Here is a 56,702-nt window from a genome sequence, read left to right on the forward strand (position 1 = left end):
ATATAAAAAATCCATCTCTTTATTTTAGAGATGGATTTTTTAGCTATTTTATTAGTCCATTGAACTACAAATTTCAATAAAATGACCGTCTGGATCTGCTACATATGCTACTGTTTGACCCCATGGTTTTGTAATTGGTTCTTTGATGATGTTGACACCTTTGGTTCGTAAATCTTCTATTGTAGAATGCACATCATCTGTTACAAATCCGATTTCAAAGGTTTGAGAGGATGCTTCAGTACTTTTATAACTTAATCCAGTAAGCTCTTGAACATTGCCACGTTCAATCATAGCAAGTACGGCATCACCAGTATCTAATTCGACATACGTACCGTGATTTCCACGAATAGGAAGGCCTAAAGACTCAGTATAGAAAGTAAGAGATTTCTCTAGATTTGAAACATATAAAATTAAATACCTCATTTTCAACATTTCATTAACCTCCAGAATAGTTTAATCTCTTTTTCTTTCTACATAAATAAGGTATTTACCTTCTTACATTGGTTAGTGCTTATTCAAACTGATAGGTATAGAATGATTCCTTCGCAAAAAATGATTTTAATCGATCATCGGGTATATCCTCAAATTTTTCGATTTTAACGACATCTTTTAGCATCGCCTCTGTCTGAGAACGGTGTGCTTTCATCGTTCTTAGTTTCTGGGTTGCAACATCCATTACATCATTCACGATATCTGGTTTTCCTAAAACTTCAAATCGTTCTTTTGTAATCGCGATACACCATACTGTTGGACGATCTTCCTTATCCATTCGTCGAACTGCTTCAACAGCAGCCCTTGCAGTTGCATCGTGGTCTGGGTGGACACCATGTTCTGGATAAAAAGTAATTAATAAAGTTGGCTGAATTTCGTCGATGATTTCCTTTATTGGATTAATTACATCCTCAGGGTCTTCAAATTCAATTGTTTTATCATGGAATCCTAGCATTCTTAAATCTTGGATTCCCATTTCTCTACAAGCGTCGATTAATTCGTTTTTACGTATTGTAGGAAGTGATTCTCTTGTTGCGAAAAATGGATTTCCCATATTTCGTCCCATTTCTCCTAAAGTTAAACAAGCGTATGTAACCGGAATTCCTTTATTTGTAAACTTCGAAATTGTTCCAGCAGCCCCAAAAGCTTCATCATCCGGGTGAGGGAACACAAGTAATACTTTTTCTTGTTTTTGACTCATTTTTAGTGCTCCTCTCTTAAAATGGCGTATAGCTTAAATGTATTGCGATTGCAAGCTTGCCATCCTCATTATGACCTGCTAGTAGGAGGCGACCTTGGTCATCAACTTCAAAATCAGTTAATCCTTCTGCAACAACCCAGCCTTCTTCAAGCTTTAATCCGACACGGTATGGGTATTTGCCTGTGATTGTAGCACGGCTAATGATTACTTTCGTATTTCTGATAAAGGCATTTACTGTCATTACTTTTTCATTAAAGTGATTAGCATATGCACCATTTGTAGTTTCTAAATGTAAATAGACTGTTTGATTTATATAATTTTGAAGTGCATCGTGGGCAGCACTAATTTCTAATTTTTGCATTTTCTCGTACCTCCTTTAAAAAGTATTATAATCCAACTTTCCCTAAATTGGTAATTTGTTGGCTTGTGATTTTGAACATAAAAAGATCCCTATCTAATTGGGTGATAGGGATTGGGGGGATGTGTATAACATGATTACTAAAATTTAACTGTTTAAATATTCAGTTAATTTATATTTAATATACATGATGGGAAAATATTCGTCAACCACTTTTGTTAAAAAAATTTAAAATATTCAAAAAATAAGAAATTAAGGTAATTAATGGTATCTTTTTATTGATAATACGTGACTAAAACTCGACAAAAAAGACGAGTTTTTGTGTAAAATAGTCAAATTTTTACTTGTTTTACCTTTTTTTTCTTTTCTAAAAAGATATTAATTGTTAAACTAGAGTAGAATAATATTTTTAAAGGGAGGTTTTTAACGTGAAGGCAGAAGCGCGAAAACTATATAATCCACAAAGAGAAGAATTAAACAAGCCTTCTCGTAATCAATTTCCGCAGACTAAAAAAAGAAAAACAATACGAATCCATCGAATCATTTTGACAACATTATTTTTGTCTTTAATTGTCGCGTCTGGAATATATATGTATAGTGAAAACAAGATCGCTTCGGCAAAGCAACATGAACTATCAACATTACATGTCGAACAAAAAAAAGTAACTAAAACAAAAAAAGATTTAAACAGACAGATTAGACTATTAAATGATCCGGATTTCATAGCAAACTATGCTCGTGATCAATACATGTTCTCTAAAAAAGGAGAAACAATCATCATCGTGCCGAAATCGAAAGATGAGATCAGTTCAAACTAATAATTAATTAAACTTAAAGATTCTCATATAGGTGGGAATCTTTTTTCTATATTTATTATAGAACTAACGTTCGTTTTATGCAAATTTAAAGTCGAACGTACGAACTTAAATAGGAAGAAGGGAATAGAATTAATTCATATCTTTTACATTTTTGTCTTATAAACAGACTCTTTCTCTTATCACTTTGTTGTCTATTTAGTTCTAATTACCCATGATTTCTACAAAATTTTTACTATTCTGAAAAATACATCTTTGTTATAATTTAAATAAGCTTAAATAAGGAGGATTAACATGAAAAAGTTCATTTACGTTTTTGCTATTTTAATTGTACAAGTAATTTTGACGTTCCTTGTTAGTGTTCTCTCGGATTCATCGGCTAGTAATATTGCTATTATGGTAGGATTCGTTACGACGGTCTTCCTTTATTGGAAAACAGCTAAAAAAGTAAGTTATACTCCTCTGCAGCGATATCAATGGTTGCGTGCTGCTGGATTAGAATTTAATGACTTACATAAAGATTTTCAAAGAAAAATTGCTATAAAAGCATCGTTAATTTATAGTTTTTCAGGTTTAGTTGTTACTTTGTATACATCACATATTTTATTATAAGGAATAGTCAAAAAAAATGGACAAGCATACTAATTGCTGTCCATTTTTTTGTTTTTTATTCTGATTCATGTTGTAGGCGTTTAATACGTCTTCTATATGCAATTGATGAAACAAGAATACTTAATTCGTATATAACTAACAATGGTAAGCTTGTCATCATATCAGATACAAAATCAGGCGGTGAAATTGCTGTTCCGATAATAATAAGGATAAAATATGCAAATCGTCGAGATTTTCTTAAAAATGCTGGTGATACGATTCCGATACTTGTTAAAAATAGTATAATGACTGGTAAATCAAAGAAAAACGCAAAAGGAACAACTAAGTTAAATAAGAAGCTAAAGTAGCGCTCAGCTGTGAATGTAACTGTTACTAAGTCTTCTCCGATGTCCTGTAAAAATTTTAAAACGTTTGGAAAGATGAAGTAATAGCCAAATGCTAATCCACAAACGAACAATAAGAATAAAGCTGGTATGTAAAGCATTGTGCTTTTTCGTTCTTTTACATGCAAGGCCGGCTTTACAAACGCCCATATTTGGTAAGCTATGACAGGGATACTACACGCGATCGCGAACACTCCACCAATCATTAGATAAATCCAAAGGACATCACTTGGACCAAGCGCTAGAAGCTTTCCATGCAAATCTTGTACAAGGAAATTGAATATAGCTTTCGTGAAATATAATCCAATCCCTAAAAAAATAACGAATGCAACAATAACTTTTATTATTCGATTTCGAAGCTCATCTAAATGGTCAATGACACTCATTTCTTTTTCTTGCATAATTTCCCCCAAAGCAAACGTGAAAGTATTTTATTACACTTATATAGTATAAATTGGCTGGCGATGTTGATTACTGGATGTAGTTTGCCAATTCTAGGAATAAAGTGTAAGTGCAACTACGTCTTTAGTCTTCGCCTAATAGGCTCGCCAATCGACTAGTTTTCTATAATACCTAAGCTTCCTATATTTTGTCAGAAAAAAGAACAATCGTCAATGAATATAAAGACATTAATTATTCTTAAATTACCATCATTTGTTAATTTATTCATATGAAAACTAACCTTATCCGACTATAATAAAAGTATGAATATGTAAGATAAGGAAGGTATGAATTTTTGGATGGAAAAAGTCATGTAATTGTAGGATTATTTGCAACTGGTGTCACAATGTATGCAACAAAAAATGATTCTATGACCGTCCCACTTATAGTTGGTGCAATCAGTAGTTTGGCTCCTGATTTAGATCATCATAATGGTTCACTAACAAAGAAAGTTTCAATGCCGCTAAAGGTTTTGTTCAGCTTATTATTTTTAGCAGTTACATTATTTATTGTTGTGAAGACAGGGAAGTTAATTTATTCTGGATCATGGATTTATGCAGTGGGTATTCTCATATTATTTATTATTTGTGTTAGCTGGTTACGGAATTTAAAAACAATATTAATGTTAACAGGCATATTAATTGCAGTTATTGGTTGGTTTTTCTTTTATGGTTATTGGTCAATTTTTGCGCTTGGATTATTTATTGCTGTTTCTTCGAGATTAAAGCATCGTGGACCAACTCATTCTCTTTATTTTTTAGCCGTTTGGAGTGGGATTTGTTATTTGCTGCAAAAAGACTTAATGATAAATGGGTTATGGTTAGCTGGTACAGTGGGTTATTTTTCTCACCTATTAGCGGATCAGTTGTTTACAAAACAAAGTATTAAGTGGTTATAGACCTCTTTAATTGTCACATTTTTTTATTAAAAAAGATCCATACTAAGAAAGATGTGACGATGAAAGAAGGGTCAATATTGAAAAAAATAAATTCTCTAATATCCATGTGGATTTTGTTTTTTATGCTTGCTTTGTCAATCCCGGTTGATGCCAGTAGTAATACGTATAACCATCAACGTATTAAAGTGAATACTAATTCTTTTGTTTCTAGCAAACAACCATCAACGCATCTTGCAATTAGGAGATCGTATCGTTCTAATAGAAGTTATCGACCAACAGCACCTAGGTCGAGCTATCGATCGTATAGAAGTCCTGGAAGGAATTTTTTAGGGTATGCAGGTGCATTTGGGTTAGGCTCTCTTTTTGGTTCAATGCTAAACCCATTTGGTGGCTACTATGGTGGTCAGCAGTTTGGTTTTTCATTTTTTGGATTACTATTAGATTTTCTCGTAATAATAGTGATTATTTGGTTTATTAAGAAAATCTTTCGTAGAAACCGATATTAACTTTCCCCTTCCCGAGGTGACTTGTGAAAATCTATTTTGATGAACAAGATGTTGCCAATGCAATTTGTGTATATGTGGCAGATTTAGAAGGAATTCGCCCAGAAAGTGTGCAAATTGAGTTTCAATTTGATGAGGATGACGGGGTAAGCTGCCAAGTTTCGGCCAATTATCGGAACGTATTGTATTATGAGCAACAAATATCTGACGCAATTGGTTTTTACTTGGAAGAGATTCATCGTTTTTCATCCTATGCAATGGAAATCATTATTGGTTTTGATGAAGAAGATGGAATTACGAGTGAAATATCATTTGTCTATTCATAAAACCCGAGAGAGAACGGGACGTTCTTTCTCGGGTTTTTTCGATTGCTTAGGCATAATTGGTTACGTATTCGTAAACAATATCTTGTACTAATTCGTGTAATTCACGGTCATCATTTAATTGTTCGGTAACGATTTGTTCGTACAGTTTATCTAGCATATCAGCTGTAATCCACTGTTCGTGTTCTCCTCTATATTGCATTAACGCTCGTTTAATCATCTGTTTTACAAACTGTCCATCCACTTTTAGTCTTTCCTCCCTTAATCTAATTTTAGTATAGCTAAAATTTTGTATTGTTCCTAGCGAAAAAATTTTATTGAAATCGAACGTATATTCGTTTAATATATGTTTATAATAAAAATAAGAACATTAGTTCTGCTATTTTTTGGAAAATCGGAGTGATATGTATGAGCATTTGTTATGAAGAGTTACCACATCATCGGATATTATGCATCGATATGAAGAGCTTTTATGCAAGTTGTTCTGCGGTCATGCTCGAATTAGATCCATTAGAATGTTATTTAGCAGTTGTTGGAGATGTGGAGAGGGAAGGAAGTATCGTACTTGCAGCTTCCCCGCGATTAAAAAAGGAATTTGGGATTAAAACAGGATCAAGGGTTTTTGAAATACCAAAAGATCCGCGAATCAAAATTGTAAATCCTTCAATGTCAAAATATCTAGAAATCTCAACGAACATAGTAAAGTTATTAAATGAATTTGCACCTTTAGAGGATTTACATGTATACAGTGTTGATGAATGTTTTTTAAAGGTCGATGGAGTGAAGAGATTATGGGGGGATGCATGGGAGATTGCCGAAAAAATTCGTAATGAGATTATGGCAAGATTTCAATTACCTTGTTCGATTGGGATTGGACCGAACATGCTTTTGTCGAAGCTCTGCTTAGATTTAGAAGGAAAAAAAGATGGGATAGCGGAGTGGACTTATGAAGATGTAGAAAAGAAACTATGGCAGGTGAGTCCTCTTAGTGAAATGTGGGGTATCGGTAAAAGAACCGAACGAACTTTAAATACAATGGGTATTTTTACCGTAGGACAGTTAGCGAAATATCCTCTTCATTTGCTGGAGAAGAAATTCGGAGTGATGGGAAATCAACTATATCATCATGCGTGGGGAGTAGATTTGTCTGAGCTAGGTGCTCCAATAATGAACGGACAAATTAGTTTCGGTAAAAGCCAAATATTAATGAGAGATTATACGAAAGTCGAAGAAATTAAATTTGTTATTCGTGAAATGTGTGAAGAGGTTGCACGCCGAACTCGTAATGCTAGGAAGGCAGGACGTACGATTACATTAGGAATTGGATATAGTCGGGAAGAATTCGGTGGAGGATTTTCCCATGCGTTTACAATGGATGAACCTACTAATATTACTTCAGATTTGTATGAAATCTGTACAAAACTATTTGATCGATATTATGAAGGGAAGACAGTTCGGCAAATTCTCATTTCTCTTTCGAATATTGTAAGTGATGAAATCATGCAGTTAAATTTGTTTGATCAGAAAAAACCTCAAAAGCGCAATTTAGGATATGTGATGGACGCAGTCCGAAAAAAATACGGATCATCTTCACTCCTTTGGGCTGTTTCTTATGCGGAAGGAGGAACAGCACTTGCCAGAAGCAAGCTGGTAGGTGGACATAAAGGGTGAACCACTCCCACCACATAGCTAACGCTTGAAGTGGGGGCTTCTCGATTCCATGACGAAAGCAACCTTTCATCTCCACGAGCGTTACTTTCCACAGTTCCTGCGGTAGATGTCCAACGAATGGAGGTTCTTTCGTTACCTTAGTTATTTTACGAGTGGAAGGGTGACGGGCTTGGTTTTCGCACTATGTCTTATTTGTCCACTCAACCTTATATAACTACTTATCAAAGAACAATTCATAAGAAAATCATAGCATATAACCATATGTTTTTCTATCGAAAAAAGGCAATTCATCTCCCACCTACCGTTGGACTAAAGTCCTTCACACGCTTGAGGAAGGAGACTTCTTGCCTGATTAGGTTAAAAAATTTCCTTTTGTCCTTTTCCCCCTGCAAGTGAAAGCCACTAGTTCTACCTAAGATAAAAAGAGAAGAAAAGGAGAAGAATGCCGATGATTCGTGACCGTGGCACAATTAAATGGACGTCAATGATGTTACCAGAACATGTAAAAATGCTTCGTGATTGGAAAGTATCACAAAATTATGAACAACAAAAAGATGTAGATGAACAACTATTAGAGGAAATGAACCGTCATCTTCAACAGGCAATTCACGAAGATGAAAGTGTACAAATTACTTATTATAAAAACCACTATCACCATAATGTAAAAGGAAAAATAGGGAAAATTAATTTACACCAAAATAGGCTATCTATTTATGAAGAACAAGCTGGATATATGGAGCTGTTATTAAGTGATATTGTGGACGTGAAAATAGGATCTTGAAAATCAAAAAAAAGATGAACCATTAACGAAAACTCCCCCGTTTTTTAGTACATATACATCGAAAGGGGGAGTTGAAAATGGCACAAATTGCTACTCAACAACTAACATTGTATGTAAATTTACATGCAGGAAAAGATGCACAAGGAAAAATCATTATCAAGAGGAAGGCATATAAAAATGTCCGAGTTGATATTGATTTAGTGAAGCTAAGTGAAATCGGTAGTGCCTTAGCATCATTGCAAGATCTACCATTAGTAGAGCTAGAAGTATTAAGCAATGGACTACTTTTAAACAGTCTATAAAAAAGGAGGAAAGCGATATGATTCAAACATTAGAGCTTAAATTTTTAAATGAAAACGAAAAAGTTGTTACGCTAACAGTAGACAATCCAACAATTCCAGTTAATCCAACATTAATCAATCAAGTAATGGATAAAATTGTAGCAAACAATGTATTCACTTCTACAAGTGGAATTGTCGTAGCCAAACAAGGCGCACGCTTGGTTGGTAAGGAGATTATTGAAATCGAGTTATAAGTATTATTAGGAAAAGAGTTTTGTAGGTAGTTTAAGACCTTCTGAAATGCAGAAGGTCTTTTCAGAGGTGTGAAATATACATGAGTCAATACCGGAAGATTGTGAAAGCGAGCACCCCGTAGTGGAAATCAACATCACTACTCCTTTACGAAAATTTGGAAATTAATTGACAAAGTACAAAAACTTGAGTTTCAGACTGATTGCAAGCGCTTGTCAACAGTCTGAGACCTTCTGAAATGCAGAAGGTCTTTTTTTGCGTTATAATAATAAAGAATGAAAACATAAAATAGAAGATAGTTAAATTGTAATAAGAATGCTTTAGTAGAATTGGGGAATAGTTAGCATTCAGATTATAAGAGAATAGTAGAAAAGGAGAGAACGACATGGCACTAATTGCAATTGATATGGATGGTACACTGGTAAATGGTAAGAATGGAATACCAATGGAAAACATTGAAAGCATCCGGGCGGCACAAAAGGAAGGAATCCATGTTGTCATTTCTACAGGTAGAATGTATGAAAGTGCGAAGGAAGTATTAGATGAAGCTGGACTAACTTGTCCAATTGTTTGTTTAAATGGCTCACAAATATATGACTATAAGGCGAAAATTTTACACAACGATTCAATGGATAAAGAAATTTTTGCGAAAGCCTTAAGCATATGTGAAGCGGAAAATAAAACATTTATTATTAGTACTAGTGAAGGATCATTTACAAAGTGTCGAGATACACTATATGATGAATTTTTCACTGATAAGCAAACTGGTAAGACACACAAAGTGACAGCTACTTTAAGAAAGGTTCGAACTTATTCTTCTATTGAGGATTTTAATAATCTTGATGTATATAAAATATTATTTCTTTCCAATAAAGAAGAGGTTATTAGTCGCATTCGTCTAGAACTAATGCAAGAAGAGGGTCTACTGATTACTTCGTCAGGCTCAAATAACGTTGAAATTAATGCAGCAAATGTAAGTAAAGGAGCGGCATTATTAAAGCTTGCACCAATCCTTGGAGTAGATTTAAATGAGAGCATGGCAATTGGAGATAGTTTTAATGATGTCTCTATGTTTAATCGAGTAGGCTTTCCAGTAGCTATGGGAAATGCGAAAGAAGAGCTAAAAGGACACTGTGCATTTGTTACAAAAACAAATGAAGAAGCAGGCGTAGCCCATGCGATTTATCATTTTTTAGATCAAAAACAAAAATTAAAGCAAAGTTAATTCAATTTATAGACTGGCAAAAGAGAGGAATCAAAAGTCAAAGTACTTTTGAGACTCTCTTTTTTTATGGAGAATGTTGCTGATTTTCTAACATTTGAGTTCCTTTTTGTATTCTTACCATATCTAATAGACACTTCTTACTCCTTGATTTAATTAATAGACATAAAGTATGTATAGGCTAACATAATCTAAATATAAACTATAAAAGATGTGGAGTGTTAAAATGGATGCAGCCCTAGGTATATTTCCAATCATTATTATGCTTTTTAACATTGCAATTCCTGTAGGTCTTATAGTAGTAATCTACTACTTTTATAAATTATTTAAAATCCGAAATGAGGAATTAAAGAAGCAAAATGAACTATTAAATCGGATTGTAAATGTACTAGAGAGGTCATAGACTCTCTCAATACTATAATGATTTAACAGAACTTAGTCCGATGGTGACTAAGTTTTTTTATATTAAATTTGAAAAAAAATAAAAAACTAGTGGACATGCTGTAACGAAAAGAAAAAACTTTCATATTAATAAACTATATCAACAAATATAGACAAGCCTTTAATATGTTACTCCTAAAAGGATTTATGTCTAAATAATAAGAAAAGGTGATAGTATGAGATACCCAAGACCGCCAAGACATCATTTTCCACCAATACCTCCTGGCGAGAGTTTTGCATTTGTTACTAATAGTGGTGGAACAGTTTCTGTTATAAAAGAAGGTACAATTGTAACTTTTCCATCATTTCAGTATTTAGGTGAAGGAGTTACAATTGATCGAGCAAATGATCGATTAACAGTTGAAGTACCAGGTAATTACTTTATTACTTACACAGTGAATTTAAATGCACTATTAGACGTATCTACAAGAATATTAGTAAATGGTAGACCTATAAATGCATCAGCAATCGTAAATGAAGTGAATAGATCCATTTACGGTAGCCAAATGATCTTACCATTAGACGCGGGAGATACAATTTCACTTCAATTGTTTGACTTTGTTGGAGATGTTAAGTTGTTACAAGGCGCTGGAGCTACAATTAATCTATTCAGAGTTCATTAGTACAAGTTTTAATCGTTACTCCTCAGGAAGACTCCCTATTTGCGTTACAAGAATGCACTGCTTTTTAAAAAGTAGTGCATTTTTTAATAGGCATAAATCATAAAGTAATAAAGGTGAATCTAGTAATAACCACGAAAGTACATATCGTAAAGTATAAAATTAACAAGGGAGAATGATCTATGAGTAAAAAAGAGTTTCTATTAGATCAATTAGAAGTCTGTAGAAATGTTGAAAGTTGGATTCAACCTTTAAGTGTAGCATTGGAGAATTTAAGTTTAGAGGATATAAATTGGAGACAAAATGATTTTACTCATACGATCGGTGAAATCGTATACCATCTGTATTTCTATAATGAACGATGGTTGAGAAGATTTAATGGAGAAATACCAACTGAAGTGATTGAAAGTAATGCTTCAACTTTTCGGGAGATGGAAAATTTAACAAAAAAAGATTGGCAGTCGCTTGTTAAACGGTTAGATGAGAATTTAGCGAATTGGCAGCAAGCTATAAAAGAAGCAGATGAACCCAGACTTTATGAACAAATTCCAAATTTTCCAGTAGATGCACTCTGGTGGAGAGCGTTATCTAATCTATGTACTCATAATGCTTATCATATTGGGCAAATCCTCTACATACGAAAAGCACTAGGTTCATGGGTATCAAAAGCAGAGTAGGAAGCTAATACGGATAATAAACATCATTAAATAATTTATATTGTCGTATAAGAAATAGTAGGCTATTTTGGAAGAAGTGGTAATGGATGGAAATAGAATTGAAAAAAGATAAATAAAGGAAAATGGGGAACTAAAGATGATCACACAAAATGTTAGGGGTTACATTTTGAATAAGTACAAGATAAGCGAAGTGGATTTTTTAGGAAAAGGGCAAGAAGCAGAAGTTTACTCTTATGATCAAACGAGAGTCTTAAAATTATATAAACCAACCGCATATTCAAAGTTAGAAATATTAAAGCAATTTTATGAATCAATGAATTTAAGTGATGCAAATTTTGAATTACCAAAAATTCACGAGATAATAAAAGAGAAGGATGTTGTTTTAACAATTGAAAAACGAATTGAAGGCAAAAATATTCAAAAGGATTTATCAAATTATGATGAGCAAGTATTAGATTCTTTCTTTGAAAACTATCTATCTACAATAGTAAGTATTCAAAAGATTGAATTGGAAGAGCAATTTAAAGGCATTAAATTATTAAGTGATTATGATGAAATTTATACAAAGGACTGGAACGATTTTTTAAAACAATCGTTACTAAGAAAAAATACAGAAGTAGATCGATATTTGAAAAGAGATGTATTAGATTACGAAGTGAAATTAAAACGATTAATGGATGCATTTTCAGTTGGATATGAAGGGGAATATGCATTAGTACATGGTGATTATTATCCATCAAATCTATTAGTAAATTCAGATGGACGAATTAATGGTGTAATTGATTTCGGATTAATGACGTTATATGGGGACCCATTATTTGATGTTGCACTAAGCTGGATTTTATTTGATTTATATGATGAATTGGGTGAAATAAAGCTAGAAAAATATTTAAATAAAGTAGTTAATCAATTAGGAGAAGAAGTTAGAAGTACAATCCATTTGTACGTTCTATTTTATAGTATCTATTCGGCAAATTTCTTTTCAGAAACTTGCAGTGATGGACACTATCAATGGAGTGTTCGTAATTTAAATAACGAAAAGTTTTGGGCTGCACTAGAAAATTAATGAAAAATATGAAACTACTAACAAAAAAAATGCTCACTATTAAATAGTAAGCATTTATTTGTTTATTTATTTACTTCTGATTTAACTAAACCAGCTACAAGTATATAACGCTGTGGTGCATGTCCAATAAAATTAAACGGATAACAAGTGCTTACCGTTAAAGTTGGTCTTGGTTTTGGGATAATAACAGTGCGATCATCTTTATCAACGATGCGAATCTTATGAACTTTGTAAGTAAATGTACCAGCCGAAGTTTTAACAATTAACGGATCGCCCACTTTTACTTTGCCAAGCTCACGGAATACAGTATCTCGATGTCCAGCAAGAACACTATTATCTCTTTCACCTGGCATCACAGATTTAGCATAATGACCAATTCCTTTTGCAAGCTCATCCTCATCTGTCCCGTGGAAGATTGGTAGAGTTGCAGAAATTCGAGGAATCGTTAATGACCCCATTTCATCGCCAAATTTAGGATAAGTCTTGTAAAGCGGTTCGTCTCTTTTAATTTGCTTCAATTTAGTTGCTGTTTCTGTTTTGATTTCTTTTTTGAAATCATCCTTAGACTGTTTATACAGCACATAGGTTTTAATTAAAGAATAAGCATTTGTTGTAGCAAAAAATAATCCGACAATAAAAAGGAGTGCTGAAAAAATAAGTATGACTTTTCGTTTACGATTCATAGCTTATCGTTTAACAATTACCTTTTTACGTAAAACAACAGCAGTTAACATCATTAACATACCAACCATTGTCCATTCAGTTGTATGAGTTGCAGTAGTTGGAAGTTTACCGCCATTTTCCGTTCTTACTGTAACAGTTGGTTTTGGGTTTTTAATTGCTTTTTGAGTATCTTTAACGATATCTACAATTTGGTCATCACCAATAAGTTCCTCTGGTGAAAGTACAGCGTCTAATAATAGATTACCAGCGTTGTCATAAATCTCTAAATATACTTTTATATTTTCCATAGAATCCATAGAATCATCCATAGTAAGTAATTTAGCAAAAGTTAAAGGAGTTTTAACGCCATTTTGTTCAATTGCAACTTTAATATCAATTTTTAAAGTAGATTGAAGCTCTTTAACGATATTCATTAATTCAACTTTTAATTCAGCTGGTAATTCTTTTGGAGTAGCCTCAGTATCCATTGAGAAAAATTCAGGATAATTTTCTTCTAAAGCAGATGCACGTTCTCCTAATGCTTCTAATTTTGCTTCAACAGCAGGATCATCACTCACAACTTTTTCTAGGTATGCAGATAGATTATTAATTTCTGTTTGAGTAATTCCAAACTCTGAAAGAGCACTAGAAAGATCGTCCATAGAAGGGAATTGATCTTCTACACTACCTGACCCTGACTCATCTTCATCTAAATAAATTAAGTTTTCGATATCTGAAGTAAAATAATACGTATCTAGTAAGGATGCATTTTTGTCCATATCATCATATTGGACTGCTAGATCGATAATTTCATCTTCAGTGTAACCGTACTCATCTAGAAGATTGTCTAAAGTTTTTTGTGTAAGTCTTTCACCTAAAGTATCTTTTAACTCATCAACTGAATCGAAATCAGAGATTGACTCACCGTAGTAAGAATTTAAATAATCCTCTAATTGCTTTTGAGTTAGGTCGATACTAACTAAATAAGTTTTTAATTCATTTGCATTTGGCGCTGCATAAGCAGTTACGCCTGGTACTACTAATGCTGCAGATAAAACGACTGAAGCTAATACCTTTTTCATATTATTTCCCCCTTAATAGTGCATTCCCTAAATGTAAATGTGATTAGATCAGTTTTATGAATGATTCAAATATAATAAAGGTATGAGGGCATAAGAAAGCCGATTATTTAGAATTGCTCAATAATCGGCGCCAGAAAAATAAAATTATTCCGCTTCTTTAGGAGCTCGAACGACAGATTCGAATTTTCCTTTATGGGTACCGTCACAATAGGGTAATTTACTTGACATGCCGCATCGACATAATGAGAAAGCTGCTTTTTGCGGATATGTATTCCCTTCAGCATCAACTAACTCAACAGTACCAGTTACACGTAAAGGACCATTATCTAAAACCTTGATTTGAACATCAGACATATTAATTTCCTCCTACACATCTTAGAATTATTATATATTACATTTAAGTTAAAATAAATGGGTGATTTTAATAAAGTATTAATTTTTAACATGAAATTAACATGGATTTAGTATAAAATGAAAAGGTTGTTTTTTTTATCCTAAAAAATGATAAAGGTAAACTAAGAAAAATTTAAGTTTAGGAGTGACAATTCATGATTCGAATAGCAAAAAAAGAAGATGCCAAACAAATTGTCCCTCTAATTGTACAAGCGATTGAAGATATTGTATTTATGTTAACAGGGACATCATCATACGAACAAGCAACACCAATTTTAGAATATTATGTTCAATCTGAACAAAATAGACTAAGTTACCATAATTGTTTAGTGAAAGAAATTGAAGGAAAAGTTGTAGGAGTGATTATAGCCTACCATTCCATGGAACTATCAGTACTTGATCGTGAAATGCTTCAAATAATAAGTCGTAATTTAAATATACAAGATGTTAAAGTTGATAAGGAAGCAGATGATGAAGATTTTTATATTGATACATTGTCAGTGCATCCAGATTATCAAGGCAAAGGAATTGGAACTGAATTATTAGAAGGATTACTTTCTTTTGCCAAAAACAAAGGGATTGCAAGAGTTTCATTAAATGTAGATCAAGACAAACCTTCTGCTCGCCGACTATATGAAAAAGTGGGATTTAAATATGAGAAAGTTAGATTTATTATGAATCATTCATACGATTATTTAGTGTTCCCAATAAATGAAAAAATATTCGAAATAAAAGTCGTTTAAGATGCATCCTTTCGATTGTTTAAGTTAAAATTAAGTTTGAACAATAGGAGGGATACATATGAATTTTTTTACATTTGCAAATCCAACAGAATTAATATTTGGTAAAGATAGTGTACAAAAGTTAAAAGAGAAGGCTGCTAGCTTTGGAAAGAATGTTTTAGTTGTATACGGTGGTGGAAGTATTAAGAGAAATGGCCTATACGATCAAATAGTAGGTATTCTTAAAGAAGCTGATAAAACGGTTTATGAACTAAGCGGAGTTGAACCAAATCCGAAATTATCAACAGTTCATAAAGGGATACAAATTTGCAAAGAAGAAAATATTGACTTTGTTTTAGCTGTTGGTGGTGGTTCTGTAATCGACTGTACAAAAGCTATTGCAGTTGGTGCAAAATTTGATGGTGAGATTTGGGATGTTATTACACGTAAAGCATTCCCAACAGATGCATTAAAATTTGGAACAGTATTAACGCTTGCAGCAACTGGTTCAGAAATGAACGCTGGGTCAGTTATTACAAATTGGGAAACAAATGAAAAATTAGGTTGGGGAAGTAAATTTAGTTACCCAACGTTTTCAATACTAGATCCTCAAAATACATTTACAGTTCCTCGTGATCAAACAGTTTATGGATCAGTGGATATAATGTCACATGTTATTGAGTCATATTTCCACCATGGAACGAATACAAAAATTCAAGATCGTTTCTGTGAGGGTATTTTAAAAACAGTTATTGAAACTGCTCCGATCGCCGTAGAGAAATTGGATAATTATGAAGCTCGTGAAACATTATTATATAGTGGAACGATGGCATTAAATGGAATCTTAAGTATGGGTGTCCAAGGTGATTGGGCTACACATAATATCGAGCATGCTGTTTCTGCAGTAACAGATATTCCACACGGCGGAGGATTAGCAATTATTTTCCCTCATTGGATGGAATATGTAATGAACGAAAATGTTGATCGTTTCTGCCAATTTGCAGATAGAGTATTTGATATCAGGCAAGAGTCAATGTCAAAAGAAGAATGGGCATTAGCTGGTATTAAAGCTTTACGCACATTCTGGAACCAAATAGGTGCGCCAAGTCGTTTAAGTGAGTACGGTATAACAAAAGAGCAACTACCTGAAATGGCTGCTAAAACGGTTAAATATGGTCCGTTTGGTAACTTCAAAAAATTAGATCAAGAAGATGCATTGAAAATTTTAGAGGCAGCTCTTTAAGAAAAACTGGACAGAGAAATAACTCTGTCCAGTTTTTATATTGAATGATGGTTAACGCCAATATTATTTAAAAAAGTTGAAACAATTGAATAGTAATCATCTTTATTTTCATTTAAACTCATAGCGTGTTCACCATTTTCAGCAATGAACAGTTCTCTCTTATTTTGATTTTTCGCTTCAAATAATTTAAGTGTATGTGTAAATGGAATATAAGGGTCTGGTTTACTATGAACAAATAACACGGGATTTTTAATATTATGTGTAGCCAGTAAAGGGGAAATATCCTTAATGAAAAATCCATTCCGAAGCTTTAACCAAATGCTAGAAACGGGAAGGATTGCCCATTTAGGAAGTTTATAATCCATTTTCAAACGATATGTAAGCTGTTCCTCAAATGTAGAGAACGCGCAGTCTGAAATATAGAAAGCTGCAGAATCCTCAATAAAACCAGCATATTGTAACATTGTGCAAGCTCCCATCGACTCTCCATGAATGCCAAGGACAATCTCACCTTTTAAATCCTTTAAATATTGAACAACAGTTTGTAAGTCGTATTTCTCATAATAACCATAGCTAGTTGTATGTCCACCTGACTCCCCATGTCGCCTATGATCATAAGTAAGTACATTAAAACCAAGCTTTAAAAATAGCTCAGCATATTTAATAGAGTTATTCTTATTAACCGTTACACCATGTGTAATAATGACCCAATTATTTGTATCAAAGGCCTCAAACAAGTATCCCTTCAATTCATACCCATAACGAGATTGAATAGAAAAGGGCTGTTTTTGAACAGATCGATACAATCCTTCATCAAATCGGAAATTTTCCAACTCGCGCTGATAAATAAACTCAAGTGAATTTGTTTTCATAAACAAAACTTGCTGCGTAAAATAGTAACCAACTCCAATAAAATAAATGAGAAAAAGAACAGCCACAACAAGCGAAATCATCATAATAGAACCATCACTCTCTATCCAAAAAGAATATCAAGAATTGTAGTTAACTCACCGCGGGTTTTACCTTCTAAAATTGAAGGATTATAAACCTCAACAAAGCCACAATTTAAGCAAGAAACAAATAAAAAATGATTATAATCAATATCTAGTAACTTACTTAAACCTGAACCAGACATTGATACTTCTTTCGTTTTAGCGTGTGTATGCTTACATTTCGAACAAACAAATTTATCCTTTATCAATTCTTCTGCTCTAGCCATAAATAAAACCCTCCTTTTTAGTAAAGTGTATCATAGGAAAAAGAAAATTTAATAAAGGGATTTTGACAATAAAATTAAGAAATACAAGTTTGAAAATTGAACATTGTCGCTTAATGTTCATAAATACTCCTATTATGATATAAGAAGATTCATGAGTAATGGAGTTTAATTAGCTATAAGGTGTCTATGGGTAAGTAAAAAGGGAATAAGGTGGAGTATGCTTACTCATAAGGTGTGTTCATGAGGAAGTAAAAGTGGAAGAAGATGGAGTTTGGTTCCTCATCAATGAATATATTTTGGTGGACAACTAGACAAGAGATTATGATTTATGATAAATTATACAAGAAAAATTCCTTTAAAAACTACATATTTTAAATCGATGAAAAGGAAAGTAGTTTTTGCTATATTCGATAGCGAGCTAGGGACGGTGGAAGCCTAGTGATGAAGCATGAATGAAGAACACCTTTGAGTTCTAACCGAACAGGATCTCTTAAGTAGGCTTAGACGTTACCAGCACGTTATTAACTGGGATAAGCAGTGTTAGCTTTAAAGTTGGTCATATTATGACAATTTGGGTGGTACCGCGGAAGTTAGTCTTTCGTCCCTTTTATAGGGATAGAAGGCTTTTTTTATTGGAAAATTAACATAAGGAGGCTAATTATGATAAAGACTGTAGTAAAAGATTTATACAGAAATCAAGAAAATTTTAAAGAAAAAACCGTTCAAATTTCAGGATGGATTCGTACTCTTCGTGATTCTAAAACAATTGGTTTTATGGAGTTAAACGACGGTACATTCTTTAAGAGTGTACAAATAGTATTTGAGGATAATCTTGATAATTTCAAAGAAATTACGAAGTTACCGATTAGCTCTACTGTTTTAATAGAAGGTGAATTTATTCCAACTCCGGAAATGAAACAACCTTTTGAAATTAAAGCGACAAAAATTGTGATTGAAGGATTATCAGATACAGATTATCCATTACAAAAAAAGAGACATTCTCTTGAATATTTAAGAACAATTGCACATTTACGTCCAAGAACGAATGCATACTCAGCGGTTTTCAGAGTAAGATCACTTGCATCATATGCAATTCATAAATTCTTCCAAGAAAAAGGATATGTATATGTACATACACCGATTATTACTGGAAGTGACACAGAAGGCGCAGGAGAGATGTTCCGTGTGACAACAATGGATCTGAACCAACTTCCAAAAGCTGAAGGCGGAAAAGTGGATGAAGGCGCAGATTTCTTCGGTAAAGAAACTAACTTAACTGTAAGTGGCCAATTAAATGGTGAAGCTTATGCCCTTGCTTTCCGTAATGTGTATACATTTGGTCCGACATTTAGAGCGGAAAATTCAAATACTGCACGACATGCCGCAGAATTCTGGATGATTGAGCCGGAAGTTGCTTTTGCCGAACTACCAGATATCATGGATCTTGGTGAAGACATGGTTAAGTTTGTAATTAATTACGTATTTGAACAGGCACCTGAAGAAATGGAATTCTTTAATAGCTTTATTGATAAAACTCTTATTGAAAGATTAAAAAATGCATTAGAATCTGATTTTGGTAGAGTTACTTACACTGAAGCTGTTGAATTGTTACAGAACTCTGGTAAAAAGTTTGACTACCCAGTTGAATGGGGAACAGATTTGCAAACTGAACATGAACGTTACTTAAGTGAGGAAATTTACAAGCGTCCTGTATATGTAACTGACTATCCGAAAGAAATTAAAGCATTTTATATGAGAGCGAATGAGGATGGCAAGACAGTTGCTGCGACAGACTTATTAGTTCCTGGTATTGGCGAATTAATCGGAGGAAGTCAACGTGAGGAAAGAGAAGACGTCCTTGTAGAGCGAATCAAAGAACTTGGTATGAATGAAGAAGATTACTGGTGGTATTTGGAGCTTAGAAAATACGGCGGTACAAAACATTCTGGTTATGGAATTGGATTTGAACGACTTGTTATGTATTTAACAGGAATGAAAAACATCCGTGATGTAATACCATTCCCACGTACACCAGGAAATGCAGATTTTTAAATAGAAAAATGAACAATAGGATGCTGCGGCATCCTATTGTTTTTATGAAGAGCCAAAAGAAACTGAGTTTTAGCATTTGAAAAAAGAGAAATAGTAGTTTTATAATATAATAAGCAAAGATGAAATACTTCTCTTCCTACTTTAAATTAATGATAAAATAATGGAAATGGAAGGTGATATAAAATGAAAAAAAGAAAACCACAGCAGCCTGTAAAACCGGCGTACGAACAGAAAGAAAAAATATCATTAGGATCATTAATGAATGAAGAAATTCTTCAAAAATTAAAAAATACAAAAAAACAATTACAAGAAAATGAAACAAAGCTAAAAGAGGAAGAAGAAGCACGTATTCGTGAAGAAAAGAGATTACGTGAGAAAAATAAATCATTCGAAGAGTTACTTAACGAGAGTAATTTCTCTTGGAAGGACTTTAAATAAGACGCTAAATGAGCGTCTTATTTTTTTTTGCACGTGTAAAAAATTAATTTAATCATTTTTTTATACTAAATTTCACATTGTGAAATTATTTGATTGTTCAAAATTTTATAATTTTTTATAGTGAAATTAAGTTAAACAAAAGGTAGTAGGTGGTGTAAATAATTTAAGATAGTGAAATTGAACTTTTTGAAAGCGCTTAAAAAAATTTCCGAATTCGATTTAAAAAACAAATGTTAAAAAAATTACATATCGGAGTGGAGGAATTATTAAATGGGTATTCGTACAGGAGCGCAATATATTGATGGACTAAGATCTAGAAAGCCAGAGGTATGGCTAGGTGGAGAAAAGGTAGAGGATATCGTAAACCATCCAGTTTTCAAACAACCGATTCTAGAGATTGCAAAATTATATGATATGCAGTTCGATCCAGCTTATCAAGACAAAATCACACATATTAGTGAAGAAACTGGTGAGCGAATTTCTAATGCATTTTTAGTGCCTAAGTCATCTGAAGATATTAAAAAACGTGGAGATTTGTTCGAAGCATATGCAAAGTCAACATTTGGTTTAATGGGAAGAACACCAGATTTCTTGAACATTGTTTTAACTTCAATGGCAAGTAATTCATGGTTTTTAGATAAATATAATCCAGAGTGGTCAAAAAATGTCCAAAATTATTTCAAATTTGTTCGTGATAACGACATCTTCTTAACGCATGCAATTATTAACCCACAAAATGATCGCAGCAAGCCATCTTATGAACAAAAAGACTTATTTACTCATTTAGGTGCTGTTGAAGAAACGGTTGATGGATTAGTCGTTAGAGGGGCTAAAATGCTTGCAACATTAGCACCGATTACAGATGAAGTCATTATATATTCATTCCCTGGATTCCATGAAGGTGATGAGCGATATGCTTTAGCATTTGCACTTCCGATTGACACGCCAGGATTAAAAATTTTATGTAGAGAGCAAATGCAAGATGGTAAGAGATCATTTTTTGATCATCCATTAGCATCTAGATTCGAAGAAATGGATGCTGTTCTTGTATTTGAGGATGTGTTAATTCCTTGGAATCGTGTATTTATTCATAATAATGTTGAAGCTGCAAATAATCTATATCCAAAAACAGGTATTGCACAACAGCCTGCTCACCAGTCTGGCGTAAGAGGCTATGTAAAATTAGCTTTTGCAGTAGAGGTAGCATGCAGGTTAGCTGATTCAATTGGAGTAGATGTTTATTTAAATGTCCAAAATGACTTAGGTGAACTACTACAATCAGTTGAAACAATTCGTGCTTTACTTCGAGTTTCCGAAATAGAGTATGAAACATTACCTTCAGGCGAAGTAAGACCGGCATGGGAACCACTTGAAACGATTCGTGGCTTGCTTCCAACTATGTACCCAAGAGCAATTGAAGTGATTCAAACAATTGGTGCAGGCGGCTTATTAATGTCGCCAACAGAAGCAGACTTTGAACATCCTGAACTAAGAGACGCTATGGATAAATACTATGTTGGACGTGAAGGCGTATCCTCATTAGACCGAGTTCAATTATTCAAACTTGCATGGGATTTATGTGGAGAAGCTTTTGGACAAAGAGCACTTCAATATGAAAGATATTATACTGGTGATCCAATTCGAAAAAGAGCAATTTACTATAACCAAATGAAACGTAAGAAAACGTTTAGTATGGTGGACGATGCATTAAATGGAGCAAAAAACTTAAAAGGAGTATCGACTAATCTAGCGAATTCTAAAGTTAACTGATTAATTTTAGAAAGCAGGGATTTTATGAAATTTTTTAGCATCAAAGAGGAGGGGATCTAATGATCTCTTCAGTTCAAAAGATTTCTAGAATATTAGATTGCTTTACAGAAGAAGAACCAGTCCTAGGAAATTTAGAAATAGCTGAAAAGTTAAATATGAATGCAAGCTCGGTCCATCATTTAGTTCGAACTCTTTGTGCTGAAGGGATTTTAATTCAGGATAATAAGAAAAAGTATCGACTTGGTTGGAAGTTGCTTGAATGGAGTAATCACGTTATGTATCAACAAGACATATATAGTGAAGCCATTCCGTTATTAGAAAATCTACTAAAAAATTATGATAGTACCGTTCATATCGGAATGTTTGATAAAGGGGACGTAAGATTTGTCTTAAAAGTTTCCTCTAAACATTCGATACCTGTCCCAACATTTATAGGTGCTAAACGGCCTGCATATTGTACGAGTACCGGTAAGATTCTACTATCATATAATCCAGCATACTTAAAAACAACGATTGAAAAAGGCTTTAAAGCTTATACAACAAATACAATTACGACTATTGATGCATTAAAAAAAGAAATGACTGCGATTAAAGAGAATGGCTATAGCATAAGCAACAATGAAAATGATTTAGGATTATTCGGAATTGCAGCTCCAATTCAAACATATACAGGTCAAACTTTTGCAGCATTAAATATGGTTGGACCAGTTTCGTATATGATGAGCCAAGACATAGGTCGAATGATTCAAGATGTTGTGAAAACTGCTAAAACAGTCTCAAATCAGCTTGGTTATATTAATGCATAATGATAGCGCTTACTTAAAGTTCAAATAAAAATGAATTAATTGGAGGATTAGAGATGAATCTTAAAAGTCGAGTTTTTAATATTTTCAAATTGATTGAGGATAATAAAGAGCTATTAAAACCACCAGTTAATAATAAAGTTATTTGGGAAGATTCAGAGTATGCTGCAATGATTATTGGAGGACCAAATAAACGTAGAGACTTTCATATCGATCCTGCAGATGAATTTTTCTATCAAATTAAAGGTAATTGCTATGTTGAGTGTATTACACCGGATGGCAAGCGTGAAGTTGTAACAGTTGGAGAAGGTGAAATTTTTATGCTTCCTTCTTTTGTTCCACATTCACCTCATAGAGTAAAAGATTCATATGGGATTGTGCTTGAACGAAAAAGAGCAGAAGGTGAATTAGAAAGTTTTGTTTGGTTCTGTGATGAGTGTAATGAAGAGATGCATAAAACGACTGTTCAATTAACGGATATTGGTACGCAAGTAAAAGAAGCGATTGAGCAATTTAATGCTAGCCTTGAATTAAGAACATGTAAAAACTGTGGTCATGTCATGAAAGAGGAAGCGGATGAATGGGTATGCGTATAGACTTTCATACACACATCATTCCTGAGGATTTACCGAATTTTTTTGAAAAATACGGTCATGAAAGATGGCCAATTTTACAACCGACATGTTCATGTGGTGCCAATATTATGGTTGCTGGAAAAGTATTTAGAGAAGTAACTGATCAAGTTTGGAGTCCTGAAAAGAGAATTGAGGACATGAATAATGAAGATGTAACAATGCAAGTGCTGTCGCCAATTCCAGTTACCTTTTCGTATTGGGCACCAGCTCCAGCAGCATTGGAAATGGCTCAAATTCAAAATGATTTCATTGCAGATACAGTTAAAAAGAATCCTTCAAAGTTTATTGGATTAGGGACAGTACCAATGCAGAACGCTGAAATAGCTATTAGGGAAATGGATCGCTGTATTCATACACTTGGATTAAGTGGACTGGAAATTGGTACAAATGTAAATGGAACAAATTTAGACAGTGACGAGTTTAGTCCATTTTTTGAAATGGCTGAAAAATGGAATGTCCCATTGTTTATTCATCCGTGGGAAACATTAGCGAAGGATCGTACACCCGATCATAACTTTATGTACACGGTTGGAATGCCGAGTGAAACAGCTTTAGCTGCTGCTAGCTTAACATTTGGTGGAGTGATTGAAAAGTATCCAAAATTAAAGATTTGTTTTGCACATGGTGGAGGTTCATTCCCATTTATTCTACCTAGATTAGATCAAGGATGGAAGGTATGGCCTCATTTGCGCAAAACTGCCTATCCGCCAAGTCATTATGTAAGTAATTTCTATTTTGATTCTCTTCACTATGATCCTATTAATATTCAATTTTTAATTAACCGATTTGGCTACGACAAAATTGTGATGGGCTCGGATTATCCTTTCTTATTGAGAGAAACGCCACCTGGAAGAGTGATTAATCAAATGGATATTAATAAAGAAATGAAAGAAGCTATTTTAGGAAAAAATGCCCTGAAATTTTTAAATATTAAGGAGGCAGATTTAGTTCATGGAAAACAAAGTATTGACTCCAGAAGATAGATTAATAAGTTTAGGTTATACACTTAAACCAATAAGACCGGCTTCAGGTAATTATGTAAAGTCTGTTCGTACAGGTAATTTACTATTTACATCTGGGCAAGGTGTAGATGAATACCATGGCAAAGTTGGACGAGAGTTGACGCTAGAGGAAGGATATGCTGCTTCTAGAGAGTCAATGCTAAATTTAATTAGTGTATTAAAGTACGAATTAGGTGAACTTTCGAAAGTAAAACGAATTGTCAAAATCTTAGGCTTTGTAAATAGTACAGAAGATTTCTATGATCATCCGAAAGTGATGAACGGAGCTTCTGACCTTTTAGTAGAAGTGTTTGGTGAAAGAGGAAAACATGCTAGATCAGCTGTTGGGATGGCACAGCTTCCACATAATACAGCGATCGAAATTGAAATGGTTGTAGAAATAGAGGATTGAAAAATTTGGTGACACTCGTGTCACCTTTTATTCTATTAGAATGGTAGGTGCCTATTATGCAAGTTACAGAGAAGAAAAATAAAACATTACCGATTGATTGTAAGCATTTTATTGATGGACAATATATTCCTTCTTTTAATCAAAAAACATTTTTAAATATTAATCCTGCGACTGAAGAAGTATTAGGTTCTGTTTCTGAAGGTGGCGAGTTAGAAATTGAACTAGCAGTAAAAGCAGCAAAACGAGCGTTAAAAGGTGAGTGGAAACAATTTACTAGCAATCAAAGAGCGGCAGTATTAAGAAAAATCGGCGATGGAATATTAGCTCGAAAAGAAGAATTAGCGGCGTTAGAGGCAATGGATACTGGAAAGCCATATGATCTTGCTTTAGAAGTTGATATTACTAGATCGGCTCACAATTTTTATTTTTTTGCTGATTATATTACAACGTTAAGCTCTGAGTCTCATATGCAAGATCAAACTGCCTTACATTATACATATCGTAGACCTGTAGGTGTAGTCGGAATGATTAACCCATGGAATCTCCCTTTATTACTATTAACATGGAAGCTTGCACCTTGTTTAGCGGCTGGCAATACAGCAGTTATGAAGCCAGCAGAATGGACACCAATGACAGCTACAGTTTTAGCTGAAATTTGTAAAGATGCAGGCGTACCAGACGGAGTTGTGAATGTTGTTCACGGATTTGGAGCAAATGCGGCAGGTTCAGCTTTAACAGAGCACAGAGATGTTGATGCCATCACATTTACTGGTGAAACAAAAACAGGTTCAGCAATTATGAAGGCGGCAGCTCCAACGTTAAAAAAATTATCGTTTGAGCTTGGTGGAAAAAATCCAAACATTATCTTTGCTGATTCTGATTTAGACGAAGTGATTGAAACAACTTTAAAATCATCTTTTATGAATCAGGGAGAAGTTTGTTTATGTGGATCTAGAATTTATGTTCAGAGATCAATCTTTGATGAATTTATTGATAAATTTGTCGCAAAAACAAAGGAATTAAAAATTGGCGATCCGTTTGAAGAAGGCACAAAAGTTGGTGCGGTCATTAGTAAAGAACATTACGAAAAAGTATTATCTTATATCGAGATTGCAAAAGAAGAAGGCGGAACTATTTTAACGGGTGGCAGTAGACCAGCATCAATTGAAAAAGGATGCTTTATCTCACCGACAATCATTACAGGATTAAACCGTGATTCTAGATGTGTAAGAGAAGAAATATTTGGTCCAGTCGTAACAGTTATGCCTTTTGATTCGGAAGAAGAAGTGATTGAATGGGCAAATGACACTCATTATGGTTTAGGAGCTACAATTTGGACAAATGATTTACGCAGAGCCCACCGAGTTGCACATCAAATTGAGGCTGGAATCATTTGGGTAAACACTTGGTATTTAAGAGATTTACGTACACCATTTGGAGGTATGAAGCAAAGCGGTTTAGGTCGTGAAGGTGGAATTCATAGCTTTGAGTTTTATAGTGAATTATCGAATATCACGATTAAATTATAAGAATACAAAAGGGGGGTCAAAGATAGTGAAGATTACTAGTGTAGACGAGTTAACGATTCTACTGCAAGATGCAGAAGAGAGTGGAGTTAGTATAAAAGCTTTAACTGAGATTTTTCCTGGATTAACTGAAAGGGAAGCCTATCAAATTCAATTAACAAATATCGAAGAAAAATTGAAAAAAGGGCAAAAAATTATCGGTAAAAAAATTGGATTAACTTCGATTGCTATGCAGGAGTTATTAGGGGTAGATGAACCAGATTACGGTCACTTACTAACAGATATGAATATTCCTAATTTCGGTGAAGTACAAGTTGCAAATATGATTTTACCAAAAGTAGAAGCTGAAATTGCATTTGTCTTAAAAAAGGATTTAATCGGTCCAAATATTACATTTGAGGATGTAGTGAATGCAACAGATTATATTGTGCCTGCAATAGAGGTAGTTGATAGTAGAATCGAAAATTGGAAAATTCGATTAGAGGATACAGTTGCCGATAACGCATCATCATGCTTATTTGTTCTTGGCAATGAGCGTTTCGATGTAAAGGAAGTTGACTTACCGAATGTTACGATGGAATTATATCGTAACGAAGAATTGATGAATTCAGGTAAGGGAGAGGCAGTGTTAGGAAACCCAATCCATTGTGTAGCATGGTTAGCCAATAAATTAAGTGAATTTGGAATCGCTCTAAATGCAGGAGAAATTATTTTATCAGGAGCTTTATCAGCTGCAATTAATGTAAATGCTGGGGACTTATTTACTGCGAAGTTTCCATTATTAGGTGACGTCTCGATTTCATTTAAATAAATGAGGTGGTAATTATGAATAAGTTAAAAGTCGGAATCATTGGTTCGGGGAATATTGGAACAGATTTAATGATGAAATTACAGAATAATCCATTTCTAGAATTAACAACGATGATCGGAATTGATCCAGAATCTGACGGGTTAAATCGTGCAAAAGAATTAGGAATTGAAGTAATCGATAATGGAATTCAAGGATTCATTGAACGAAAAGAACTGGCTGATTTATTGTTTGATGCAACTTCCGCAAAAGCTCATTTTCATCATGCAAAAGTACTTGGTGAATTAAAGAAGCGCGTGATTGATTTAACGCCAGCCGCAATTGGACCATTTGTCGTACCACCTGTAAATTTAGGTTCACATATAGTCGAAAGTAATGTCAATTTAATAACATGTGGTGGCCAAGCAACGATTCCAATCGTTCATGCGGTAGGCCAAATTGCAGAGGTTGAGTACTCAGAAATCGTTGCTACAATTAGCTCAAGAAGTGCCGGACCTGGTACACGAGCAAATATCGATGAGTTTACTGTAACAACGGCTCGAGGACTTGAAGAAATTGGTGGAGCTAAAAAAGGAAAAGCGATCATTATTTTAAATCCGGCAGAACCACCAATTATGATGAGAGATACAGTTTATTGCAAAGTTACGAATGAAGATTTTAACCATGAAAGCATGATTCATTCCGTTAAGCAAATGGTGAAAAAGGTTCAAGCTTATGTACCAGGATACCGTTTAAGAATGGATCCAATTATAGATGGTTCAACTGTAACTGTTTATTTAGAAGTTCAAGGATCAGGGGACTACTTACCTAGCTATGCAGGAAACTTAGATATTATGACTGCATCAGCAGTAAAAGTAGCAGAAGAGATTGCACAATATGAAGTGGTAAAAACGGTTTAAAAAAGTGCCTAAAGAAAGTGAGGGAGTGCAATGTTTGGAAAAGAAGTCATTATAACTGAAGTAGCACTTCGAGATGGAAGTCATGCAATTGCTCATTCGTATAAAGTAGATCAAGTCGTTCGAATTACGAAGGCTCTTGATGATGCAAAAATGCCTTTTATTGAAGTATCACATGGAGATGGTTTAGGTGGTTCTTCATTACAATATGGTTTATCAACAACGAATGAATTTGAATTGATCGAAGCAGCGGTCAATTCATGTAATCATTCAAAGATTGCTGTCTTACTATTACCTGGTATTGGAACAGTAAAAGAATTAAAAACGGCAGCAAAAATTGGAGCAAAAATGGCTCGTATAGCTACCCATGTTACTGAAGCTGATGTTTCGAAACAACATATTTCTATGTCAAAAGAGCTTGGATTAGAAACTGTTGGATTTTTAATGATGTCCCATATGGCGCCAGTTGAAAAATTAGTTGAACAAGCCAAATTGATGGAAAGTTATGGTGCGGATGTCGTCTATATGGTTGACTCTGCAGGAGCGTTTCTTCCACATGAAGTAAAAGGACGTATTGCTGCTTTACGAGGGTCTCTTGATATTGAAGTTGGATTCCATGCACATAATAATCTTTCTTTAGCGATGGCAAATACACTAGTAGCGATTGAAGAAGGAGCTACTAGAATTGATGGAAGTGTACGCTGCTTAGGTGCAGGTGCGGGAAATACACAAACTGAAGTGTTAATTGGTGTATTAGAGCGATTAGGAATCAAGACAGGAATTGATTTCTATAAGATGATGGACTTAGCAGAGGAGATTGTTGCACCAATTCTCCAAACACCACAAGAGATTACTAAAGGTAGTCTAATTTTAGGTTATGCAGGAGTGTATTCTAGTTTTCTATTACATGCCAATCGAGCAGCTAAAAAATGGAATGTTGATGCAAGAGATATCTTAATTGAATTAGGAAAACAAAAAGTAGTCGGTGGGCAAGAGGATATGATTCAAGAAGTTGCTTGTATGTTAGCAAATAAAAAATTGTCTGTTTTTTGAGAGGAGACGAAGAAAAATGATTACTGAAATCGCGAATAAAATATATATGCACCAAAAAAACGGTCTAGAAATGGATAAAATTACGATTGAACATCCAGAATTAAACGTGAATAATGCTTACGAAATTCAAAAATTAAGTATTGATCATGCGATTAAAAATGGTGATCCATTAATTGGTTGGAAAATGGGATTAACAAGTATTGCTAAACAAAAATCTGTTAATGTTGATGAGCCGATTTATGGACGCTTAACAAAATCGATGGAATTAGAAGAAAATAAATTAAAGATGGAAGGTTCAATTCATCCTAGGGTTGAACCAGAAATCGCATTTATGATTAACAAGCCATTATTTGGACAAGATGTAACAGCAAAAGATGTATGGGAAGCAACTGAGTATATTGTACCTGCATTAGAAGTAATCGACAGTCGATATAAAAATTTCTCATTTACACTGACAGATGTAGTAGCAGATAATGCATCTTCATCAAAATTTATCATCGGTAAACAACACTATTCACCTACATATACTTCTTGGGATGAAATTAATGTTGAATTATATAAAAATGGGGTTAAAGTGCAAAGTGGAGTAAGTTCTGATGTACTAGATCATCCTGTAGAATCAGTCGTAAAGTTAGTGCAGATGCTAAGTAAAAACGGCGAACAAATTGAACCAGGGATGATTATCTTAACGGGTGGTATTACAGAAGCGATCCACGTTGAAGAGGGCGATGTTGTAGAAGCGCGTTTTGATGGAATCGAGACAATGAAACTACAAGTAACGAGGTAATAAACTATGCCAATCATTCAAATTCAATTGATTGAAGGTAGAAGTACAGAATTAAAAAAACAATTAATGAGAGAAATAAATGAAGTTGTTTGTCGTACATTGGACGTTCAGCCAGCACAAGTAAGAATTTTAATAAACGAATTCGAAAAAGAAAATTGGTCCGTTGGTGGAGTTGCAAAGGATGAATAAAAAAAGTCCCTTTTTTAAGGGGCTTTTTGCTTGTTGGGAATCGTTTCCCTGGAGCGATTTTTACTAACTTCATTATATGGGGGGATATTATCATTGTTTGTAACTTAAACACATGAAATCACTAAACTAAAAAATAAATTATTTCAAATAAAAAAAAATATAAAATTAAATAAGATTCATAGAAAACAAATAGCGAGTGGGAAAAATATATATATTCTATTAAAAAAGGTGCCTAAATGGGAATGGAGGTTTACTCCATTCCCATTTTGTCTTTTTTGGCTAATTCGTCATTTTAACTTATTCTTATCACATGTAATTCAATTTAATTTATTACTTTAACCATTCTTTTAAAGTTCAAAGCCAACGCCGAAAAGAGGCATTGTTCAAGAATTTTTTGAATGCCTCTCTTATAAGTTTTATATAGATTATGCTTTGTTTTCATCGTCCCAAATGTTCCTTCACACCACACACGTCTTTGTCTTTGAATCCGTTTATATTCATCTGTCTTTGCTCTTTCTAGATTTGCTTCACTTAATTCATGTGCAATTGGACGTGAAATATTTAAATCGATAAACTCTAATTTATTTTGATTATCTTCTTTTCGACCCATCATAAGAATTCCCCCAATAAAAAAACCTGTATAGACTAATTTCTACACAGGTTTACAAATTCCTATTTAATTTGTCAACAGCCCCAAATAGACACCCTTTTTTTCAAAATCAACATTTAGATTATACAAAGCATTGATTTTTATATAATGAGAGAATAATAAACTAAATTTAAATATATGAATTACTTTGCAGAGTAGCTTTTAGGTAACTTAAAATGATACTGATTCATCACATCACGTAGTCGGTCAGGATAATCCGTTATGATTCCATCGACACCATCATCAATAAGCTTTTGCATAGTTGGCTGGTCGTCAACTGTCCATGGAATGACCTTCATACCGTACTGGTGAGCTTCTTGAACCATACTTTTAGTAATATAAGGAGTGTAGTTCGAATCAGTAATTTTGCCATCCTGTGGGAATCCATGGACTGGAGAAATTGCATCTACACCTAATGAATGAGCCGCAGCAACGAGATTTCCATCAAAATCATCTATATCGATTCCACCTAACCAAGGTGATTTACCAGGTTTGCCAGGTTGTAGAAAGTCTGGTCCGTTCGTTAGCGCAACGAGAGGCAATCGAGGTTCAACTTCTTTCATAAGCTTGAGCGAACCCCAGTCAAAGCTTTGAATTGATACTTGGTTCAACATCCCAGCTTCACGTACTTGTTTGGCAACGATTTGAACAAATTCTTCTCGAGGAGCTGTTTGTTCTGGTGCACCAGCTTCAACTTTCGTTTCGATATTCATCCACACTTTTTTAGCTTTGTATTTCTTTACAAGATCAAATACCTCGGTTAACAGTGGCATACGAGCACCAGGACTTAGTTGCTGGCCAGGGAATTGGGGTAGACCTTTTGAACCACAATCGAGCGTTCTTACTTGAGCTAGCGTTAAATCTTTTATGTATTTACCTACGTATGGGTACTCTGAATCGCCAACGAATGCTGGCTTTGTATCAGAACATTTTGTACTAGAAATCTTACGATCGTGCGTAATAACAGCTTGATGATCCTCAGTTATTTGTACGTCAAGCTCAAGGGTGCTTACGCCGAGTTCAAGTGCATGTGAGAATGAAGCTATAGTTGATTCAACTGTAAGCCCCAGTCCTCCACGGTGTGCTTGAAGGTCAAATCCTTTTGGTCCAAATGACTTAAACGCACTCTGGTTCACAGAAGTTGTTTGTGCTGAAACTTGGTTAACTCCCGAATATACCAAAATTGATGTCATTGCTGCTAAAATTAACTTTTTCCTATTCAATTTTAATCATCTCCTCATATAAATCTATTACTCTATAAGAATAGATGACGAATTTAAAGTTGAAATGATTAAAATAATAAATAAAAGTAAATAAATGTTGAAAAATGTAAAAATGATTAGTTTTTTAGAGAAAAAAATAAGCCAAATCCATCTAGGATTTGGCATTATTTTTATTGAGCTTTTTTCGCTCTATTTTCTTTTACTTCAAAAGTTAACTTTTCTTTACCCATTAAGATAATCGCGATAAAACCTAAAGTAATTGGAATAAGTGTCCATTTAAAAGTAGTCGCAACAGAATGGGCCATTGCTTCTGAGATTTTATGAAGTACTTCTGGTGGAATTTTAGCTCTTGCATCAGCAGATAATAATGCACGTGAGTCAACTTTTCCGCCAAATGCACCTAAATTACCAAGTAAATCACTTAATTTATTTTTAAATACGTGGTTTTGAATTGTTCCAAAAATAGTAACACCAATTGTCATACCTAATGTTCTAAAGAAAGTATTTGTTGATGTAGCGATGCCTCGTTTTTGAGGTTCGATTTTGTGTTGAGTTGCCATACTTAATAATGAGAATGAACAACCCATTCCAAGACCAGCGATAATCATGTAAAACGTTACTGTTGATCGAGCTGTATTAGTATCTAATGTACTTAATAAATACATTCCAATAAAGAATAAAACAACTGAAACTAACATGATGCTTCTATAACTAAATTTACGTACCGATTGTCCTGCTACCTGGCTACCTACAACTGAACCAAGCATCATTGGAATAAGAATGATACCAGAATTTGTAGCTGTACCACCATAAACTGATTGAACAAAAAGTGGAATTAATACAGTCGTAATAATAAAAGCAGAACCGTAGAAAAATGCAACACCTTGAGTTGCCGCAAATAGCTGCTTTTTAAATAAGCTAAATGAAATAATTGGCTCTTCAACTTTTCTTTCAATTAGAATAAATGCGATAAACAATACTGCAAAGATTGCAAATAAGGAAATAATTGGACCAGAATTCCAATCGTATTCATTACCACCAAGTTCAAGTGCAAACATTAAACTGACAACTGAACCAACAAGTGTAATTGCACCAAACCAGTCGATTTTAAGTTTTCTAAGGTGAAGATTTTCTTTATAAAACTGAGAGATTAAATATAAAGAAATAATACCTAAAGGTAAGTTGATATAGAAAATCCAGCGCCAATCAATTTGATCAGTAATATACGCTCCTAAAAGTGGTCCAAATACACTAGAAAGACCAAAAACTGCACCAAATAAACCAGTCATTTTTCCTCGTTTTTCAGGAGGGAAAATATCAAAAATAATTGTAAAGGCTATTGGCATTAATGAACCTCCGCCAATTCCTTGGATCGCACGATAAACACTTAATTGAACAATGCTATTTGCTGTTCCACATAATGCAGAACCAATTAAGAAAATTAAAAGTCCTAATAAATAAAATCGTTTACGTCCATACATATCCGATAACTTTCCAAAAATCGGCATACTTGCCATAGTAGCAACCAAATATGCAGAGGTTACCCAAATAAATTGGTCTAAACCACCTAGTTCTCCAACAATTGTCGGCATCGAAGCTGAAACAATTGTGTTATCCATAGCCGCCATGAGCATTCCTAATAATAGACCTGCTACGACAAAGCCAACCTTGCTGTCTTTTGAAACCATCAAGTTTCCCCCTTATTTAATTTTTGTGTCTCTTTTGGAATCAAATCATTAATATCATTCCAAAATTTAAATAATAATGTTAACTCTTTGTCATCATACTGGTTAAAAATATTAGAAAGAGAGTCAGATAATGGTTTAAAAAGCTCTGCTAATTCATCATCACGTTCATACACAGGTTGAATTATTACTCGTCTACGGTCATTCGGATCTTGAATACGTTCAACAAAGTTGACTTTTTCAAGTCGGTCAATAACTCCTGTAATAGCACCAGTAGTTAGGTGTGTTAATTGAGATAACTTTCCTGCTGAAATTGGACCAGTGTGAGAAAGTAACTCTCGACATCGTAAATCAGTCGCATTTAAATGAAGGTTCGAGGCAAGCCCTTCATTAAAAAGAACGATTGAAGTGCTAAATTTTCTAAATTCCATTATTAGAGACGGAATAAATTCACTTCGAATGATTGGGTTTTCTGACATTTCATTCTCTCCTTAAAATAGGAAGTACTATAAAAAGTTAACGTAACTAAATATCTTAGTAACTAAAATAATTATAATTCAAAGAAACCAATAAAAGTAGAAATTGTGAGTATTTTAACCAAAATTTAATTTAGTATTAAATGATGATTTTTAAGCATTTATTAAATAATTTTTAGGTTAAAGGGATTAGTTTGAATAAATAGAAATAGTTTCATTCTAGGGATTGGGAGGTAGGTAAAAAGTCATGATGGTAGAATCTGTTTTTATACACTTATTTCACTTAATTAATTTTTTCAATAATTAAGTGACTTTTAACGAATGATATAAAAGGAAGGTTAATGAAAAAAATGTAGGTGTTCATTATGAAAAAGAATATTGAAATTGTACCTTATCGTACTTCCTGGGAAGAAGATTTTCAGTCAGAAAAAATGGCAATTGATCTATTATTACCGGAGAAAGCAGCAATTTATCATATAGGGAGTACTTCAATTCCGAATATGTTTGCGATGCCAATCATTGACTTAATGATCGTAGTTAAATGCTTAAAAAAGTTTGATGAGTATAGTGATGTTCTAAAAACATTAGGTTACGAACAATTGGGGGATCAATCTAATCAAGACAGAAGATTTTTTATCAAATGTGATGATATTTGTAGCTTCCATATTCAAGTATACGAAAAAGGAAATGCTGCGGTTGAACGAAATATTGCATTTAGGGAATATATGATCGCGCATACGGATCAAGCAATGGAATATATAAAATTAAAAAAGGGACTTGCTAAAAACAAAACAGAATATAAAAGGGGACGAAAAGAATTTTTAGATGAAATCGATCGAAAAGCAAGTAAATGGAAGAAATAACACTCCTTCCTTGGAAGGAAGGAGTGGCTTAACGATGTTCCTCGTATTTCGTAAGAAGTGAAATTTCTTTTATTTTGGCGATTTGTTGTGAATTTAATGGTTTTGCTATGTATGCGTTAAGATTATCTAGTAATTGTTCTTTATTTCGAGCTCCAACAGCTAACGATGAAACTGCTTTATGAGAAAGAACATATTGTAAAGCTAAGCTATGTAAGGATTGTTCCTCATCTAGAAGTTGGAGAAGCCTTTGGATTGTTTCATTACATTCTTGTTCTGTATAGGACATATAGCCCTTGTTAGATAGTTTCTTTTCCCATTTACTTGTTAATAGACCTTTTGCTACGGAACCGCGTGCAATGACAGAAATATGATGTTTTTCGAAAAGCGGAAAAAATTCTTCAGGTCTACGCTCTAGTACATTATATTGCATCATAACACCTTGTATAGATGAATGATTTACAAATCGATTAATAACATTTGGACGAATTGAAGAGATTCCATAATGGCGTATTAAGCCTTCTTTTACTAGTTCATCAAAAGTAAAAATAGTTTCTTCATATTGATCTTCAATTGTTCCACCGTGAAGCTGATAATAATCGATATAATCTGTATTTAATCTACGTAAACTGTCCTTAACAGCATCTTTAATATATGCTCTAGATGGATCCCAATACCATTTATTATCATTTGAATTATTCCAACGGTTTCCGACTTTCGTTGCAATAACCACTTGATCTCTACGACCTTTTAAAGCTTTTCCAACGATTTCTTCATTTTTACCAAAATCATATAAATCAGCAGTATCGAAGTAATTGATTCCAGCATCGATTGCGGCATGAATTGTTGAAATCGCTTCATTTTCTTCTGTCCCAAGAGACATACAACCTAAACCAATTTCGGATATTTCTAATAAAGTAGAACCAAGCTTACGTTTTTTCATATAAATCCCTCCAAATATAATTGTAGGGAAAAGAGCATTATTTTACAACATATAGAAGCTTGCCATTGGAGTTTTGAATCCATTCTTGAACGGTTTTATATTGCATACTAATAACTTCGAGGGTTTTTAAAATTTCTGTTTTGGAGCCCACAAGGACAACAGAATTTTCCGTCATACACATTTTCATCAGACTACCTCATTTCAGAAAGTATTTTAATGAAATAAATGATAAAATGTATGTGACAACCATATAAATTAGAACAAGGTGATGAAAAAAATGAAAAAATTTGAAGAAAAAACACTAGCGGAAGAAAAAGTATTCACAGGAAGAGTTATCTCTCTTTATTATCAAAAGGTAGAATTACCGAATGGAAATACAAGTACGCGTGAAATCGTAAAGCATCCCGGCGCAGTGGCTGTTATTCCAATTACAAATGAAGGAAAAATTATTTTTGTTGAGCAGTACAGAAAAGCGCTAGAAAGAAGTCTTCTAGAAATTCCAGCAGGAAAACTAGAAAAAGGCGAAGAGCCACTTGTAACGGCTAAACGAGAGCTAGAAGAAGAGACTGGATATGAAGCAGCAAATTGGGAGCATATACAATCTTTTTATACTTCACCGGGGTTTGCAGACGAGTACATACATATATATGTAGCAAAAGGTTTAAAGAAACTAGAAAATAGTGCTGCTTTAGACGAAGATGAATTTGTTGAAATTTTTGAGCTAACATTAGACGAGTGTCTAGAGGAACTAAAAAAAGGTTCAATCCATGATGCAAAAACATGTTTTGCAGTCCAATATTTACAATTATTACAAAAAAATTAAAATAAAATTAAAAATAATTCTCAAAATATGGAAATAAACATGGTAAAATAAAGTGACATTTTTTGAGAGGATGAGTAGATGAGAATTTCATCAATTAAAAAAACAGCTAAAAGTCGTCTATCTGGTAATTGGGGTAAAGCGATTTTAACACTTGTGGTTTTTTGGGTAGTACAAGGACTTATTCATATGCTACTTAATGGACCAGTCAATTACCATTACAGTGGGAATTTATTTTTGGATCCAATGGATGATAAAGTGATAATTCCCGCAGGATTGCAAACAGTCATTGATATTATCACTTGGGTCGTAAATACATTACTAGGTTATGGATTAATTGTTTACTTTTTAAACCTTATTCGTGATGAGGAAAAAAATTTATCGGACTTATTTTTCTATTTTAAAAGTGGACATCAATTTATAAGAGGAATAATCGTTGGATTTTTAGTAGCTTTATTTACAATCCTATGGCTTATTTTACTAATAGTACCTGGTATAATTAAATCAATCGCTTATTCACAAGTTGGATATATTTTAAAAGATCATCCAGATATGGGTGCATTGGATGCAATTACATTAAGTAGAAGAATGATGGATGGATATAAATGGAAATTATTTTTATTATGGCTTTCATTCATCGGTTGGCTTCTATTAATCATCATTACTTTTGGGCTAGCTTTATTTTATGTAGCACCATATTTTTCTGCAACTCAAGCTCAATTTTACGAAGAAGTAAAAGAAGCTTACGAAGGAAAAAAAGAAACAATTTAAAAACCTTAAGACTAAAGACGTTAATTTTTTTAACGTCTTTTTTTAACGTTTTTAATGCTTATCTCAAAAAAAAAGCATTTTTATTAAGTAAAAATTTAAGAATTAAGGATAAAATAGAAAACAGGAAAAAAGAATACAATAAGACAACTAATCAAATACGATGAAGGTGAGAATATTGTTTGTTAATGGTGAGCTTGGCACATATCACGTTCGAGTAAAAGGGGATGGCAAAGTCACAGTTCTTTTAGAATGTGGAATGATGCATACTCTTCATCAATGGAAGTATTTACAAGAAGAGTTGAGTAAATATGCCAGAGTTATAACATACGATCGCTTAGGTTATGGAAAAAGTGGAATATGGACAACAGAACGATCAACAGAACAACAAGCTTTTGAATGCTATGATATTTTATTAGCATTAAATATTAAAAGTCCATTAATTGCTGTAGGACATTCTCTAGGAGCATATATTGTATTCCAATTGTCTCGCCTTTTTCCAAATGCTATCCAATCTATGATTTTACTCGATCCAACACATCCGACTCTAGAGGAAAATGAACAGAAAGTATATGATAAGTTACTATATCAATTTGCGTTAATGATGAAAAATGCAAACCAATTTAATCTTACTAAGGCAATACCAAATAAGCTAATTAATAAAATAATGAAAACTACCCCAGATAATCAGTTCGAAATGATTAGGGCAATTAAGAGCTATAAGCATTGGAAGACTGTTGTTAGTGAGTGGAAAAACCTACATTATAGTAACTTACGTATAAAGGACGCATTGAAAATTAAAATGAATATTCCTTTAATAGTATTAACAGCTTCCAATCAAAGTGGTTTACAGCTTAATCTGAAGAAAAAAAAGGAATTACTACATAAAGTTGAAAAATATCATAATGAATATTGTGAAACAACGAATCAAGGTAGCCGTCAAACATTAGAAGGCCATACACATTCAACTATTTATGGAAATAATGAAGAAAATGCAAAATCGATCGGTCATATCATAAAAAAACAAATTGAATTATTAAATTAAAACAAAGCTGTTTTAGTCGTTGCCTGACTTTAACAGCTTTTTTCTATTTGTTGAAATAATTCGAACTAAAATGATCATTCCTTTCCATAATATAGGAACAAGAACCACTTTTTCTTTATTATTAATTTTTCAACTTTTATAAATTAATAGAATAAATTACTTGTCCATTCATAAAATGAAGAGAGAATATAGTCCAGGAGATGATATCATGACAAGAAGCTCAGTCAAATCAACGATGAAAAAACATGTTAAAGATTATTTGTCACTCTATATTTTTGTTAGTGTGATCTTACTTTTTGGTGTAGTATTTGGAGCAGTCATCGTAAATAGTATGAATGTGAGTCAAAAGCAGGATATTCTATCCTTTATTACACATTTTTTTGGACAAGTTAATAATGGTGATTATATTAGCGGAAATGAAGTGTTCCTTTCTAGCTATTCTTCTCATTTGAAGTTTTTAGCATTGATTTGGGTTTTAGGGATCTCAATCATCGGATTACCAATCATTCTTATTCTATTATTTATGAAAGGATTGGTAGTTGGATTTACAGTTGGATTTTTAGTCAATCAATTAGGTTGGCATGGTATTTTATTAGCATTTTCTTCTGTTTTTCCACAAAATGTTATCGTTTTACCATTATATATACTATTAACAGTTTTAGCAGTTCAACTATCCATTCGAATGATTAGAAAACAATTTATTAAAAATGATAATGAACCAATTATGAAACAGTTAGTCTCGTATTCTATTGTCTTTGGAGTTGTTGCTGTTTGCTTAAGTATTGCAAGTATTATTGAGGCATATGGTTCAACTTATTTTTTAAAAGCCATTTCAGAAATAATTGTTTCAAAAAATTAACAAATAATTTTTGACACTTTCTCTTTCTTTGTTATAATTATTATCAAGTGGCGAGGGAGTGAAAAGAATGGAAGAACGAGTTGAACGAATAAAGAAACAACTACATTTAGCAGGATACAAATTAACACCACAACGGGAATCCACTGTTCGTGTTTTATTAGAAAACGAAGAAGATCACCTAAGTGCAGAAGATGTTTACCTCCTAGTGAAAGAAAAATCGCCAGAAATTGGACTTGCTACTGTTTATCGTACGTTAGAATTACTAACTGAGTTAACAATTGTTGATAAAATAAATTTTGGTGATGGCGTTTCAAGATACGACTTAAGACATGAAGGTGCACAACATTTTCACCATCATTTAATTTGCACGGTTTGTGGAGCAGTAGATGAAATTCATGAAAATCTATTAAGTGAAGTTGAAAAGACAGTTGAAGAACGTTGGAAATTTAAAATTAAAGATCATCGATTATCATTTCATGGTGTATGTCATCGCCATGATCAAAACGAAGAGTAATAAAATGATTTTAATTTAATTAAAATCATTTTATTTTTGATTCTTAAAAGATGGAGCAGTTCAATAAAAAGAGTCTGCTCTTTTTCATGTTCTAAATAATACACTGAATGATTAATGTTGATTTTTAGAAGTATGATTTGTCCTATTTTTGCATAGTATGTAGTAATGATGTCTTTACTTCTAGCAAAAGGTGGTGGTCATATGAAAAAAAGAGCAGGTATTGTTTTTAATGTAATAAAAGTTACTATTTTATTTATTACATGTACAATTTTATTTTATTTTGCTATTCAATGGATTCATTCTGAATATGAAAATATGCATCGATATGACCGACCAGAAGGCTCTATGTTAAAGGTGGACATTCATAAAAAGGATGGTGCTTTTAACCAATTGGTACGGTTTTATCAAAACGGGGAGTAATGAAATGTGACAACGACTGATAAAACACCTTTTAAAAAAGAATTTGATTTTGCAACGGAGGATTTTATCCATTTTATCCAAGTTGAAAAAGGTTTATCTAAAAATACAATTCTATCATATAGTAAGGATTTAGAAAGCTACGGAAAATATTTAGACGTTGTTGAAAATATAAATGGTCTCACAAATATAACTAGGTTACATATTATTAGTTATTTAAAATATTTAAAAGAAAGAAATTTAACAGCTCGAACAATGGCTCGTCAATTAGCAACAATTCGCTCATTTCATCAATTTTTAATTCGTGAGGTTGATGGTATGAAAGACGATCCTTCACTTTTAATAGAAATTCCAAAAGCGCCAAAAGTACTTCCAAAGGTTTTATCACTTCAGGAAGTAGAGGCTTTGTTAGAAGTTCCTGACCACTCTACATTTGGTTTAAGAGATAAGGCAATGTTAGAATTGTTATATGCTACTGGCATGCGAGTGTCAGAGTTATTATCATTAAATCTATCTGACATTAATTTAACTATGGGATTTGTGCGATGCTTAGGTAAAGGAAGTAAAGAACGAATTATTCCTTTAGGTAAGCTTGCGATTGAATCAATTGAAAATTATTTAAAATTGTCAAGAAATGAATTAAAGGGTAAAAAAAATAATGATGCATTTTTCTTAAATCATCATGGAAATAGAATGTCTAGACAAGGATTTTGGAAAAACTTAAAAAAACAAGCTGAAAAAGCAAATATTCAACATGAATTAACACCGCATACTTTACGTCATTCATTTGCAACACATTTATTAGAAAATGGCGCTGATTTAAGATCAGTTCAAGAAATGCTAGGACATGCAGATATATCGACAACACAAATTTATACACATGTAACGAAAAATAGGCTTAAGGATGTTTATAAAGAGTTTCATCCAAGAGCTTGATGGTTCAGTCTGAAACTCAAATTTTAAAAATTTTGTTTACACATTAAGAGCTTAAATTAAGCTCTTTTTTCTTGTAAAATGATTGTTATAATGTGAAAAGCATAATATATTAAATTAATCATGTATGAACTGAAACTTAGGTGACTTGAAAGGATGAAATAAATGATTACGATTAAGACTGAACGTGAAATTAACTTAATGGATGAAGCAGGTTCTTTATTAGCTGCTACGCATAAGGAAATTGCAAAAATGATTAAACCTGGGATTACGACTTGGGAAATCGATCATTTTGTAGAAAAGTTTTTAGCTGAAAATGGTGCGAAACCTGAGCAAAAAGGTTACCGAGGATATAAATATGCAACTTGTGCTTCAATTAATGATGAGATTTGCCACGGATTCCCTCGTAAAAAACCATTAAAAGATGGAGATATTGTAACGATTGATATGGTTGTAAATTTAAATGGTGCGCTTGCTGATTCGGCTTGGACATACGGTGTAGGAAATATAGCTAAAGAAAACAAAGACTTATTAAAAGTTACTCAAGAATGCCTATATAAAGGTATAGAGCAAGCTGTAGTAGGAAACCGTATTGGTGATATTGGTTTTGCGATTCAATCTTATGCTGAGTCATTAGGTTATTCTGTTGTACGTGATTTTACTGGACATGGCATAGGACCAACTCTTCATGAAGAGCCATATGTTCCTCATTTTGGTATGGCTGGTAAAGGTTTAAGACTGCGTGAGGGGATGGTCATTACGATTGAACCGATGATTAATTTAGGATCATGGCAATCAACAATGGATTCAAATGGCTGGACAGCTAGAACAAGAGATGGAAAAAATTCAGCACAATATGAACATACTTTAGCGATTACAAGTAATGGACCAAAAATTTTGACAAAGCAATCAATGTAAAGGTAATTATTTACATTGAAAATGAAAGTATAAAAAATTATAATTGAGCTATTAAAAGATAAACTTATTAATTAAAAATGAATTAAAATCTATTGACATAATGGACTAGCTAGAATACTATTATAGTATTAATAAACAATCGAATACTCCAAAGGGGAGTAGCGTCAGGAGAGATCCTGAAACAAAGTCGTCATTACATGAGAAGAAATTCTCATCGGCTTTGTTGGCATACTTTTGTATGCTCAGCAAGACCTTTGCCGTAGTACTACAACTATAGGCAAAGGTCTTTTTATTTTGTAGTCACGGGTACAGGTTGTTTAATTAATCTTAGATCTAAAAGGGGGAAGAGTCATGGATTTATTAGGTGGATTAAGTATTGGAGTACTATTGAATGTAATTTTTATCGACCTGTTATTAAGTGGTGACAATGCTATTTTAATCGCATTAGCAGCTAAAAACTTACCAGCAGAACAAAAGAAAAAAGCCGTATTATTTGGTACATTAGGTGCAATTGGACTACGTATAGTATTTGCAGCAGTAATCGTGTATTTATTAAAAATTCCGTTTATTTATGCGATCGGTGGTTTAATGTTATTATGGATTGCTTTTAAATTATTAGTCGATGACTCTGGACACGGCGAAGTTAAAAGTGGTGCAACATTATGGGGAGCAGTTCGAACGATCATCATTGCTGATGCGTTAATGAGTCTTGATAATGTTTTAGCTTTAGCTGGTGTATCTCACGGTAGCTTAGTTGCAATCGTAATTGGTATTTTAATTTCAATTCCAATTATTGTTGGTGGAAGCTCATTATTAATGAAAATTATGAACAAATACCCAATTATTACAACGATTGGTTCAGGTATCTTAGCTTGGACTGCAGCCGGTATGATTACTCATGAAAAAATGATTAACAATGCTTTTGAAAATCATACAATTGCTTTAGCGTTCAAAATTGTCATGACTGCAATCGTAATTGCAGCTGGTACAATAGTTGCTAAAAGAAAAGCACAAAAACATCAAGTTGCAAGTTCAGAAAATCAAACAGCATAATATGCTAAAAGGCCCAGCTTATAAAGCTTGGGCTTTTTATTTTTTCAATACAGTATGTAAGAGGGAGTTTTAGCATATCATTTTTATTAGCGGCTAAAAAAAGAAAATAATTATGAAATATTTATGTCAAAATAACAGTATTCTGGGGAAATATAGTATCAATAGACACAAATTGGAAAATATAATTCTTGAAAAGAATTAGGACAATAAGTATACTTTAGTTGTCAGACATCTGACGCTATCATTTATGTTTCAGTTTGTTTCGATGAGTTAGGAGGAAAACAAATGAATAGAAAATTTAATAGAGTGTTCCTCGTTGTTATGGATTCTGTAGGGATCGGAGAAGCTCCTGATGCAGAAAAATTTAATGATGTTGGTTCAGATACACTAGGCCATATTGCTGAAGAAATGAATGGTTTACATATGCCGAACATGGCAAAACTAGGTTTAAGTAATATTAGAGAATTGAAAGGGGTTCCAAAGGCCGATAAGCCACTTGCTTATTACACAAAAATGGAAGAGTCATCAGTTGGAAAAGATACAATGACTGGACATTGGGAAATCATGGGTCTTCATATTGATAAGCCATTTAAAGTTTTTGCTGATGGATTCCCTAAAGAATTAATAAGCGAATTGGAAACTCATTTTGATCGTAAAATAATCGGAAATAAACCTGCTTCTGGAACTGAGATATTAGTTGAACTTGGTGAAGAGCATATGAAAACAGGCGATTTAATCGTTTATACGTCTGCTGATTCTGTTTTACAAATTGCAGCTCATGAAGAAGTTGTTCCTTTAGAAGATTTATATCGTTATTGCGAAATTGCACGTAAATTAACATTAGATGATCCATACATGATTGGCCGTGTAATCGCGAGACCATTTGTAGGTGAGCCTGGAAACTTCAAACGTACACCAAATCGCCATGATTATGCATTAAAACCATTTGGACGTACTGTTATGAATGAATTAAAAGATGCGAATTTTGATGTAATTTCAATCGGTAAAATTGCTGATATCTTCGATGGTGAAGGAATTACGAAAGCATTACGTACTGTTTCAAATATGGACGGTATGGATAAATTAGTTGATACATTAAAAATGGATTTCACTGGTTTAAGCTTCCTAAATTTAGTTGATTTTGATGCAGTATACGGTCATAGAAGAGATCCACTAGGTTACGGTAAAGCATTAGAAGAATACGATGCAAGATTACCTGAAGTATTTGATTTATTAAAAGAAGATGATTTATTAATGATTACTGCCGATCATGGAAATGATCCGACATATACTGGTACAGACCATACAAGAGAATATGTTCCATTACTAGTTTATAGTAAACAGTTTTCAGAAGGTAAAGAATTAGAAATACCAAAAACGTTTGCAGATATTGGGGCAACCATTGCAGAAAACTTTAAAGTTACAATGCCATCACATGGATCAAGTTTTTTTGAAAAATTGAGATAAGGTGGAGTTACATATGAATAAAGAAAATATCGATAAAGCCGCTGATTTTATTAAAAGTAAAGTTGACAGACAGCCTAAAATTGGATTGATTTTAGGATCAGGTTTAGGAGTTCTTGTTGATGAAATTGAAAATCAAGAAAAAATTCCGTATCATACAATTCCTGAATATCCAACATCAACAGTTGAAGGACATGAAGGACAACTAGTTTTTGGAACGATACACGGTATTGAAGTAGTAGCAATGCAAGGACGAGTTCATTACTACGAAGGATATAGCATGGAAAAAGTTACATTCCCTGTACGTATCATGAAAGAATTAGGTGTAGAAAAATTAATCGTAACGAATGCTGCAGGTGGAGTTAATACTTCATACGAACCTGGTGATTTAATGTTAATTACAGACCATATTAATTTTACTGGTACTAGTCCACTAATTGGACCAAATAACCCAGAGCTAGGCGTTCGTTTTGTAGATATGTCTTATCCATATGACCGTGAATTAAGAGAGCTTGCAAAAAATGCTGCTAGTGAAGTAGATGTAAAACTTCAAGAAGGAGTTTACGCTGCACTGACAGGACCATCTTATGAAACTCCAGCTGAAATTCGCATGTTTAGAACATTAGGTGCTGATGCTGTTGGGATGTCAACTGTATCTGAAGTAATTGTGGCACGTCATGCTGAATTAAGAGTACTTGGTATTTCATGTATTTCAAACATGGCAGCGGGCATTTTAGATCAACCGCTAAACCATGAAGAAGTTATTGAAACAACACAAAGAGTAAGAGCTTCATTTTTATCATTAGTAAAAGAGATTGTTCGTAAAATCGGGTAATTCAAAAGTAAACGAATAGAAAAGGACTTCTACATTATGTGGAAGTCACTTTTCATTAGAGGTAATATATACAAATTAGAAAGAGGCGTTTCAAAAATGAGAATGGTAGATTTAATCGAAAAAAAACGTGACGGAAAAACATTAACAACAGAAGAAGTTAATTTTGTAATCAAAGGTTTCACTGATGGTAGTGTACCTGATTACCAAATGAGTGCTTTTGCAATGGCAGTTTTCTTAAAAGGTATGACTGAAAAAGAATATAGTGATTTAACAATGGCAATGGTACATTCTGGTGATACAATTGACCTTTCTAACATCGAAGGAATCAAAGTTGATAAACATTCAACTGGTGGAGTAGGTGATACAACTACACTTGTATTAGGTCCATTAGTAGCTTCTTTAGATATTCCAGTTGCCAAAATGAGCGGACGTGGTTTAGGTCATACTGGTGGTACAATCGATAAATTAGAAGCAGTAGAAGGCTTCCATGTTGAATTAACAGAAGAAGAATTTATGAAGCAAGTAAATGATATAAAATTAGCCGTTATCGGACAAACAGGAGATTTAACACCTGCTGACAAAAAGTTATATGCACTACGTGATGTAACAGCAACTGTTAACTCAATCCCATTAATTTCAAGTTCAATTATGAGTAAAAAAATCGCTGCTGGTGCAGACGCTATTGTTTTAGATGTTAAAACTGGTGCAGGTGCATTTATGAAAGATATTGATGATGCACGCGATTTAGCTAAAGCGATGGTTAAGATTGGGAACAACGTTGGAAGACAAACAGTTGCAATTATTTCTGATATGAGCCAACCATTAGGTTTTGCGATCGGTAATGCATTAGAAGTGAAAGAAGCAATTGACACTCTTAAAGGTGAAGGTCCAAAAGATTTAGAAGAATTATGCTTAGTATTAGGTAGCCAAATGGTTGTACTAGCTAAAAAAGCTGAAACAATAGAAGAAGCAAGAGCTAAACTTCTAGAAAATATGAAAAACGGAAAAGCTTTAGAAGTATTTAAAGCATTTTTAGTAGCTCAAGGTGGAGACGGTTCAGTAGTAGATGATCCATCAAAACTACCTCAAGCTAAATATGTACAAGAAGTAGTAGCAAAGCAAGACGGTTATGTTTCACAAATCGTTGCTGATGCAGTTGGAACAGCAGCTATGAAATTAGGCGCAGGACGTGCAACAAAAGAATCAGTTATCGACTTAGCTGTTGGATTAATGCTAAACAAAAAAGTAGGCGAAGCAGTTAAAAAAGGAGATTCATTAGTTACTGTATATTCAAGCACAGAAGATATTAGTGAAGTTGAAAAAGACTTATTAGAAAACATTAAAATTTCTACTGAAAAAGTAGAAGAACCTACATTAGTTTATGATTTAATTATGGAAGCTTAAAAATATTTAAAAGCTATTCTCAGTGATGAGAATAGCTTTTTTTGTTCTTCTTATTCAACAAAATGCCAGTTTACTTTTTAAGTTAATCATATACGATCTATTTTTTATACTTTTCAAAAAGATAGCAACATACCTTTATATCAAAGGAATTAATAATAAAAAAATGTTCCAAAGTTTTGATTTAAAGGGAGCTAAGCTAATGGTAAAGAAAGTGTTATTTTTTGGTGATGTAGGAATTGATGATGCGATCGCTTTGGCTTATGCACGATTAACAGAAGAGATTGATATAATTGGGATTGTAGCGGATTATGGGAATGTAACTAAAAAAGAAACGACAAGGAATGTTCGGTTTTTACTTAAAAGGTCAGGAAAAGAATATATTAAAGTTTATGGGGGTGCTGAGAAACCAATGACGGGAGAAATCCCGACCTATTATCTTGATATACATGGACCGTTTGGTTTAGGTCCAATCGATCCAGGTTTAAAGTTAGAGAACTTAGAGAACTTTTGTGAAGTGATCAATTTGATTGAGCAGTATAAGGATGAACTAATAATCGTAAATACTGGGAGGTTAACCTCACTAGCGACCCTATTTATCTTATACGAAGATTTGATGAAAAGTGTGAATTCTTACTATATAATGGGCGGGGCTTTTCTTTATCCCGGAAATGTTACCCCAGTAGCTGAAGCGAATTTTCACGGTGATCCGATAGCAGCTAATATCGTTATGAAGTATGTAAGTGGTGCATATATTTTCCCATTAAATGTAACGCAAAATGCCATAGTAACTCCTTCAATGGCCAATTATATTCATTCTAAAGGGAAAACTGATCTTGTAAAACCATTATTAGATTACTATTATTTCAACTTCTATCAAAAGAAAGTACCCGGCATAAAAGGGAGCCCAGTTCATGATGCGGTAACTATCATGGCAGTCATACGTAGCGATTTATTTAAATTCTATCAATCTGCTGTTTTAATTGATTCAACCGAGGAGGCTAGGGGTCAAAGTATTGCAGATTTTCGAGTAACGGATACTCCTGAGAAATTTGATGGAAGACCGAAACAACAGATTGCCGTAGGCCTCGATTATGAAGGGTTTTATAAAGATTTTATGTCAATTATGACTGGGGAGAAGTTCTAGTTCAAAAATTTATAGAGAAATTATCAAATTAATTGATCCGAAATTTGTCAAACCCTTGTCATATTATGCAAGGGTTTGTTTTTGCTTATTGTTAAAATAATATTTTTTAAATACTTAAGTTTAAGCTTCTTAATAACATAAGTGCAAAAATGATACATAGAAAGATGATTTAAAACCATAAAAAAGGCTTTTTCTACGTATCGGATAGATTGCTAAAGTGATGAATAAAAGAGTACATTTCAGTGCATTTCAAATAGATAGTAATTGTCGAAAAAAGGAGTTATAAAGTTTTTAACGAATTATCACATAATCAAGAAATATAAATAAGAGGAAAATATAATAATTGAAGTTCTTGAAAACAAGTCTACCTGAGCTGAGATTAGTCCATTTATTAAATTAACAAAAAGAATGATAAATAGTTATTATGAAATAAGAGGTGTAAAGTTGAGGCAAACGACGTGGAAAGAGATAATGCTGCTATTTAGTCCGCTAATATTAATACCCATCATTTTATTTTTTGTGTTACATTCTTCACCATCAATTGCATTGAGGACTCATGTGTTTTTTGATGGTCATCCTATTTTAGCCTTAAAGTCTGAAATTGCAGATGACCAAGAACATAATCAGGGTGATAAGGAATTCCTAAAAAATGAACACGCAAAATGTTATTCTTTAAATGAAGAAAATTATATCCTTCGAAAAAAAGGTTTTATCTATGTAGCTGATTATTACGGAAATGCCTAATATTTATTGTTTCAAGTCCGAAGATTACTACAAAAGATGCTCGCAATCCTAAGGGCAATAGGGACCTAAGACCTAAGTTGTTGCCTAACAGCTTGTGGTCTTAGGCACGTGTAGTTCTTATATGAATCCATTACTTTTTATTTCCAATCAACTTGCTCATCAAAAAAATTTTCATAAACGAAACACTAAAAAACTATAAGTTTTTACAAGGTGAGAAACTGTTAGTATTGTTGTGAGTATGAAGCTTTTGTAAATTAAAACACTAAAGAAAATTATTTTCTTGTTTAATTATTTGATTAAATTTAGTATAATTGTAATCGTGCCTTGTTGCATGGGTGGGAGAGGGAGACACTAAAAGAGAGGATTTTCTTTGAAAAATTTATTGAACAAACAGTTTAATCTTGAAGGTAGCGGTACGACCATTAAAACGGAGTTGATTGCAGGTGCAGTTTCATTTCTAACACTTGTCTATATTTTGTCCGTTAATAGTACAATTTTGCATGATGCAGGTATACCGTTCCAAGGTGCAATGATTGCCACAATTTTGTCAGCTTTTTTTGGAAGCGTTATGATGGGATTATGGAGTAATTCACCTTTAGTATTAGTTCCGGGAATGGGCATCAACGCATTGTTTACTTATACAATGGTTGGAGAAATGGGAATGAATTGGAAGGAAGCACTTGCTGTTGTATTTGTAAGTGGAATCTTATTATCAATTTTATCATTCACAAAATTAATTAAGAAATTAACAACTGCGATTCCATTATCACTAAAAAGTGCAATTACAGTTGGAATTGGATTTTTCTTAACGTTTATCGGTCTTCAAGCTGGTGGGATTGTTGTAAAAAATGAAAGTACGTTCGTATCGATTGCAAATTTTACAAACGTAGATGTTTTAGCAACAGTTATTACACTAGGTATTGCGATTTATCTTTTTATTAAAAATGTACCTGCAAACTTTTTAATTACAGTTATTTTAGGTACAATCATTTCTTTCATTTTACATGGTGGAATTGAAAAAGCACATGATACAACAAAAATCACAATGAAATCTGCTAGTGCAGTTGTCGGACAACTGACCTTTGCTCATGTGTTGAGTTTTCCATTTTGGATTGCAGTATTTTCGTTAACGATGGTTGTATTATTCGAATCAATCGGTATTATTCATGGTCAATTAAGCATGATGAACCAAGAGCATAAGCAACAAAAGGTTGTTCAAGGAACTGCGTTTGGTATTATTTTATCCGGTTTACTTGGAACTAGCCCAACAGTTATTGCTGTTGAAGGTAGTGCAGGTATTAGTTCTGGTGGTCGAACAGGTCTTACTTCTGTTGTAACTGGATTTTTATTTTTAGGATGTTTACTCTTTATGCCATTAATAGCATATATTCCAACATCTGCGATTGCACCAATCTTAATCATAATCGGTTCATTAATGGTTAAACATATTACAGATATTCAATTGGATGATCCTACTGAGGCAATACCAGCCTTCTTAATTTTAGCATTCATCCCTTTAACATATAGTATTATTGACGGAATTGCATTCGGTTTTATTGCTTATCCATTAGTAAAAATGGCAGGAGGTAAGAAAACTGAAATCACACCATATATGGTGGCAATTTCAGCATTATTCTTTGTACGATTTGCATTGAACTTTATTGCATAAAAAAAAGCGCTGATTCTTCTATGAACCAGCGCTTTTTAATTTGTTGTTTTTTGAAATTTAGATTTTGAAAAACATTAATCAAAAAATTTATTTAATCGTTTATAGAAGAAATAGCCAACAACGGTACCAATTATTAATCCAATCACGTAAATAATCGTGTTATTTCCATTGGCAATAGTAGATGTTAATAAAGCGATTAATGTCGCTGAAAGATATACAAATAAGACGTTTACGAATAAACCGAATTTTTTATAAACGAATAATTTGCCATTATTTACATTAGCAGATCTGTTATAACATAATAAACCGATTATTAGAAATGCAACGATATAGAGGATAATGATCGATAAATTTCCGTAATCTATAGTTGGATAATGAACAATTTGTTCATTAAAATCTTTTGAAATTGATAGTGGACCTGTTTGATATGGAATGGACCAACTAGTAATCATTTTTTCAAAGCTAATGTCAGGTAATTTATAGTTAAAGATCCCATTCAAGTTTGAATAAATACTAAAATAGATAATACTAGGTGAGAAAATCGTAAAAATAGTGAAAAGTGTTTGAGAAAAATAATGACCTGTAATTGTTCCAATCGAGAGACCAATTGTAAAAAAAGCAATCGTAAATAGGAATATGACAGTAAAAATGGTTACAAATGATGAAGCATCAATATATTTGTAAAGATTCGTATTGTAATGGATTAATAGAGTTAAAATAAATAATCCAATAGTCGCCATAAAAATATGAGCAATTCCAAACACCCATTTTGATAAATAAAGTTGTCTTGGTGAGTAAGGAAGGGAAAATTGAAAATCAATTCCTCCTGTATTTCGTCCAATTCCTATTAATAAAATACTTAATATTAATACTATGATTGGTGAAATAAATGCTAGCATACTGAAGTCAGATATATAAATGTACGGATTACTAGGATAAGTTAGCAATGCTCGATTTAATTCATCAGTGTTATTGTAATAGCTAAATGGAAGAATGATCAGATAGACAAGATATAATAAAATAAGTGCAAGTCTAGATTGTTTGGAATTTATTAGCCACAATGCTTTACTAAACATATAAGTCCCCTCCATCATTTATGAAAAATAGATCCTCTAATGTCAATGGAAGTTCTTCTAGAAGAAGTGGATTTTCATTTTCCATTCGTTTTATATATTCGTTCTTATTTCCATTAATAATGATAATTGCTACTTTGCCAGTTTTTGAGAATACAGAAATAGAAGGGTCATCTTCAAATATTTTAGGTAAGCCATTTTCAAATGCTACTTGTAATTTATAAAATTGACTCGTACTTTCTTCCATTGTAGAGATTGAATTAATTCTTCCATCCTTAATAAATAAATATTGATCAATTATTTTTTCTAGTTCAGCGAGATGATGTGATGAAATAATCACTCCGACTGAGTTTGTGCTTGCATATTCAATGATTAATTGTAAAACAGTCCTTTTAACGACTGGATCTAAACCGTTAGTTGGTTCGTCTAGAATGACATATTTTGCATCTGTTGAAAAGGTTAATAATAAATAGATAAGTGTTTTCATCCCTTTAGAGTATTTACGTAGAGATGTATCAGGTAATTTATATTTATTTAATGCTTCTAGAAATTTGTGTTTATTGAAATTTGGATATGAATTTTCATAGATTGTAATAAGCTCTTTCACACTATATTGATTAATGAAATTTGTAGAATCACTCATATATGCAATTTGTCTTCTAGTAATAGGTGATTCGTTAATCTCTTTATCGTCAATACTAATTGAGCCTTCGTCTGGAGATAGAATGCCAACGATCGTCCTTAAAAGAGTCGTTTTACCAGCTCCATTTCTACCGATTAAGCCTGTGATTTTACCTTTTTCTATTTGAAAGTTTAGATTTTTTAACACTTCATGTTCATCAAGTTTTTTACTTAAATGATGGATTTTCAACAAACTATTCAGCTCCTTTATTAGAATAAAACTCTTTTACCCATTTCATTATTTCTTCCTCTTTTACGCCATCTGTTAAACAATCAATTAATAAATTGGAAAGTTTATTTTTATATTTTAAAAGGGAATCTGTTGAAACCGTCTCTTTTGTTAAACCAATGACAAATGTTCCTTTACCCCTTATCGTTTCGATGACTCCAGTGCGCTCTAGTTCTTGATAGGCTCTACTAACAGTATTTGGATTGATCACCAATGTAGTTGCTAATTCACGTACGGATGGAAGTTTATCGCCATTTACCAAAATCTTTCTTAACATTTGTTCTTTTGTTTGTAGAACAATTTGCTCCCAAAGGGGTAAATGGCTTCTTGGGTCTAAAATAATAATCAAGAGATCATCACCTCAAATGCTTTCTTAAGTGTATGGAGTGTATTAAGTGTATGAGTGTAATTAATACACTTTACTTATATCATATGTTCTCATGTATGTAAATAGTTCCATTCTTTCTAATATTTTCTTCACAGGTTGATTAAACTACTTATATTTGGAAAAAATATGTATGAAAAGAATGGAGGGTTATAGATGAAAAGGGTATTACTAACTCTTTTAAGTAGTGTTATGATCTTTTCTTTATCACTACCTAAAGTGGATGCAAGAGAGACACAAAATAATGATGTAAGTTTAGCAAAAAGTGCATTATCTTCCGTAATTATTGAACAAGATACTGGGAAAATCTTATATGAAAAAGACGCTAGAAAAGAGCTTCCACCAGCAAGTATGACTAAGATTATGACAATGCTTATTATTATGGAAGAAATCAATAAAGGAAAACTTAGATTAGATGATAAAGTAATGACAAGTGAACATGCTGCGTCAATGGGTGGATCACAAATCTTTTTAGAACCTGGCGAAGAGATGACAGTAAAAGAAATGTTAAAAGGGATTGCAATTGCTTCAGGAAATGACGCATCGGTCGCAATGGCAGAGAAAATTGCAGGTACAGAAGAGGCGTTTGTCGCTCTAATGAATAAAAAAGTAAAACAGTTAGGATTAAAAAATACACATTTTGAAAATCCAACTGGACTACCTGCACCTGGTCATTATTCATCAGCGTATGATATGGCCATCATGGGAAGAGAGCTTTTAAAATATCCATTAATCACAAAGTTTACTGGTACTTATGAAGATTACTTGAGAAAAGATACTGAAAAACAATTTTGGCTAGTTAATACAAATAAACTAGTTCGTTTTTATCCAGGAGCGGATGGCTTGAAAACTGGATTTACTGCAGAAGCAAAATATTGTTTAACTGCAACTGCTAAGAAGAACAACATGCGAGTAGTTAGCGTAATTATGGGTGCACCAACTTCTAAAGAAAGAAATGCACAAATGACAAATTTACTTGATTATGCATTTAATCAATATCAAGTAAAACAATTAATTAAACAAGGTGATAATATCGAAAGGCTTAGTATAAGCAAAGGTAAGTCTAAAGGTGTAAATGTTATCACTAAAAGCCCAGTTTCAGTTGTATTGAAGAAGGGTGAAGCGATGAATAAAATTACGAAAGATATTCAGCTGAACAAAAATATTCAAGCGCCAATTAAAAAAGGGCAAGTTGTAGGAGTTTTAATATTAAAACAAGGTAGTAAAGTTTTATCTAAAACAGACTTGGTAGCTAATAAATCAGTAAATAAAGCTAATTGGTACGATTTATTTAAGCGTACTGTTGGAGGATTCAACTGATTTTTTCCGACTAATTTCGAGTATTACTAAAAGATTTGGCGTTTTGCCACTAGTTTTGTCACACGTGAAGGAATTCAGTTTAGTTTTAACGAAACTCTAGAATAACCGTCAAATAAGGAGGTTATTGTAGTGAGTCTTAATATTGAACTTGAAGTGAAAAATGCAATCCTTTGTGTAAGACTTGCAGGGGAACTAGATCATCACACTGCTGAGGATTTACGTTTACAAGTAAATGAGGTATTAGAGTCACAGACTATCAAACATATTTTATTAAATCTTGAGCATTTAACGTTCATGGATAGTTCTGGTTTAGGTGTCATTTTAGGTAGATATAAAGTTATTCGAAATAAAGGTGGAGAAATGGTTGTATGTTCAATTTCTCCATCAATTAAGCGGTTGTTTGATATGTCTGGTTTATTTAAGATTGTTCATTTAGCTGATGATGAGTCAAATGGACTTAATGTATTGGGGGTGGCATAATGCGAAATGAAATGAACCTTCAATTTTCCGCATTAAGTCAAAATGAATCATTTGCTCGTGTAACTGTAGCGGCATTTATTACCCAGCTAGATCCTACATTAGATGAATTAACTGAGATTAAAACTGTAGTATCTGAGGCTGTTACAAATGCGATTATTCATGGTTATGAAAATAATCCTGAAGGTATCGTATTCATTTCAGTTCTTCTAGAAGATCAAACAGTAACTTTAACAATTCGAGATGAAGGGATAGGTATTGCTGATTTAGATGAAGCAATGCAACCTTTATACACTTCAAAACCAGATTTAGAAAGATCCGGCATGGGATTTACGATTATGGAGAATTTCATGGATCAATGTGAAGTTGTGTCCACTATCAATGTTGGTACAACGATTACGGTTAAAAAGTACTTATCAAATAGCAATGTTTTAAGTAATTAAGGAGAATCGCCTATGGACGTAGAAGTCAAGCAAGATCAACCCCGCGCGCAGTTAAAGGATCATGAATTAAAAGAGTTAATTAAGCGTAGTCAGGCTGGAGATCAATTGGCTAGAGACAGCATCGTCGGGCACAACATGAGACTTGTATGGTCAGTTGTTCAGCGCTTTATTAACCGTGGATATGAACCAGATGATTTATTTCAGATTGGTTGTATCGGATTATTGAAATCGGTAGATAAATTTGATCTATCATATGATGTACGATTTTCTACATATGCTGTTCCGATGATTATCGGAGAAATCCAACGATTTATTCGAGACGACGGAACAGTTAAAGTGAGTCGTTCATTAAAAGAAACGAATAATAAGATTCGAAAAGCAAAAGAAGAATTAAGTAAAACGCTTGGAAGAATGCCTACAATTAACGAGATTGCTACTCATATGGAAATTACACCAGAGGATGTTGTACTTGCACAAGAGGCTAGTAGAGCTCCTTCATCAATACATGAAACGGTGTATGAAAATGATGGGGATCCTATTACATTGTTAGATCAAATTGCTGATAACCATGAAACAAATTGGTTTGAAAAATTTGCATTAAAAGAAGCGATAAAACAACTAGATGATCGGGAGAGATTAATTGTCTATTTAAGATATTATAAAGATCAAACTCAATCAGAAGTTGCTGAACGATTAGGAATTTCTCAAGTCCAAGTTTCAAGACTAGAGAAAAAGATTCTCCAACAGATGAAAGATAAAATTAAATAAAATCTTGAGCTAAAAAAGCTGAAGAATCGTAGGAAATATAATACGATTTTTCAGCTTTTTTATTTTGTCTTTATTTTTGTGTTTTTACTGTAACTCTAGTTTCAAATAATAATGAACATCTTCAAGTTCCCCTTTCAGATGCTTTTTTTCAAAAGAGCTGACGACTAAATTTTCCTATTTTTACTTACCGAACTACTCAGATCAATCTTACTGGACTTATATTTTTGGGAAGTTTTCACATACTAGTTGTAATTGAATTCATAAAGCTTTGAAACTGAGGGGAAAGTATGAATAAGGTTTTATATATTAAATTACTCAATCGAATCGTTGTACAAGTAGGTAAAAGTGTACATCTAGGAGAGATTGCACGATTACAAGGGATTAATGTTGATTTAACCAAAATTCAAAACATCATTGTACATGAATCAAAAAAGGAGGATGGTACACATACAGTTATTGATATTCTAGAGCTTTTACCATTAATTCTTAAAAGTGAACCTGATATTTCGTTCGAGATCGTTGGAGTGACAATGTGCATAATAGAACTTAAAAATGAAGTTTCAAAAGATCGTTTTTTTCTGTTTTGTTTCGTTTGGATCTTGTTATTTACAGGTTCTTCATTAGCAATTATTTATTTCCACGAAGATGTTAGCATGCAACAGGTTCAACAACGAA

The 56,702-nt window shown here is 33.2% G+C and carries 69 protein-coding genes and 1 other annotated feature (1 of these 70 cut by a window edge); of the genes, 50 read left to right on the top strand and 19 right to left on the bottom strand.

The window, feature by feature from the left end:
• Positions 1 to 51: 51 nt before the first annotated feature.
• From ACFVRR_RS09640 to ACFVRR_RS09650, 3 genes are all read right to left on the bottom strand, one after another.
• Positions 52 to 432 (bottom strand): VOC family protein, encoded by a 381-nt coding sequence (locus ACFVRR_RS09640; protein WP_387327562.1) that lies wholly within the window; start codon positions 430 to 432, stop codon positions 52 to 54.
• A gap of 79 nt (positions 433 to 511) precedes the next feature.
• The gene (gene bshB2, locus ACFVRR_RS09645; protein WP_097974658.1) at positions 512 to 1,192 is read right to left on the bottom strand and encodes a bacillithiol biosynthesis deacetylase BshB2; all 681 of its coding nucleotides are present in this window, start codon (positions 1,190 to 1,192) and stop codon (positions 512 to 514) included.
• Positions 1,193 to 1,208: 16 nt separating this feature from the next.
• Complete coding sequence (locus tag ACFVRR_RS09650) at positions 1,209 to 1,553, bottom strand: YojF family protein (protein ID WP_387327565.1); 345 nt, start codon at positions 1,551 to 1,553, stop codon at positions 1,209 to 1,211.
• Between the two features lie 425 nt (positions 1,554 to 1,978).
• Here ACFVRR_RS09650 and ACFVRR_RS09655 point away from each other — a divergent pair, with 425 nt between their 5' ends.
• Both ACFVRR_RS09655 and ACFVRR_RS09660 read left to right on the top strand, forming a co-directional pair.
• Positions 1,979 to 2,368 carry an FtsB family cell division protein gene (locus tag ACFVRR_RS09655; RefSeq protein WP_387327567.1) on the top strand — a complete coding sequence of 130 codons (390 nt, stop codon included), beginning with the start codon at positions 1,979 to 1,981 and terminating at the stop codon, positions 2,366 to 2,368.
• 291 nt (positions 2,369 to 2,659) lie between these two features.
• Entirely contained in the window at positions 2,660 to 2,977 is a 318-nt protein-coding gene (locus ACFVRR_RS09660; RefSeq protein WP_056475504.1) for a hypothetical protein, read from the top strand.
• 55 nt (positions 2,978 to 3,032) lie between these two features.
• Here the strand turns inward: ACFVRR_RS09660 and tatC are convergent, their stop codons facing one another.
• Entirely contained in the window at positions 3,033 to 3,761 is a 729-nt protein-coding gene (gene tatC, locus ACFVRR_RS09665) for a twin-arginine translocase subunit TatC (protein WP_387327570.1), read from the bottom strand.
• Between the two features lie 335 nt (positions 3,762 to 4,096).
• Between tatC and ACFVRR_RS09670 the strand changes: the two genes are divergently transcribed.
• The 3 genes from ACFVRR_RS09670 to ACFVRR_RS09680 all read left to right on the top strand — a co-directional run bounded on the left by ACFVRR_RS09670 (position 4,097) and on the right by ACFVRR_RS09680 (position 5,528).
• Positions 4,097 to 4,699: a metal-dependent hydrolase gene (locus ACFVRR_RS09670; RefSeq protein WP_387327573.1), complete on the top strand. Its 603-nt coding sequence runs from the start codon at positions 4,097 to 4,099 to the stop codon at positions 4,697 to 4,699.
• Positions 4,700 to 4,776: 77 nt separating this feature from the next.
• Positions 4,777 to 5,205, top strand: coding sequence for a hypothetical protein (locus tag ACFVRR_RS09675; RefSeq protein WP_097974668.1), 429 nt, complete (start codon positions 4,777 to 4,779; stop codon positions 5,203 to 5,205).
• 23 nt (positions 5,206 to 5,228) lie between these two features.
• On the top strand, positions 5,229 to 5,528 hold the full coding sequence (locus ACFVRR_RS09680; protein ID WP_097974670.1) for a DUF2653 family protein: 300 nt from the start codon (positions 5,229 to 5,231) through the stop codon (positions 5,526 to 5,528).
• 46 nt (positions 5,529 to 5,574) lie between these two features.
• Here ACFVRR_RS09680 and ACFVRR_RS09685 read toward each other — a convergent pair whose 3' ends face one another.
• Positions 5,575 to 5,769, bottom strand: coding sequence for a YqzH family protein (locus ACFVRR_RS09685; protein WP_097974672.1), 195 nt, complete (start codon positions 5,767 to 5,769; stop codon positions 5,575 to 5,577).
• A 164-nt stretch (positions 5,770 to 5,933) separates the two neighbouring features.
• Between ACFVRR_RS09685 and ACFVRR_RS09690 the strand changes: the two genes are divergently transcribed.
• From ACFVRR_RS09690 to ACFVRR_RS09730, 9 genes are all read left to right on the top strand, one after another.
• A complete protein-coding gene (locus tag ACFVRR_RS09690) occupies positions 5,934 to 7,196 on the top strand; it encodes a Y-family DNA polymerase (protein ID WP_387327576.1) in 1,263 nt (420 codons plus the stop codon).
• Between the two features lie 448 nt (positions 7,197 to 7,644).
• Entirely contained in the window at positions 7,645 to 7,977 is a 333-nt protein-coding gene (locus ACFVRR_RS09695) for a YolD-like family protein (RefSeq protein WP_387327579.1), read from the top strand.
• Positions 7,978 to 8,054: 77 nt separating this feature from the next.
• Positions 8,055 to 8,279: a DUF1659 domain-containing protein gene (locus ACFVRR_RS09700; RefSeq protein ID WP_387327581.1), complete on the top strand. Its 225-nt coding sequence runs from the start codon at positions 8,055 to 8,057 to the stop codon at positions 8,277 to 8,279.
• Positions 8,280 to 8,296: 17 nt separating this feature from the next.
• Entirely contained in the window at positions 8,297 to 8,512 is a 216-nt protein-coding gene (locus ACFVRR_RS09705; RefSeq protein ID WP_056475532.1) for a DUF2922 domain-containing protein, read from the top strand.
• A 383-nt stretch (positions 8,513 to 8,895) separates the two neighbouring features.
• Positions 8,896 to 9,735, top strand: coding sequence for a Cof-type HAD-IIB family hydrolase (locus ACFVRR_RS09710; RefSeq protein ID WP_387327585.1), 840 nt, complete (start codon positions 8,896 to 8,898; stop codon positions 9,733 to 9,735).
• 223 nt (positions 9,736 to 9,958) lie between these two features.
• Complete coding sequence (locus ACFVRR_RS09715) at positions 9,959 to 10,135, top strand: hypothetical protein (protein ID WP_387327588.1); 177 nt, start codon at positions 9,959 to 9,961, stop codon at positions 10,133 to 10,135.
• 214 nt (positions 10,136 to 10,349) lie between these two features.
• Positions 10,350 to 10,796, top strand: a complete 447-nt coding sequence (locus ACFVRR_RS09720) for a BclA C-terminal domain-containing protein (protein WP_387327591.1) — start codon at positions 10,350 to 10,352, stop codon at positions 10,794 to 10,796.
• 179 nt (positions 10,797 to 10,975) lie between these two features.
• A complete protein-coding gene (locus ACFVRR_RS09725; protein ID WP_387327594.1) occupies positions 10,976 to 11,470 on the top strand; it encodes a DinB family protein in 495 nt (164 codons plus the stop codon).
• 166 nt (positions 11,471 to 11,636) lie between these two features.
• On the top strand, positions 11,637 to 12,536 hold the full coding sequence (locus tag ACFVRR_RS09730; RefSeq protein WP_387327597.1) for an aminoglycoside phosphotransferase family protein: 900 nt from the start codon (positions 11,637 to 11,639) through the stop codon (positions 12,534 to 12,536).
• A 62-nt stretch (positions 12,537 to 12,598) separates the two neighbouring features.
• On the opposite strand, the gene ACFVRR_RS09735 is transcribed toward ACFVRR_RS09730, so the two are convergent.
• The 3 genes from ACFVRR_RS09735 to ACFVRR_RS09745 all read right to left on the bottom strand — a co-directional run bounded on the left by ACFVRR_RS09735 (position 12,599) and on the right by ACFVRR_RS09745 (position 14,635).
• Positions 12,599 to 13,219: a class D sortase gene (locus ACFVRR_RS09735; RefSeq protein ID WP_387327600.1), complete on the bottom strand. Its 621-nt coding sequence runs from the start codon at positions 13,217 to 13,219 to the stop codon at positions 12,599 to 12,601.
• Positions 13,220 to 13,222: 3 nt separating this feature from the next.
• Positions 13,223 to 14,281, bottom strand: a complete 1,059-nt coding sequence (locus tag ACFVRR_RS09740) for a processed acidic surface protein (protein WP_387327603.1) — start codon at positions 14,279 to 14,281, stop codon at positions 13,223 to 13,225.
• A gap of 144 nt (positions 14,282 to 14,425) precedes the next feature.
• On the bottom strand, positions 14,426 to 14,635 hold the full coding sequence (locus ACFVRR_RS09745) for a CDGSH iron-sulfur domain-containing protein (RefSeq protein ID WP_387327607.1): 210 nt from the start codon (positions 14,633 to 14,635) through the stop codon (positions 14,426 to 14,428).
• Positions 14,636 to 14,829: 194 nt separating this feature from the next.
• Here ACFVRR_RS09745 and ACFVRR_RS09750 point away from each other — a divergent pair, with 194 nt between their 5' ends.
• Both ACFVRR_RS09750 and ACFVRR_RS09755 read left to right on the top strand, forming a co-directional pair.
• On the top strand, positions 14,830 to 15,417 hold the full coding sequence (locus tag ACFVRR_RS09750) for a GNAT family N-acetyltransferase (RefSeq protein ID WP_387327610.1): 588 nt from the start codon (positions 14,830 to 14,832) through the stop codon (positions 15,415 to 15,417).
• A gap of 58 nt (positions 15,418 to 15,475) precedes the next feature.
• Positions 15,476 to 16,639, top strand: coding sequence for an iron-containing alcohol dehydrogenase (locus tag ACFVRR_RS09755; protein ID WP_387327613.1), 1,164 nt, complete (start codon positions 15,476 to 15,478; stop codon positions 16,637 to 16,639).
• Between the two features lie 35 nt (positions 16,640 to 16,674).
• Here the strand turns inward: ACFVRR_RS09755 and ACFVRR_RS09760 are convergent, their stop codons facing one another.
• Together ACFVRR_RS09760 and ACFVRR_RS09765 are read right to left on the bottom strand one after the other, a co-directional pair.
• Positions 16,675 to 17,589 carry an alpha/beta hydrolase gene (locus ACFVRR_RS09760; RefSeq protein WP_387327832.1) on the bottom strand — a complete coding sequence of 305 codons (915 nt, stop codon included), beginning with the start codon at positions 17,587 to 17,589 and terminating at the stop codon, positions 16,675 to 16,677.
• Between the two features lie 23 nt (positions 17,590 to 17,612).
• Complete coding sequence (locus ACFVRR_RS09765) at positions 17,613 to 17,858, bottom strand: zinc ribbon domain-containing protein (RefSeq protein WP_335491992.1); 246 nt, start codon at positions 17,856 to 17,858, stop codon at positions 17,613 to 17,615.
• A gap of 370 nt (positions 17,859 to 18,228) precedes the next feature.
• Positions 18,229 to 18,467 (top strand) — a binding site (T-box leader).
• Positions 18,468 to 18,518: 51 nt separating this feature from the next.
• Here ACFVRR_RS09765 and asnS point away from each other — a divergent pair.
• The 13 genes from asnS to ACFVRR_RS09830 all read left to right on the top strand — a co-directional run bounded on the left by asnS (position 18,519) and on the right by ACFVRR_RS09830 (position 30,228).
• Positions 18,519 to 19,910, top strand: a complete 1,392-nt coding sequence (gene asnS / locus ACFVRR_RS09770; RefSeq protein WP_387327617.1) for an asparagine--tRNA ligase — start codon at positions 18,519 to 18,521, stop codon at positions 19,908 to 19,910.
• Between the two features lie 183 nt (positions 19,911 to 20,093).
• Positions 20,094 to 20,348: a YqkE family protein gene (locus ACFVRR_RS09775; RefSeq protein WP_387327620.1), complete on the top strand. Its 255-nt coding sequence runs from the start codon at positions 20,094 to 20,096 to the stop codon at positions 20,346 to 20,348.
• 270 nt (positions 20,349 to 20,618) lie between these two features.
• Positions 20,619 to 22,118 carry a 4-hydroxyphenylacetate 3-hydroxylase family protein gene (locus tag ACFVRR_RS09780; RefSeq protein WP_387327623.1) on the top strand — a complete coding sequence of 500 codons (1,500 nt, stop codon included), beginning with the start codon at positions 20,619 to 20,621 and terminating at the stop codon, positions 22,116 to 22,118.
• Positions 22,119 to 22,177: 59 nt separating this feature from the next.
• Positions 22,178 to 22,924: an IclR family transcriptional regulator gene (locus tag ACFVRR_RS09785; protein WP_387327626.1), complete on the top strand. Its 747-nt coding sequence runs from the start codon at positions 22,178 to 22,180 to the stop codon at positions 22,922 to 22,924.
• A gap of 53 nt (positions 22,925 to 22,977) precedes the next feature.
• Positions 22,978 to 23,517 (top strand): 3-hydroxyanthranilate 3,4-dioxygenase, encoded by a 540-nt coding sequence (locus ACFVRR_RS09790; protein WP_056475668.1) that lies wholly within the window; start codon positions 22,978 to 22,980, stop codon positions 23,515 to 23,517.
• A complete protein-coding gene (locus ACFVRR_RS09795) occupies positions 23,502 to 24,539 on the top strand; it encodes an amidohydrolase family protein (RefSeq protein ID WP_176522475.1) in 1,038 nt (345 codons plus the stop codon). Before ACFVRR_RS09790 ends, ACFVRR_RS09795 begins: the two co-directional genes overlap by 16 nt.
• Positions 24,508 to 24,969, top strand: a complete 462-nt coding sequence (locus ACFVRR_RS09800; RefSeq protein WP_097974701.1) for a RidA family protein — start codon at positions 24,508 to 24,510, stop codon at positions 24,967 to 24,969. Before ACFVRR_RS09795 ends, ACFVRR_RS09800 begins: the two co-directional genes overlap by 32 nt.
• A 56-nt stretch (positions 24,970 to 25,025) precedes the next feature.
• A complete protein-coding gene (locus ACFVRR_RS09805) occupies positions 25,026 to 26,498 on the top strand; it encodes an aldehyde dehydrogenase (protein WP_387327631.1) in 1,473 nt (490 codons plus the stop codon).
• A 31-nt stretch (positions 26,499 to 26,529) separates the two neighbouring features.
• Positions 26,530 to 27,306, top strand: coding sequence for a 2-keto-4-pentenoate hydratase (locus ACFVRR_RS09810; RefSeq protein ID WP_387327835.1), 777 nt, complete (start codon positions 26,530 to 26,532; stop codon positions 27,304 to 27,306).
• Positions 27,307 to 27,320: 14 nt separating this feature from the next.
• A complete protein-coding gene (locus ACFVRR_RS09815; protein ID WP_387327634.1) occupies positions 27,321 to 28,202 on the top strand; it encodes an acetaldehyde dehydrogenase (acetylating) in 882 nt (293 codons plus the stop codon).
• A 30-nt stretch (positions 28,203 to 28,232) separates the two neighbouring features.
• Positions 28,233 to 29,252 carry a 4-hydroxy-2-oxovalerate aldolase gene (gene dmpG, locus ACFVRR_RS09820; protein WP_387327637.1) on the top strand — a complete coding sequence of 340 codons (1,020 nt, stop codon included), beginning with the start codon at positions 28,233 to 28,235 and terminating at the stop codon, positions 29,250 to 29,252.
• Between the two features lie 16 nt (positions 29,253 to 29,268).
• The gene (locus tag ACFVRR_RS09825; RefSeq protein ID WP_387327640.1) at positions 29,269 to 30,039 is read left to right on the top strand and encodes a 2-keto-4-pentenoate hydratase; all 771 of its coding nucleotides are present in this window, start codon (positions 29,269 to 29,271) and stop codon (positions 30,037 to 30,039) included.
• 6 nt (positions 30,040 to 30,045) lie between these two features.
• Entirely contained in the window at positions 30,046 to 30,228 is a 183-nt protein-coding gene (locus ACFVRR_RS09830) for a tautomerase family protein (RefSeq protein WP_097974712.1), read from the top strand.
• A gap of 322 nt (positions 30,229 to 30,550) precedes the next feature.
• Here ACFVRR_RS09830 and ACFVRR_RS09835 read toward each other — a convergent pair whose 3' ends face one another.
• The 4 genes from ACFVRR_RS09835 to ACFVRR_RS09850 form a co-directional block, all read right to left on the bottom strand.
• Entirely contained in the window at positions 30,551 to 30,841 is a 291-nt protein-coding gene (locus ACFVRR_RS09835; protein WP_387327643.1) for a transposase, read from the bottom strand.
• A gap of 179 nt (positions 30,842 to 31,020) precedes the next feature.
• Positions 31,021 to 32,100: a glycerophosphodiester phosphodiesterase gene (locus tag ACFVRR_RS09840; RefSeq protein ID WP_387327646.1), complete on the bottom strand. Its 1,080-nt coding sequence runs from the start codon at positions 32,098 to 32,100 to the stop codon at positions 31,021 to 31,023.
• Between the two features lie 170 nt (positions 32,101 to 32,270).
• On the bottom strand, positions 32,271 to 33,788 hold the full coding sequence (locus ACFVRR_RS09845; protein WP_097974719.1) for an MDR family MFS transporter: 1,518 nt from the start codon (positions 33,786 to 33,788) through the stop codon (positions 32,271 to 32,273).
• Entirely contained in the window at positions 33,788 to 34,264 is a 477-nt protein-coding gene (locus ACFVRR_RS09850) for a MarR family winged helix-turn-helix transcriptional regulator (protein ID WP_387327649.1), read from the bottom strand. The genes ACFVRR_RS09845 and ACFVRR_RS09850 overlap by 1 nt, the downstream gene beginning before the upstream one ends.
• A 362-nt stretch (positions 34,265 to 34,626) precedes the next feature.
• Between ACFVRR_RS09850 and ACFVRR_RS09855 the strand changes: the two genes are divergently transcribed.
• Positions 34,627 to 35,124 carry a GrpB family protein gene (locus ACFVRR_RS09855; RefSeq protein ID WP_387327652.1) on the top strand — a complete coding sequence of 166 codons (498 nt, stop codon included), beginning with the start codon at positions 34,627 to 34,629 and terminating at the stop codon, positions 35,122 to 35,124.
• Positions 35,125 to 35,152: 28 nt separating this feature from the next.
• On the opposite strand, the gene ACFVRR_RS09860 is transcribed toward ACFVRR_RS09855, so the two are convergent.
• A complete protein-coding gene (locus tag ACFVRR_RS09860; RefSeq protein ID WP_387327655.1) occupies positions 35,153 to 36,064 on the bottom strand; it encodes an aldo/keto reductase in 912 nt (303 codons plus the stop codon).
• Between the two features lie 37 nt (positions 36,065 to 36,101).
• On the bottom strand, positions 36,102 to 36,251 hold the full coding sequence (gene mciZ, locus ACFVRR_RS09865; protein WP_139116353.1) for a Z-ring formation inhibitor MciZ: 150 nt from the start codon (positions 36,249 to 36,251) through the stop codon (positions 36,102 to 36,104).
• Between the two features lie 90 nt (positions 36,252 to 36,341).
• Between mciZ and ACFVRR_RS09870 the strand changes: the two genes are divergently transcribed.
• The 15 genes from ACFVRR_RS09870 (at position 36,342) to ACFVRR_RS09940 (ending at position 50,651) form a co-directional block, all read left to right on the top strand.
• On the top strand, positions 36,342 to 36,887 hold the full coding sequence (locus ACFVRR_RS09870) for an NUDIX domain-containing protein (RefSeq protein WP_387327658.1): 546 nt from the start codon (positions 36,342 to 36,344) through the stop codon (positions 36,885 to 36,887).
• 78 nt (positions 36,888 to 36,965) lie between these two features.
• Complete coding sequence (locus ACFVRR_RS09875) at positions 36,966 to 37,655, top strand: DUF975 family protein (RefSeq protein ID WP_387327661.1); 690 nt, start codon at positions 36,966 to 36,968, stop codon at positions 37,653 to 37,655.
• A 175-nt stretch (positions 37,656 to 37,830) separates the two neighbouring features.
• Positions 37,831 to 38,697, top strand: coding sequence for an alpha/beta fold hydrolase (locus tag ACFVRR_RS09880; RefSeq protein ID WP_387327664.1), 867 nt, complete (start codon positions 37,831 to 37,833; stop codon positions 38,695 to 38,697).
• 208 nt (positions 38,698 to 38,905) lie between these two features.
• Positions 38,906 to 39,556: a stage II sporulation protein M gene (gene spoIIM / locus ACFVRR_RS09885; protein ID WP_069031790.1), complete on the top strand. Its 651-nt coding sequence runs from the start codon at positions 38,906 to 38,908 to the stop codon at positions 39,554 to 39,556.
• 67 nt (positions 39,557 to 39,623) lie between these two features.
• Positions 39,624 to 40,070 (top strand): ferric iron uptake transcriptional regulator, encoded by a 447-nt coding sequence (gene fur / locus ACFVRR_RS09890; RefSeq protein WP_387327668.1) that lies wholly within the window; start codon positions 39,624 to 39,626, stop codon positions 40,068 to 40,070.
• 201 nt (positions 40,071 to 40,271) lie between these two features.
• Positions 40,272 to 40,490 carry a YqzK family protein gene (locus ACFVRR_RS09895; protein ID WP_097974731.1) on the top strand — a complete coding sequence of 73 codons (219 nt, stop codon included), beginning with the start codon at positions 40,272 to 40,274 and terminating at the stop codon, positions 40,488 to 40,490.
• A 6-nt stretch (positions 40,491 to 40,496) separates the two neighbouring features.
• Positions 40,497 to 41,423 carry a site-specific tyrosine recombinase XerD gene (xerD, locus tag ACFVRR_RS09900; protein ID WP_387327672.1) on the top strand — a complete coding sequence of 309 codons (927 nt, stop codon included), beginning with the start codon at positions 40,497 to 40,499 and terminating at the stop codon, positions 41,421 to 41,423.
• Positions 41,424 to 41,585: 162 nt separating this feature from the next.
• Positions 41,586 to 42,338 carry a type I methionyl aminopeptidase gene (map, locus tag ACFVRR_RS09905; protein WP_387327675.1) on the top strand — a complete coding sequence of 251 codons (753 nt, stop codon included), beginning with the start codon at positions 41,586 to 41,588 and terminating at the stop codon, positions 42,336 to 42,338.
• A gap of 351 nt (positions 42,339 to 42,689) precedes the next feature.
• On the top strand, positions 42,690 to 43,391 hold the full coding sequence (locus ACFVRR_RS09910) for a TerC family protein (protein WP_387327677.1): 702 nt from the start codon (positions 42,690 to 42,692) through the stop codon (positions 43,389 to 43,391).
• A 285-nt stretch (positions 43,392 to 43,676) separates the two neighbouring features.
• Positions 43,677 to 44,858, top strand: a complete 1,182-nt coding sequence (deoB, locus tag ACFVRR_RS09915; RefSeq protein ID WP_387327679.1) for a phosphopentomutase — start codon at positions 43,677 to 43,679, stop codon at positions 44,856 to 44,858.
• A 13-nt stretch (positions 44,859 to 44,871) separates the two neighbouring features.
• Positions 44,872 to 45,690 (top strand): purine-nucleoside phosphorylase, encoded by an 819-nt coding sequence (locus ACFVRR_RS09920; protein WP_387327682.1) that lies wholly within the window; start codon positions 44,872 to 44,874, stop codon positions 45,688 to 45,690.
• Between the two features lie 96 nt (positions 45,691 to 45,786).
• Positions 45,787 to 47,094, top strand: a complete 1,308-nt coding sequence (locus ACFVRR_RS09925; protein ID WP_387327684.1) for a pyrimidine-nucleoside phosphorylase — start codon at positions 45,787 to 45,789, stop codon at positions 47,092 to 47,094.
• Between the two features lie 199 nt (positions 47,095 to 47,293).
• Complete coding sequence (locus tag ACFVRR_RS09930) at positions 47,294 to 48,238, top strand: nucleoside hydrolase (RefSeq protein ID WP_387327686.1); 945 nt, start codon at positions 47,294 to 47,296, stop codon at positions 48,236 to 48,238.
• Positions 48,239 to 48,682: 444 nt separating this feature from the next.
• Entirely contained in the window at positions 48,683 to 48,982 is a 300-nt protein-coding gene (locus ACFVRR_RS09935; protein ID WP_387327689.1) for a hypothetical protein, read from the top strand.
• Between the two features lie 370 nt (positions 48,983 to 49,352).
• Positions 49,353 to 50,651 (top strand): NCS2 family permease, encoded by a 1,299-nt coding sequence (locus tag ACFVRR_RS09940; protein ID WP_387327691.1) that lies wholly within the window; start codon positions 49,353 to 49,355, stop codon positions 50,649 to 50,651.
• A gap of 74 nt (positions 50,652 to 50,725) precedes the next feature.
• On the opposite strand, the gene ACFVRR_RS09945 is transcribed toward ACFVRR_RS09940, so the two are convergent.
• The 3 genes from ACFVRR_RS09945 to ACFVRR_RS09955 are packed head-to-tail and all read right to left on the bottom strand — an operon-like array spanning position 50,726 to position 52,983.
• On the bottom strand, positions 50,726 to 51,727 hold the full coding sequence (locus ACFVRR_RS09945; protein ID WP_387327693.1) for an ABC transporter permease subunit: 1,002 nt from the start codon (positions 51,725 to 51,727) through the stop codon (positions 50,726 to 50,728).
• Positions 51,720 to 52,598: an ABC transporter ATP-binding protein gene (locus tag ACFVRR_RS09950; RefSeq protein ID WP_387327696.1), complete on the bottom strand. Its 879-nt coding sequence runs from the start codon at positions 52,596 to 52,598 to the stop codon at positions 51,720 to 51,722. Before ACFVRR_RS09950 ends, ACFVRR_RS09945 begins: the two co-directional genes overlap by 8 nt.
• A gap of 1 nt (position 52,599) precedes the next feature.
• Positions 52,600 to 52,983, bottom strand: coding sequence for a GntR family transcriptional regulator (locus ACFVRR_RS09955; protein WP_097979045.1), 384 nt, complete (start codon positions 52,981 to 52,983; stop codon positions 52,600 to 52,602).
• A gap of 192 nt (positions 52,984 to 53,175) precedes the next feature.
• Between ACFVRR_RS09955 and ACFVRR_RS09960 the strand changes: the two genes are divergently transcribed.
• The 5 genes from ACFVRR_RS09960 to ACFVRR_RS09980 all read left to right on the top strand — a co-directional run.
• The gene (locus ACFVRR_RS09960) at positions 53,176 to 54,339 is read left to right on the top strand and encodes a D-alanyl-D-alanine carboxypeptidase family protein (protein ID WP_387327699.1); all 1,164 of its coding nucleotides are present in this window, start codon (positions 53,176 to 53,178) and stop codon (positions 54,337 to 54,339) included.
• A gap of 129 nt (positions 54,340 to 54,468) precedes the next feature.
• Entirely contained in the window at positions 54,469 to 54,819 is a 351-nt protein-coding gene (gene spoIIAA, locus ACFVRR_RS09965; RefSeq protein ID WP_069031806.1) for an anti-sigma F factor antagonist, read from the top strand.
• Positions 54,819 to 55,259 carry an anti-sigma F factor gene (gene spoIIAB / locus ACFVRR_RS09970; protein WP_025672021.1) on the top strand — a complete coding sequence of 147 codons (441 nt, stop codon included), beginning with the start codon at positions 54,819 to 54,821 and terminating at the stop codon, positions 55,257 to 55,259. The genes spoIIAA and spoIIAB overlap by 1 nt, the downstream gene beginning before the upstream one ends.
• A gap of 12 nt (positions 55,260 to 55,271) precedes the next feature.
• On the top strand, positions 55,272 to 56,027 hold the full coding sequence (sigF, locus tag ACFVRR_RS09975; RefSeq protein WP_056466881.1) for an RNA polymerase sporulation sigma factor SigF: 756 nt from the start codon (positions 55,272 to 55,274) through the stop codon (positions 56,025 to 56,027).
• 287 nt (positions 56,028 to 56,314) lie between these two features.
• Positions 56,315 to 56,702, top strand: the 5' portion of a protein-coding gene (locus ACFVRR_RS09980) for a stage V sporulation protein AA (protein WP_387327703.1). Its footprint extends 236 nt past the window's final position; only the first 388 of its 624 coding nucleotides appear in the window; it begins with the start codon at positions 56,315 to 56,317; its stop codon lies off the right edge, out of view.

Source organism: Gottfriedia sp. NPDC057948, from assembly GCF_042887255.1.
Lineage (GTDB): Bacteria > Bacillota > Bacilli > Bacillales > Bacillaceae_G > Gottfriedia.

Bases quoted from the DNA above. Each gene is read 5' to 3' on its own strand.
- ACFVRR_RS09650 (WP_387327565.1), bottom strand. From the start codon at position 1,553: ATGCAAAAATTAGAAATTAGTGCTGCCCACGATGCACTTCAAAATTAT.
- dmpG (WP_387327637.1), top strand. From the start codon at position 28,233: ATGTTTGGAAAAGAAGTCATTATAACTGAAGTAGCACTTCGAGATGGA.
- ACFVRR_RS09745 (WP_387327607.1), bottom strand. From the start codon at position 14,635: ATGTCTGATGTTCAAATCAAGGTTTTAGATAATGGTCCTTTACGTGTA.
- map (WP_387327675.1), top strand. From the start codon at position 41,586: ATGATTACGATTAAGACTGAACGTGAAATTAACTTAATGGATGAAGCA.
- spoIIAB (WP_025672021.1), top strand. From the start codon at position 54,819: ATGCGAAATGAAATGAACCTTCAATTTTCCGCATTAAGTCAAAATGAA.
- tatC (WP_387327570.1), bottom strand. From the start codon at position 3,761: ATGCAAGAAAAAGAAATGAGTGTCATTGACCATTTAGATGAGCTTCGA.
- ACFVRR_RS09750 (WP_387327610.1), top strand. From the start codon at position 14,830: ATGATTCGAATAGCAAAAAAAGAAGATGCCAAACAAATTGTCCCTCTA.
- ACFVRR_RS09835 (WP_387327643.1), bottom strand. From the start codon at position 30,841: ATGATGGGTCGAAAAGAAGATAATCAAAATAAATTAGAGTTTATCGAT.
- ACFVRR_RS09925 (WP_387327684.1), top strand. From the start codon at position 45,787: ATGAGAATGGTAGATTTAATCGAAAAAAAACGTGACGGAAAAACATTA.
- asnS (WP_387327617.1), top strand. From the start codon at position 18,519: ATGATAAAGACTGTAGTAAAAGATTTATACAGAAATCAAGAAAATTTT.
- deoB (WP_387327679.1), top strand. From the start codon at position 43,677: ATGAATAGAAAATTTAATAGAGTGTTCCTCGTTGTTATGGATTCTGTA.
- ACFVRR_RS09815 (WP_387327634.1), top strand. From the start codon at position 27,321: ATGAATAAGTTAAAAGTCGGAATCATTGGTTCGGGGAATATTGGAACA.
- mciZ (WP_139116353.1), bottom strand. From the start codon at position 36,251: ATGAAAATGTGTATGACGGAAAATTCTGTTGTCCTTGTGGGCTCCAAA.
- ACFVRR_RS09775 (WP_387327620.1), top strand. From the start codon at position 20,094: ATGAAAAAAAGAAAACCACAGCAGCCTGTAAAACCGGCGTACGAACAG.
- ACFVRR_RS09805 (WP_387327631.1), top strand. From the start codon at position 25,026: ATGCAAGTTACAGAGAAGAAAAATAAAACATTACCGATTGATTGTAAG.
- ACFVRR_RS09755 (WP_387327613.1), top strand. From the start codon at position 15,476: ATGAATTTTTTTACATTTGCAAATCCAACAGAATTAATATTTGGTAAA.
- ACFVRR_RS09920 (WP_387327682.1), top strand. From the start codon at position 44,872: ATGAATAAAGAAAATATCGATAAAGCCGCTGATTTTATTAAAAGTAAA.
- ACFVRR_RS09640 (WP_387327562.1), bottom strand. From the start codon at position 432: ATGTTGAAAATGAGGTATTTAATTTTATATGTTTCAAATCTAGAGAAA.
- ACFVRR_RS09800 (WP_097974701.1), top strand. From the start codon at position 24,508: ATGGAAAACAAAGTATTGACTCCAGAAGATAGATTAATAAGTTTAGGT.
- bshB2 (WP_097974658.1), bottom strand. From the start codon at position 1,192: ATGAGTCAAAAACAAGAAAAAGTATTACTTGTGTTCCCTCACCCGGAT.
- ACFVRR_RS09825 (WP_387327640.1), top strand. From the start codon at position 29,269: ATGATTACTGAAATCGCGAATAAAATATATATGCACCAAAAAAACGGT.
- ACFVRR_RS09740 (WP_387327603.1), bottom strand. From the start codon at position 14,281: ATGAAAAAGGTATTAGCTTCAGTCGTTTTATCTGCAGCATTAGTAGTA.
- ACFVRR_RS09960 (WP_387327699.1), top strand. From the start codon at position 53,176: ATGAAAAGGGTATTACTAACTCTTTTAAGTAGTGTTATGATCTTTTCT.
- ACFVRR_RS09945 (WP_387327693.1), bottom strand. From the start codon at position 51,727: ATGTTTAGTAAAGCATTGTGGCTAATAAATTCCAAACAATCTAGACTT.
- fur (WP_387327668.1), top strand. From the start codon at position 39,624: ATGGAAGAACGAGTTGAACGAATAAAGAAACAACTACATTTAGCAGGA.
- ACFVRR_RS09895 (WP_097974731.1), top strand. From the start codon at position 40,272: ATGAAAAAAAGAGCAGGTATTGTTTTTAATGTAATAAAAGTTACTATT.
- ACFVRR_RS09795 (WP_176522475.1), top strand. From the start codon at position 23,502: ATGGGTATGCGTATAGACTTTCATACACACATCATTCCTGAGGATTTA.
- ACFVRR_RS09855 (WP_387327652.1), top strand. From the start codon at position 34,627: ATGAAAAAGAATATTGAAATTGTACCTTATCGTACTTCCTGGGAAGAA.
- ACFVRR_RS09715 (WP_387327588.1), top strand. From the start codon at position 9,959: ATGGATGCAGCCCTAGGTATATTTCCAATCATTATTATGCTTTTTAAC.
- ACFVRR_RS09860 (WP_387327655.1), bottom strand. From the start codon at position 36,064: ATGAAAAAACGTAAGCTTGGTTCTACTTTATTAGAAATATCCGAAATT.
- ACFVRR_RS09930 (WP_387327686.1), top strand. From the start codon at position 47,294: ATGGTAAAGAAAGTGTTATTTTTTGGTGATGTAGGAATTGATGATGCG.
- ACFVRR_RS09845 (WP_097974719.1), bottom strand. From the start codon at position 33,788: ATGGTTTCAAAAGACAGCAAGGTTGGCTTTGTCGTAGCAGGTCTATTA.
- ACFVRR_RS09790 (WP_056475668.1), top strand. From the start codon at position 22,978: ATGAATCTTAAAAGTCGAGTTTTTAATATTTTCAAATTGATTGAGGAT.
- ACFVRR_RS09700 (WP_387327581.1), top strand. From the start codon at position 8,055: ATGGCACAAATTGCTACTCAACAACTAACATTGTATGTAAATTTACAT.
- sigF (WP_056466881.1), top strand. From the start codon at position 55,272: ATGGACGTAGAAGTCAAGCAAGATCAACCCCGCGCGCAGTTAAAGGAT.
- ACFVRR_RS09785 (WP_387327626.1), top strand. From the start codon at position 22,178: ATGATCTCTTCAGTTCAAAAGATTTCTAGAATATTAGATTGCTTTACA.
- ACFVRR_RS09850 (WP_387327649.1), bottom strand. From the start codon at position 34,264: ATGTCAGAAAACCCAATCATTCGAAGTGAATTTATTCCGTCTCTAATA.
- ACFVRR_RS09875 (WP_387327661.1), top strand. From the start codon at position 36,966: ATGAGAATTTCATCAATTAAAAAAACAGCTAAAAGTCGTCTATCTGGT.
- ACFVRR_RS09695 (WP_387327579.1), top strand. From the start codon at position 7,645: ATGATTCGTGACCGTGGCACAATTAAATGGACGTCAATGATGTTACCA.
- ACFVRR_RS09910 (WP_387327677.1), top strand. From the start codon at position 42,690: ATGGATTTATTAGGTGGATTAAGTATTGGAGTACTATTGAATGTAATT.
- ACFVRR_RS09780 (WP_387327623.1), top strand. From the start codon at position 20,619: ATGGGTATTCGTACAGGAGCGCAATATATTGATGGACTAAGATCTAGA.
- ACFVRR_RS09830 (WP_097974712.1), top strand. From the start codon at position 30,046: ATGCCAATCATTCAAATTCAATTGATTGAAGGTAGAAGTACAGAATTA.
- ACFVRR_RS09710 (WP_387327585.1), top strand. From the start codon at position 8,896: ATGGCACTAATTGCAATTGATATGGATGGTACACTGGTAAATGGTAAG.
- spoIIM (WP_069031790.1), top strand. From the start codon at position 38,906: ATGACAAGAAGCTCAGTCAAATCAACGATGAAAAAACATGTTAAAGAT.
- ACFVRR_RS09705 (WP_056475532.1), top strand. From the start codon at position 8,297: ATGATTCAAACATTAGAGCTTAAATTTTTAAATGAAAACGAAAAAGTT.
- ACFVRR_RS09725 (WP_387327594.1), top strand. From the start codon at position 10,976: ATGAGTAAAAAAGAGTTTCTATTAGATCAATTAGAAGTCTGTAGAAAT.
- ACFVRR_RS09735 (WP_387327600.1), bottom strand. From the start codon at position 13,219: ATGAATCGTAAACGAAAAGTCATACTTATTTTTTCAGCACTCCTTTTT.
- ACFVRR_RS09765 (WP_335491992.1), bottom strand. From the start codon at position 17,858: ATGGCTAGAGCAGAAGAATTGATAAAGGATAAATTTGTTTGTTCGAAA.
- ACFVRR_RS09660 (WP_056475504.1), top strand. From the start codon at position 2,660: ATGAAAAAGTTCATTTACGTTTTTGCTATTTTAATTGTACAAGTAATT.
- ACFVRR_RS09690 (WP_387327576.1), top strand. From the start codon at position 5,934: ATGAGCATTTGTTATGAAGAGTTACCACATCATCGGATATTATGCATC.
- ACFVRR_RS09870 (WP_387327658.1), top strand. From the start codon at position 36,342: ATGAAAAAATTTGAAGAAAAAACACTAGCGGAAGAAAAAGTATTCACA.
- ACFVRR_RS09720 (WP_387327591.1), top strand. From the start codon at position 10,350: ATGAGATACCCAAGACCGCCAAGACATCATTTTCCACCAATACCTCCT.